The sequence below is a fragment of the Nocardia sp. NPDC052112 genome (assembly GCF_040680135.1).
Taxonomy (GTDB): domain Bacteria; phylum Actinomycetota; class Actinomycetes; order Mycobacteriales; family Mycobacteriaceae; genus Nocardia.
The window spans coordinates 505980-562130 of sequence record NZ_JBFAWD010000002.1 but is presented as its reverse complement, the minus strand read 5'-3'; the positions used below and the strand labels follow the sequence as shown (position 1 = coordinate 562130).

Below are 56151 nucleotides of genomic sequence, written 5' to 3'. Positions count from 1 at the left end.
GAAACCTCCGGTCCGTCGAGGAAGGATTCCAACAGCACCGGATGGCCCTGCTCGAGCAGTTCGGCACCGTGATCGCGGGCCGCATGGCGGTCAGCGGTGACCACCACGCCCTTGCCCGCGGCCAGGCCGTCGTCCTTGACCACCCAGGTCGGACCGAAGCGATCCAAGGCGGCATCGAGTTCAGCCGGGTTGTCGACGATCTCGCTGTGCGCGGTGCGGACCCCGGCCGCGGTCATGACGTCCTTGGCGAAGGCCTTCGAACCCTCGATGCGCGCGGCCGCGGCCGACGGGCCGAAGCACGCGATCCCCGCGGCCCGGACCGCATCGGCGACGCCGAGCACCAGCGGCACCTCGGGCCCGATCACCACCAGGTCCGCGTCCAGCTCGGTCGCGAGGGCGACCACCGCTTCCGCGGAGCACGGATCGACCGCCCTGACCTGCGCATGCTGGGTGATCCCGGCATTGCCCGGCGCCGCGAACAGCGCGGTCACCGCGGGGTCCCGGCGCAGGGCCAAGACGAGGGCATGTTCACGGGCTCCGGAACCGATGACGAGTACGCGCACGGGCAACAGCTTAGGTTGTCGCCAATGGTGGCTGACCAGCAGTCCGAAGACCCGCCACCCGTGATTCATCACCCGTACATCGACCCGCGCCGACTCGGCGACAAATTTACTTGCGCGGCTCACCTGCAGGCGGCGACCGGTGTGGATGATTGATGAGAGGGGCGCGACAGCCGACCTCCACCGCGCAAAGGACGTGCTGACTATGGGTCTGATCGACGGACTGATGGGCAATGCCGGGCGGATCGATCCCGGTAAGGCGCAAGAGGAATACGCGAAACTGATGGGCGGCGGTGAGCAGGTCTACGCCGCGTATCTGCTTGTCCGCGATGCGATTCTGTTCACCAACCGGCGTCTCATCCTGGTCGACAAGCAGGGTGTCACCGGCCGCAAGGTGAGTTATCACAGCATCCCCTACCGCGCCATCACCCACTTCTCGGTGGAGACCGCGGGCACCTTCGACCTGGATGCCGAACTCTGCATCTGGATCTCCGGCACTCACGAGCCGGTGCAGAAGCGATTCAACCGCCAGGTCGACATCTACGAAGTGCAGAGCATCTTGTCGCACTACGTCGCCTGATCACCGATCCGCGCTGGTCGCCGACTTCGCGTGCAGGCCAACTGCTCGGCGGTCCGCCGCATGGCATCCGGTCGCACCCGAACGACCGAGCGGGATCTCTCGGCGTAGCCTGCGGTGCATGGCTTCTGTTTTCAGCGCGATCATCGAGGGCAAGCTGCCGGGCCGATTCGTCTGGGAAGACGACGAATTCGTCGCATTCCTCACCATTGCCCCGGTGACGCAGGGGCATACGCTGGTGGTCCCCCGCAAGGAGATCGATCAGTGGCAGGACGTCGATGCCGATACGTTCGCGCGGCTCAGCGGCGTCGCGCAGAAAATCGGCCAGGCGGTCCGCCACGCCTGGGACGCACCCCGCGCGGGCCTGCTGATCGCCGGGCTCGAAGTACCCCACCTGCACGTCCACGTCTTCCCGGCCTTCACCATGGGCAACTTCGACATCTCCGGCGCCAACCCCCACCCGACCCCCGAATCCCTCGACGAAGCCCAAACCAAGATCAAGTCCGCACTGCGCGACCTGGGCTACGGAGCCAACGTCCCCGACTGATCAGGTCGAACCCGCCAACCGGCTGGCTACGTCCTCTTTCACGCATGCCGCTCCCCAGTGCACCGACTGGGTCGCAACAGGTACTTCATCTCGTTCCGGACCAACCCAACCTTCTGCACGTCGGGTCGGTTGTTCCACGGGAGTGCACGAACGAGCGTGAAGAGAGACACCATGACCGACCCGAACCGGACACCCGTGAAAAGCGTGCTGGGGGTAGTCGCCGCCGCCGGTATTTTCGGCGCGTACCTGCTCGGCCTCACGGCGTGCGAAGCCAAGGAGACGCGCGAGTTTTACGCCGCCGAGGTCGGCGACTGCGTGAAGGAGGAGGGCGAGGACTCGGTCGTCAAGGTCGACTGCTCCAGCCACGATGGGCAGTATCGCGTCATCGGCAAATTGGATCATTCCACGGGGTCTTCCGATTTTGCCAGGATGTATGCCTGCAAAGAGTTCCCCGGCACTGTCAAGTACTACTCGCGCATGGACAGCAAAATAGGCAGCTACACGTTGTGTCTCGGCCGCAAGTAGCCACACAGGCGTCGGCCGCACCGATTGGGGCGGGCATGGCGGGAGACGAAACCCATCACATCCGGTCGCTCAGCGGATTTCACGGGGTAGGCGGACGGTGAAGGTGGTGCCTTCGCCCTCGGTGCTTTCGACGCTCACGGTGCCGTTGTGCGCGTCGACGAGGGCCTGGACGATGGACAGGCCGAGGCCGGTGCCGCCGCTGGCGCGGGTGCGGGAGGTGTCGGTGCGGTAGAAGCGTTCGAATATTCGGTCGGCCTCCTCGGCCGGTAGGCCCTGACCGGTATCGGCGACTTCCAGCAGCACCTCGTCGTCGGTGGGGGTCAGCCGGACCGTGACGTCGGCGTCCGGTGGGGTGTGCGTGAGTGCGTTGTTCAGCAGATTGGCCAGTACCTGACGCAACCGCGCCTCGTCGCCGATCACTTCCAATGTTCCTGTGCCCGAGCGGATTTCCAGCTCGACGGAGCGATGCGGCCCGTCGTCGCCGGTCGCCGCGGTGACGGCTCGGGCATTGTGCACGGCGTCGCTGGCCAGGGCGAGCAGGTCGACCGGACCCAGTTGCAGCGGACGCTGTGCATCCAAGCGGGCCAGCATCAGCAGGTCTTCGACCAAAAGCCCCATGCGTTGGGCCTCGTGTTCGATGCGATCCATGAACATGGCCGGATCCGTGGTCGCGCCTTGCCGATACAGTTCGGCGAAGCCACTGATGGTGGTGAGCGGGGTGCGCAGTTCATGACTCGCGTCGGCGACGAAGCGGCGCATCTTCGCCTCGGAACGCCTGGCCGCCGCCTCGGAGGCCTCCGTCGCGGCGAAGGCCCGCTGGATCTGCGCCAGCATGCCGTTGAGCGATTGCGATAGCCGGTCGACCTCGGTATTGGTGCCGCGCACCGGAACTCGGCGATGCAGATCACCGGCGGCAATCGCGGCGGCGGTCTTCTCGACCGCGCGCAACGGCCGCAGACTGCGTCTGATCACGAAGTAGGCGAGCACCGCCAGTGCGGCGAGCACGGCGGCACCGACCATGAGCTGCAGCATGATCAGTCGATTGACGGTATCGATGTTCTCGGTGAGCGGTATCGCGACGGTTGTCGTCGTATCGGGCGAGACCGCCGTCATGGTCCGCCATTTGACCGTCGAACCGTTCTCGGAGCCGACGGTTACCGGTTTGGTGAGGACCCTGCTACCCGGCGGATCCGTGGTCGGCCGCACCTCGGGCAGCCGCGGCAGATCCGGCTCGGCCTCCTCGTTGAACGGTCTGGTCTCGAAATAGACGGTGCCGTTGCCGCCGGGCGTCGGTTCGATGTGGACGTAGAAAGTGCTGGACGGATGCGACGGGTTCGAAGGCGTCGGCGGGCGCGGCCGCGACCACGCCATCACCGCGTCGCGAAGCTGCTGGTCGGTGCGGTGCAGCAGCGAATTCTCCAGCGCCGAGGTGACGACCATGCCGGATGCGAACAGTCCGAGGGCGGAAAGCAGCGCGAGGGCGAGCACCAGCGTCACCCGCAGCGGAATCGCCGAGGAAGCGTATGCCAGTTTGCGTCGGGTCTGTGTGATCCGGGACGTGATCATTTATCGGACTGGCGGGTGCGATTCGGCGCGCGCATCACGTAGCCCACACCGCGCAGCGTGTGAATCAGGCGCTGATCGCCCGTATCGACCTTCTTGCGCAGATACGAGACATACGTTTCGACCACGCCCACCTCACCCCCGAAGTCGTAGCGCCACACATGATCCAGGATGCGCGGCTTGCTCAATACCGTTCCGGCATTGACCATGAAATACCGCAGCAGGGTGAATTCGGTGGGCGACAATGCAACCGGCTCGCCCGCCTTCCACACCTCGTGGGTGTCGTCGTCGAGTTCGATGTCCTCGAACCGAATTCGCGAACTCTCGCGCTGCGGGGCGGTGTGCCCGAACCGGCGCAGGACAACTCGCAGCCGGGCCACCACTTCCTCGAGGCTGAACGGTTTGGTGATGTAGTCGTCGGCGCCGAGGGTGAGCCCGGCGACCTTGTCCTGGACGTCGTCGCGCGCGGTCAGGAACAGCACCGGTGCGTCGATGCCGTCGGCGCGCAGTCGGCGCAGCAGCCCGAAGCCGTCCATGCCTGGCATCATCACATCGACGATCAGGGCTTGCGGCCGGAAGGTGCGCGCCTTGTCCAGCGCCTGCGCCCCGTCGACGGCAGTATCGACCGCGAACCCCTGATAGCGCAGGCTCACCGACAGGAGCTCCACGATCATGGGTTCGTCGTCCACCACCAGCACCCGGGCCTCGGGTGTGGACTCAGCAGGCGCACCACTCATTGCTTCATAGTCCGGCAATAGGCTGGGATCTGTCTGGACCTTAGCTGGGTGATTCCTGTGAGTGAGGTCGCGTCAGCGATGGGGTGCTCGCGACTCCGGGTACACATCGTCGTCGGTGAGCAGGGCACTGCCCGCGACCTGGTCTTGCGCAAGCGCCTCCAGGAATGCCCGCGCCCAGCGGTCCACGTCGTGCGCGAGCACCTGGCGGCGCAGGGCGCGCATTCGGCGGCGGCGGGTGTCGCGGTCGTCCTCCAAGGCGGAGATCACGGCATCCTTCACGCTGTTCAGATCGTGCGGATTGCACAGGTATGCCTGACGCAATTCGGCCGCGGCGCCGGTGAATTCGCTCAATACCAGTGCTCCGTTGAGACCGCTGTGACAGGCGACGTACTCCTTGGCGACCAGGTTCATCCCGTCGCGCAGCGGAGTCACCAGCATGACGTCGGCGGCCACGAAGAAGGCGATGAGTTCGTCGCGCGGAATCGGGCGGTGCAGATAGTGCACGACCGGATAGCCGACCCTGGCGAATTCACCATTGATCCGGCCGACCTGACGCTCGATATCGCCGCGCATCTGGATATAGCTGTCCACCCGCTCCCGGCTCGGGGTGGCCAGTTGCACCATGACGGTATCGGCCGGATCGAGCCTGCCCTCGAGCAGCAACTCCTCCAGCGCGGCCAGCCGGATATCGATGCCCTTGGTGTAGTCCAGGCGGTCGACACCGAGCAGGATATTTTTCGGATTGCCGAGTTCGGCACGGATTTTCGCGGCTCGTTCGCGGACCGAGCGACGCCGCGAATGTTCGTCGAGTTCGGCCGAGGCGATCGAAATCGGGAACGCGCCGACCCTGACCGTGCGGAAGCCCACCTGGACAACGCCCAGCTTGGACCGCACACCGACGGTGCCGCGCGAGGTGGGCTGGCCGGCCAACCTGCGGGCCAGGTAGAGGAAGTTCTGCGCGCCGCCGGGCATATGGAAGCCGATCAGGTCGGCGCCGAGCAGACCCTCGATGATCTCGGTCCGCCATGGCATCTGCATGAACAGCTCGACCGGCGGGAACGGAATATGCAGGAAGAATCCGATGGTGAGATCGGGCCGCAGCATCCGCAGCATTTTCGGCACCAATTGCAGTTGGTAGTCCTGCACCCAGACGGTCGCGCCCTCGGCCGCGACCTTCGCGGTGGCCTCGGCGAAGCGCCGGTTCACCGTGACATAGGCGGCCCACCAGGCGCGATCGTAGACCGGGCGCACGATCACATCGTGGTACAGCGGCCAGAGCGTGCCGTTGGAGAAGCCCTCGTAGTAATCGGCGACTTCGTCCGCGGACAGCGGCACCGGATGCAGTTCCAGCCCGTCCTCGATGATCGGATCGATATCGACATCGGGAACGCCGGCCCAGCCGACCCACGCCCCCTTGTTATTGCGGAGCACCGGCTCCAGTGCGGTCACCAAACCACCCGGACTGCGCTTCCAACGGGTGGAACCGTCGGGCAGTTTCTCCAGGTCGACCGGTAGCCGATTCGCGACGACAACGAAGCCGGAACCTGCCCCGCTCAGGTCGGCGAGGGCGGAGGGGACCACCGTCGTGTCGGGTTCGGATGGGGGCTCTAGAAGGGCGTGTTCGGAGTCCTCGGACGGCTGTTGGGTCATCTGATCCACTCACGCATCCTTTGCGCGTCGCTGTTCCCGTTGAAGTTGTGAGAGAGTCGACGGCCCCGTTGACGTCGAGGTGAGGTGGCTACTCGCCCCGTGCGTTAGGTCCGATGCCGAGCATCGACAGCAGCATCCGGCATTCGTCGGCATCCTCCGCGTAGGCCGCGACAACGCGCTGCGCCTGACGGGCGGTCTCGTCGGCGAGTGGCTCCAGATCGTCGTCCGCGATGTCGTTCGCGCTGCTCTTCGCGGCCATTTTCTTGTCCTCCCGGCTCAGTACGCTCGTACGTGCGAATAGTCAATGGTATCTGGCCACCATGGCGGTGTGCCGCACCTGGATCCTGGTGAGCTCCGACACGTTCGGCGTCATACCCTTCGACTGTTCGCTGAAAACCGGCGCCCTATACCGTTGGACGGCAGCACCAACTCCACGAAAGGGTCGATATGCCGCTGGCCACGGTGAACGGAATTTCACTCAACTACCAGGTCAAGGGCGACCGAACCAAGGGCACGGAGGCAAAGGGCGCCGGTCCGCTGGTCGTCATGATCATGGGTACCGGCAGTCCGGGCCGGGTCTGGGAGTTGCATCAGGTCCCGGCGCTGGTCGAGGCGGGATATCGGGTCTGCACCTTCGACAATCGCGGCATCAAGCCGTCCTATGAGGCGGCTGACGGTATGACCATCGATCAGCTGGTCGGCGATACCGCCGGACTCATCGAACTGCTCGACGAGGGCCCCGCATTGGTGGTCGGTACCTCGATGGGCGCACGGGTGGCACAGGAACTCGCGCTGGCGCGTCCGGAACTGGTGCGCAAGGCCGTGTTCATGGCCGGGCACGGCCGCCTCGACCAGTTCCAGAAGACGCTCTCGCTCGGCGAGCACGAACTCGACGCCAGCGGAGTCAGCCTGCCCGCGAAGTACGAGGCGGCCGTGACCGCGGTGATGAATATGTCGCCCGCCACCATGGCCGATCCGAACGCCGCCCGCGACTGGCTCGACCTGTTCGAATTCACCGGCGGTCCGGTCACGCCCGGTATCCGCGCCCAGCGCCGGATGGACCACGATTTCGACCGGGTCCAGGCCTACCGCGGCATCAAGGTGCCGTGCCTGGCCGTCGGATTCGCCGACGACCGGATGATCCCGCCGTATCTGTCCAGGGAGGTTGCCGAGGCCATTCCAGGTGCGCGCTACCTGGAAGTTCCTGATGCGGGGCACTACGGCTATCTCGAGCGTCCAGAAGCGGTGAACAAGATCCTGGTCGAATTCTTCGCGGCCTGAGGTAACTGCCAACGCGTAACGTCTGCCTTGCTAGGGTCGAAACAACGCTCGGGGAGCTTCCGACGCTCGAACAGCGTTGGATGCGCCAAGGGCTATCCCGTACATGCGCCAGTATCCAGTGAGGTGAAATTGAGCACCAACCCCTTCGATGACGAAGACGGCCGCTTCTTCGTCCTGGTCAACGATGAGGAACAGCATTCGCTGTGGCCGGCCTTTGCGGAGGTTCCGGCCGGATGGCGAGTAGTTTTCGGCGAGGACAGCCGCGCAGCGTGCGTGGAGTACGTCGAAAAGAACTGGACCGATATGCGTCCGAAGAGCCTGCGTGACGCGATGGCCGCCGACGACGCGGCCCGTCAGGGCGCCCAGTCCTGACCCGCGGTATCCGATACTGCGCCGGGCTCACTGCCGACCGTCACTGCGTGGCACCGTAAAGCCGGTGTCACGCAGCTGGCGTGCCCGGTTATGATCGGCACCGTCTTGTTGAGTAAGACACCTGGTAAGACTGCCCGTTGGCGTATCTCTTACGCCGAGAGTGTCTACCGTTGCCCCGGTTCCGGCTCTTGTACGTCGGCAGCTGGGAGTCGCAGTTCGGACAGATGAGCCGCAGGTTCTCCCGTCGATTGTGAGTGGGATCGCCATCGATGTGGTCAAGGATGAACGCGAGTGGGCGCCCCGCACCATTCGCTCCTGATACCGCATATCGCGCATCTGCGGCTCTGGGCGTCGGTCAGGTAATCACGGAGATAATGCCCTTGGTGGCCGCGAACTCGGGCTTCACCTGTATGCAACTATCGCTCGGTCAAGGCTTTGCGCTGGGTTGCCTGCTGGCATCCCAGACTGCAGTAGACCCGTTGACTCCGTTTGACCAGCGCAGCTGCGCACCCCTTGCATCGCCTCACGCTGTGGACGCTACCGCTACCCACCGACAACGCCGGAGGATGGCCAAGACGCCGCCGGGCACCGGAAACCCGGTGTCGCACTGTCGGTGCGCCCCGCTATGATGGCAACCGCTTCACCCGCCTCCTTAGCTCAGTGGTAGAGCACCGCTCTTGTAAAGCGAAGGTCGTCAGTTCAATCCTGACAGGGGGCTCAGTTCGAGAGAAGGGCTCCGGCGCTCGCCGGAGCCCTTTTTTACGCGCTGGTCATCGCCGGAAAGACCCTGCCGAAAATACGACTGCGCGCCGGAAGTTCGGGTGACTGGGGCTGATCAGATTGGGGTGACGGCTGACACCAGCCAGCGGTTGTCGGTTTTGTCGAGGGTTACGCGGACTCGGCTGGTGCTGATATTCGCTTGGGGCGAGTCCTTGCCGGTGCTTACCTGGTTCAGGTACAGGAGCACCACCGCGTGGGCGGGTTCGGCGGAGACTACGCCGGTGGCCTGGGTGGTGGCCTGGACGTTGAGTTCCTTTTCCTTGGCGCCGGGGGCGATGGCTTCCTTGATCAGTTTCAGGTAGTCGTCGCGGAAGCTGCCGCTGAGATTGTCGGCGGCCTTGGGTAATTCGGCATCCACCGTTTTGAAGTTGTAGGTGAACATCGCTTCGACGGTACGTTGCGCCGCAGGGACGGCCTGGGTGCGCGCCTGTTCGCTCCTACGGTCATTCCAGTACTTGTATCCGGTGACTCCGCACACGGCCGCCAGCGCGACGATGACGAGGGCGACCGCGGACGCCACGAGAACCAGCCGCCTGCGCCCACCCGTCACCCGACCGCCACCCCTCAACGAATCGCTACGCGATGCTGCATTCATGCGACGAACTCCACTTGTGAGGCGGTGATTCCGCTATCGCCGCGGGTGACGGTGACCCGGAATCGGTAGTACCGCGTCTGCGGATCCGCCATACCCGCATTGGTCAGGGTCTGCTTGGCGGCGACCAGCACGTGTGCCGAATCCCCGTCCTCGCTCTCGATGGCCGATTCGATGATCTCGCCGGTGGCCTTCACCTTGGCCTGCTCGACCACGCTCGCGTAGGCGTCCTTGCGCTGGGCGTATTCGGCCTTGAGCTCGCCGGAGGCCACCGCGAGGACGCGGTCGATATCGGCCTTGGCGGTGTCGTCCTTGATGGTGGTGAGATTCAGAATCGCCTGCTTGGCGGTCTGGACGTAGTCCGCGCGCCGGGCATCGCGGTCGGCAGCGGTGTGCAGGTTGTAGGTGAAGAACCCGGTACCGACAACCAATGCGATCACCACGAGCGCGGCCGCGGCGGCAGCGGCGATGAGAACCCACTGCGGTGGAGCGGACTTCGGCGCGTCTTCGACGACATCCTCGACGCTGGGTATCTCCAGCGTCGTCACGGGTTCGGCGTCGTCCGCGCTCGGACCGTCCGCCGACTCGGACTTCGTCGCCTTGACCGTCACATCGACCGCGACAGCTTTGGACAACTCGACACCTTCGGTCTCGAGCTCGAGGGTGTCCTCCGGCGGCGGACCCGCCGAACGCACCGCTCGTCGCCTGGGCCGAGCCTTGACCACCTTGGATTCACTCACAATTGCTGCTCCTGAAGCATCGCCTGCCAACTCGACGGTATCGTGCCGGATCCGTCCTTTCCGATATCCCCCTGACGGTACGTGCGTCCGTCCGGTCCCATGAATGTCCCACTGCCGGGATCCAATGTCGTACTGTGTGCGGCCGGGTGGGTCGAGCCCTGATCGCCGGTCGGGTCACCCGACGGCGTCACCGGCTGCGGCGCGCCGAACGCCGGGTTATTGCCTTCGGGCACATAGCCTTTCGGGTCACGGCACAGCTCGGGTGACGGCGCCCGCTTGCCCGGCACTTCCATACACGGCGTATTGCGGATACCGCGCACGGCCTCCTTGGCGTTCTGCGCCACCTTGCAGTACAGCCCTGGCGGCGTATCCGGGGTGTCGAGCTGAGCGGGCGACCGGCGCTGTTCCGGCGTGAAGAAGCCGGTGGTGCAGCCGGGCGGATCGTTGAGTTCCAGGTGGAAGTCCACCACGGCGCCGTATTCGACGGGGCCGCGGATGGCCGTCAGGAACGCGGCGGTCAGCGGCGGATAAATCACCAGGATCTGTTCCAGACCCGAGTGATAGGTCACCGCGACCTGACCAACGCTGACCAAATTCGACAGCAGGATCGGCAGGGTCGGGCGCAGGTCCTGGAACAGCGAACTCACCTGCTGTGCCGCGCCGGGCGTCTTCTCGATGACATTCCGCAATGCCGGATCGTGTGCGCGCAGCTGGTCGGTGACCGTTGCCAGGTCCTGGGTCCACGACCGGATCGACGCATCGGACTGATTCTGTGTATCCAGCAGCGGCCCGATCTTCTCCAGCAGATCCTTGGTCGGCTCCGCATTCGCCTGGGCCTCCTGCACCAGCAGCGATGCGGAATCGATGAACTTCTGCAGATCCGGCCCGGCACCGTTGAACGCCGTGAACGCATCGTCGATCACCTGCCGGAGCTTGGTGTCGGCAATGCTGGACAGCAGGCGATCGGACTGATCGAGCACCGAGCCGATATCTTCGGGCAGCTTGGTGCGTTCCACCGGAACCACCGAACCGTCGGCAAGGTTGCCGCCCTTGGCATTCGGGGCCGGTACCAGGTCGACGTATTGCTCACCGATCGCCGAGACGCTGCGCACCCATGCGTCGACATCGGATGGAATCTTGTAATCGCTGTCGATGGACAGCTTCGCGTCCACACCTGCCGGGGTGAGCCGAACCTCTTCCACCTTGCCGACATTCGTGCCGCGGTAGGCGACATTGGCCGTCGGGTACAGCCCACCGGTGGCCTTCAGCTTTACCGTCACCTCATAGCGCCCGATGCCGAACATGGCGGGCAGCCCCACATAGGTACTGGCCATCACCACCAGCCCGATCACCGTCAGCACCGAGAAAATGGCCAACTGGATCCGGACGAATCGCGTGAGTTTCATCGGCCCGCGCCTTCCTGCCCGGCGGGCGGCACGGTGAGGCCGGGAATCGCGGGCAGACCCGGAATCGGCGGCAGCCCAGGGATACTCGGGGTCGGTGCGGCCGGCGGCTGCAGCGGTGCCGTCGCCGGATCGCTATTGCCCTCCGCCGTACCGGCCAGACCGCCGAGTGCGCCCTCGACCCCGCCGAATCGACCACCGAGAGGGGTGCCGGTGAGGAAGTTCGAATCCAATCGCTTGCCCGTGATATCGACGGTCATGATCAGGTTCATGTAGTCGCCCTTGACCGCGTGATCGAGATTCTTCATCGGGAACGGGAAGGTGAAGAGTATCTTCATGACCTCGACCAGGCTGTTCCCGGTGCTGGCCAGCGTCTCCAGCACGGGTGCCAGATTCGCCAGATTCGCCTTCAGATTGTCCCCGCCCTGCGCGATGATCCGCTGCACCACGTCGCTTAGATCACCAAGGGCGGTGAGGGTACGCGTGATGTCCTCGCGCCGATCGGCGAGCACGGTGAGCGCCGGGTGGATCTGTTCGATCGCCGCGGCGACCCGATCCTTCTGCTTGGCCAGCGTGCCTGCGAACCGGTCCAGCCCACCCATCGCATCGATGATGTCTTTGGTCTGCGAATCCAGTGTGGTGGTCAGCTCGGTCAGCTGCGGCAGCAGATCCCGGATCGCATCCTCGCGACCGTTGAATGCGGCATTGAGTTCGTGGGTAATGGTTTCGAGCTGACTGATGCCGCCGCCGTTCAGCACCACCGACAGCGATGACAAGGTCTGCTCGGTGGTCGGATAGACGCCGGCCCGATCCAGCGGGATCAGATCGCCGTTCTTCAGCTCGCCCTGTGCCGGAACATCTTTCGGCGCGGCGAGCTCTAGATGATTGCTGCCGAGCAGGCTGGTCTGCCCGATTCGGGCGGTCGCATTGGCGGGCAGCTTCACATCGTTGTTCAACGAGACGGTGACCAGCGCGTGCCAGCCCTCGACCTCGATCTTCGATACCGTGCCGACCGTCACGTCGTGCACGCGGACCGGCGAATTGCGGGTCAGCGTGGTGACATTGGGCATCTGGATCTTGACTTCGTAGGCGTTGTCACTTCCGGCCGTACCGGGCAAGGGCAGCGAATTGAGCCCGTCCCACTCGCAGCCGCTGACTCCGAGCACGACGGCCAATCCGATTGCCGCACCGGCCATTCGCCTGCGCATCATCGCCCTCCTCCCGGAATGGCCAGCCCGGCAATACCATTCGGTACCGTGACCGGATCCGATTGCGGCACCGAATCACTCGACCCGCGCGCGGCCAGACTCGGCGGACTGTAGACGAGCTGATGCGGGAACGCGGTCTGGTTGGAGGCCGGATTAAAGAGCAACGGTGGGTAATTCATCATGAGCTGCTGGATGACGGGGGCCAGATACTGTCGGCACAGGGCGGCGCTCTGATCTGAACCATTCGCATCGTTCGCCTCGACCGCGCCGCAGAGGAAGGCGAACGGGTTGGCGAAGTTCGTCCCGACGACGGCACCAGTGAGACTGCCCTGCGCGGGATCGTAGATCTGATAGAAGTTCACCAGAGCTGTTGGCCCGGCATGCAATACCTGCTCGAGCTGAGGCCGCTTATCCGCGAGGATCTGGGTTACCTCGGCCAGCCGCTGCACACCCTCGGTCAGCGCACCGCCGCGCTCTTGGATGAACCGCTGCACATCACCGACGGCGATGTCGAGATTGTCCAGTCCGGTACCGAGATCACCGGACACATTCGCGAGCACCGACGAGACCGAGGCGAGCCGACCGCCGAACTGCACGATCTGATCGTTGCTCTTGGACAGCACATCCACGAACTGCTGCAAGTTGCGGATGGTGCCGAACAGATCGGTGCGGCCGTCCGACAACGTACTCAGCGTGTGTGACAGCTCGCGCAGAGTATCGCGCAACGCCTGCGCATTGCCATTGCCGAGATTGTCTGCTGCGGTATTCACGAACCGCCCGAACGAACCCTGCTTATCGTCGCCGACCGGTCCCAATGTCGTTGCCAACTTGGATAGTTCGGCCTTGATGTCATCCCATTCGACCGGGACCGCGGTGTGTTCGATCGGAATCACGCTGCCGTCGTGCATCTTCGGCCCGCCGGTGTACGCCGGAGCCAATTGGATGAACCGCGCCGATACCAGCGACGGCGAAATGATGACCGCCTTGGCATCCGCGGGGATATCGATACCGCGATCGAGTGTCATCGCGACCCGAACTTGGTCCTTACCGGGATCTATGGAGTCGATCCGGCCGACCTTTACCCCGAGCACCCGTACCTCGTCACCAGCGTACAAACCGTTGGTGGACGGGAAATACGCGGTGATCGAGGTCTTTCCGATCCGCGATATCAGTGACCACCCGCCCGCGATCACCAGCGCCGCGATGACGACCAACGCGAGCACCCGCACCCATCGGGGGGCCGAACGGACAGTGCGCAATGCGTTCATCGCGGCGGCTCCTGAATCGCGGGCTCGATCGACGGCAATGCGGGGTCGGTCAGATATGCGCGGAAGGAGTCCGGCACATGCTGCGGCCAGACCAGCGCGTCGACCAATATCTGCAGGCCGCGCGTTGTCGCGTTCGAGACATAGGCCTGGAAGTAAGGGCCGCTGCCGACCTGCTCACCGAGCGCGGCCGAGAACGGACCGAGTCCATCAAGCGCCTTCGAGAGGTTGTCTTTATTGGATTGCAGCAGTGCAAGCACCGAATTCAGCCGGTCCAGTGTGGGTTTCAGCTGCGCCTCGTTGTCATTGACGAGGCCGGTCAGCTGTTGGGCCAGCCCGTTGATGTACACGATCAACTGACTGAGCGCGCCGCGCCGCCGATCCAACTCGCCGAGCAGGTCATTGCCGTCGACCAGCAGAGCATTGATCTGATTGCTGCGATCGGCGAGCACCTTCGTAACGTTCTGCGCCCGGCCGAGCAACTCGGTCAGCGCCTTGTCCCTGGCATTCAGGCTGCGCGAGAGCTGGGTGACGCCGTCGAGTGCCGACCGCAGCGGGGCCGGAGTATCGGCGAAGGTCGTGGACAGCGCGTCCAGCGTCCGGTTGACCTGGTCCATGTCCAGGCCCTTGACGGTATTCGTCAGATCGCCGAGCGCGTCGGTGAGCGAATACGGCGAGGTGGTGCGGTCCAGCGGAATCGTGTCGTCAGTGCGGGTCGAACCGCTGCCCGCCGGGGTCACTTCGAGCGATTTGCGGCCGAGCACCGTATTGGTCTTGATGGCGGCACTCGTCTTATTGCCCAGCACGATTCCCTCGTCCAGCGTGAACCGGACGTAGACCTTCGCGCCGTCCAGCTCAACCTGCTCGACGCGTCCCGACTTCACACCAGCGACCTGCACATTGTCACCGGGAACCAGTCCGCCCGCATCGGCGAAGTACGCAGTGTAGGTCGCGCCGGAGCGAATGAACGGCAGCCGGTCGACCTGCAGTGCGGACAGTGAGACCGTGGTCGCGACGACAATGCCGATGATGCCGAGCGAGACAGCGCGTGATCGGGTTTCCTTCATCGGCTCTTCGCACACCTTCCCGTCGTCTGCATACCGGGCAGGGTGATGTGCATCGGCTTGCCGTCCGGCCCGTCGACAATGAAGTTCGTGCCGCACACGTACATATTCAGGAACGACCCGTAAGAACCGATCCGGACCAGCTTCTTGTAGGTTTCGGGCAGCCGATCCAGCACCCACTGGATGGTGTCGGAGCCGTCGTCGAGAGTCGCGGCGAGGGTGCCGGTCTGCTCGATGGTGGTCTTCAGATCCGGCCGGGCCTGCTGCAGCAGATCGGTCAGATCCCCTGTCGCACCGGCGATCCGCGGCAGGGCCGCGCCGATCGGATCCTTGTCGGCGGCCAAACCGCTGACCAGCCGCTGCAATTCCTCGAGGGTAGTGGCGAACTGCTGATCTCGGTCATCGATCGTGGCGAGCACGGTCTTCAGATTCTCGATCACGCTGCCGATCAACGCATCTCGATCGGCGAGGGTCTTGGCGAATGATCCCGAACTGTTCAGCAGCGCGACGAGCGTGCCGCCCTGCCCCTGGAAGACTTGCAGCAGCGCCTCGGTCAAATCGTTGACCTGAGCCGGATCGAGGCCGCGCAGCAGCGGTTTGAAGCCACCGAGCAACATATCGAGATCGAGCGCGGGCGAGGTGTGATCGAGCCCGATGGTCCCGCCCTTGGACATCGCCTGCGCGGTGCCCGGTCCCTCCAGCAGTTCGAGATAGCGATCCCCGACCAGGTTTTCGTAGCGGATGGTCGCCTTGGTGCTGGTGTAGATCCGGTACTTGCTGTCCACATCGAAATCGACATGCGCGAGATTGTCCTTGCCGACATGCACCCCGGTCACCGAGCCGACCGGCACACCGGCGATTCGGACCTTGGCGCCGTCCAGCATGCCGGAGGAGTTGGTGAAGACCGCGTGATAGCCGGTCTCCCTGGCGAAGCGCATCTGGCTGAACACCACCACCAGTCCGGCCAATACCAGCGCCATCACCAGCGTGAAGATCGTCAGTTTGACCGTTGTCGCGCGCGGTTTCACAGCTGCCCCACCCCCGGCAATCCGGCGAACAGCAACTGGAACACCTTGGGTCCGTTGAGATGTGTCGTCGTCGACGGCGTCCACACATGGCCCTCGGAGGTATCGGTGACCACGAAGTTCGCGTGGCTGTCCGGCACCCGGTCCAGCACGCCCTCACAGTGCGGGCCACCGGTGGCATTCACCTTCGGCAGATCCTGCGGGTACTGGTAGGCATCGGCGCCAGGCATGAAACTCGCATTCAGCGGTACCGCGTCGAACCGGCCGCCGAAGATGTCCTCACCGATCGGGAGCACATTGGCCAGACCGACGACCAGGCAGTACAGCGCGGGCTTGTAGTCGTTGAGCAGTTGGGTGGTCGGACGCAGCAGATCCAGCGCCGTCACCAGCGGCTGTTCGTTCTCGTGCAGCACCGAGCCGGTGGTATCGGCCAATCCGATGAGGTTGGCCAGCATCGCATCGACGTTCTCCTGCTCCTCGACGATCGTTTTGGCCGTCACGGTCGCGTTATCGGTGGTGCGCAGCAGATCCGGCACGGTGTCGGCGTACAGGTTGGTGACACCGGTCGAGGAGACCAGATCCCGTTGCAGCGCGGGCAGACTCGGATTGATGTCGCGCAGATAGGCATCGCTGCGGGCGAGCAGATCCCCGAGCTTCTCACCCCGTCCCTGCAGCGCGGTGCCCAGCGCCGACAGTGTGGCATTGAGCTTTTCGGGCTCGATCTTCTGCAGCACATCGGTCAGATGCTGGAACAGCGTATTGAATTCGACGGTCACGTCTTCGGCCGTCACGATCGCGCCCGGCTTCAGCGCGGTCGACGAAGCCTGGTCCGGCACCGTGAAATTGATGTACTTGGCGCCGAATACGGTGGTGGACTTGATATCCACGGTCGCATTGGACGGAACCATCTTCAGCAGTTCGGGATCCATCGCCAGCGTCAGCTTCGCGCCGTCGGCGGTCTGTTCGATTTCGGAAACCCGACCGATCTCCACACCGCGGATCTTCACCTTGGCGTCGGGATCGAGCACCAGGCCGCTGCGGGGCGCGTCCACGGTGACGGTCACCGTCTTGGTGAACCCACCGACGAACATGACCATCGCGACGGACACGATCGCGACCAGCGCGATCACCATGCCGAGCCCGGCGAGCTTCAGCCCGAGCCCGCCACGCAGTGCCACGCCGAGGCCGCTTCCCGATTGCTTCGTTGCCATACCGCTCTACCCGGAGAGATGGAAGTTGCCGGAGGTGCCGTAGATGGCCAGCGAGATCAGCAGTGTCACCGTGACCACCGCGACCAACGAGGCCCGCACCGCATTGCCGACCGCGATCCCCACACCGACCGGTCCGCCCGCGGCGTTGTAGCCGTAGTAGGTGTGAATCATCATGACCGCCAGGGCCATGAAGATCGCCTGGGCGAAGGACCAGAGGATGTCGCTGGGGATCAGGAAGGTGGAGAAGTAGTGGTCGTAGACGCCCGCCGACTGCCCGTAGATGACCACGGTGGCGAATCGGCTGGCGATGAACGAACAGATCACCGCGAGCGCGTACAGCGGCACGATCGCGATCATGCCCGCGAGCACCCGGGTACCGACCAGATACGGCACCGGCCGGATCGCCATGGACTCCAGTGCGTCGATCTCCTCGGCCACCCGCATGGCGCCCAGCTGCGCGGTCGAACCCGCGCCGATGGTTGCCGCCAAACCGATTCCGGAGATCACCGGTGCCGCGATGCGCACATTGATGAATGCCGCGAAGAAGCCCGTCAGCGCCTCGACGCCGATATTGCCGAGCGAACTGTAACCCTGCACCGCGATGGTGCCGCCGGTGAACAGCGTGAGAAATCCGACGATGACGACCGTACCGCCGATTACCGCCAAAGCGCCTGTGCCCATGCTGATTTCGGCGATCAAACGAATGGTCTCGGTCCGATAGTGCAGCAGTGCGCGTGGGATGGAACCGATTGTCTGCGCGTAGAACACCGCATGTTTACCCAGCGAATCGAGCGAGTTCGAAAAGCGACGCACTCGCCGCACGGTACGCGGGAAGCGGGATTGGATTACGAATGCCATCGCCTCACCGCGCCGCGAACTTGATGCCGACGGCGGTGACCACGACATTGACCACGAACAGGGCCATAAAGGCGAAGACAACGGTCTGATTCACCGCATCACCGACACTCTTGGGACCACCTTTGACATTCAGGCCGAGATAACAGGCGACCAGTCCGGCGATCAGCCCGAACAAACCGGCCTTCACTTCGGAGATGACCAGCTCGGGCAGATGGGTGAGCAGCGTGATCCCGTTGACGAACGCGCCCGGATTGACATCCTGCAGCAGCACCGAGAACAGGAAGCCGCCGACGATGCCGATGGTGCACACCAGGCCGTTCAACATCAATGCCACGAACATCGAGGCCAGCACCCGCGGCACCACCAGCCGGTGTACCGGATCGATACCGAGCACGCGCATCGCATCGATCTCTTCTCGAATGGTTCTCGCCCCGAGATCCGCGCAGATCGCGGTGGCGCCTGCGCCAGCGACGATCAACACCGTGACGATCGGCCCGACCTGGGTGACCGCACCGAATGCCGCACCGGCGCCGCTGAGGTCGGCGGCGCCGATTTCGCGCAACAGGATGTTGAGCGTGAAGCTCACGAGCACAGTGAACGGAATCGCCACCAACAGCGTCGGAATGATCGAAACACGTGCGATGAACCAGGCCTGATCAATGAACTCGCGCCCTTGGAACGGCCGTCGAATGCTGGCCCGCGCGACATCGGCAACGAGTTCGAAGAATCCGCCGACTGCCCGCAATGGCACAGCAAGGACCTCGTTCATGCACGATCCTCCTTGCTCATCCTGCTGATTCCGCACATCGCACGATGGCCTGCTCTGGCCACGTCGCCGCAACGATTAGAACATGTTCACTTTGCTGTAGGAAGTCTTTTGGCACATTTGAACTGCCATTCTTCTCAAATTCGGCCCATGAATTTGTAACAGGTGTCATTTGAGGGTGGCCTAACCCTTGTGGGGCGTCACACACGTTGACTCCCATGTCTACCAAGCGCCGCATCGGTGATCAACAACTGGTCAAGTGATCAGTCTGCCTCCGATGGCGGCTGCCATCACAGAGCAGCCCGAATGACTTCGAGCGGCCCTCGAACCGTGTCAGTTATCGAGATCTTTCAATGAGGACGCAGAAAACGTACGCCCCGTCGGCCGCTGCGCGAAGTATCCACCGAGCGTGGCGGCGAGATCATTTACCGACCACTGATCATCGACTGCGTCGAAGCGCTGTTCGACCACCGGCGCGGCCATCAGGGCGACCATCGGCCCGTACACCACGAACAGTTGCCCGTTGACCGCATCGGCGGCGGGCGACGCGAGATACGCGACCAAGCGGGCCACATGATCCGGCGAGAGCGGATCGATGCCGCCCTCCGGCGCCGCACTGAAGACCGCCTCGGTCATCGCTGTGCGCGCCCGCGGCGCAATGGCATTGGCGCGCACACCGAATCGGGACAGGGCGCGCGCGGCGGAAAGCGTCAACGCGGTGATACCGGCCTTGGCCGCACCGTAGTTTGCCTGCCCCTCCGGACCGAGCAGACCCGCCTCGGAAGAGGTGTTGACGAGCCTGCCGTAGATCGGCGCGCCCGCGGCCTTGGACTTGGCCCGCCAGTAGGCGCCCGCATTGCGGGTCAGGAGGAAATGGCCGCGCAGATGCACGGCGAGCACCGCGTCGAAGTCCTCGTCGCTCATGTTGAACAGCATTCGATCGCGGGTGATGCCCGCATTGTTCACCACGACGTCGACTCCGCCGAAGGCCTCCTCGGCGGTGCTGATGAGCGCGTCGGCGGTCGCGCGCTCGGCAATGCTGCCCGCGACGAACTCGGCCTTGGCGCCGAGTGCACGGATATCGGCGAGGGTTTCGGCCACCGCATCCGATTCCGTCAGGTCGTTGACCACCACCGACGCGCCCGCCCGCGCCAAGGCCAGCGCCTCGGCGCGCCCCAGTCCGGCGCCGCCACCGGTAACGATGGCCACCCGCCCCGCAAGGCTCACATCCGTGTTGTCCACATCACTCACGGCTGCACCTCACTGGCGCTCGGTTCCGCCGTGTGTGATTCACACGCCGTGTTTTCGGTTCGTTCGCTGCGCTCACTCACGGGCCGACTCTAGAACGTGTTCCTACCGACAGCAAGCACGGATCACTGCAATTTCAGCGCCGCCTTCGGACACTGGGCGACCGCGTCCTCGACATCCGCGAGCCGATCATCGGGCACGTCGGCCGCCACGATGTGCAGCACATCCTCGTCATCGAGTTCGAAGACGTCGGGGGCGATTCCGACACAGATTCCATTGGCCTCGCACTGATCCAGATCGACTGTGACCTTCATGGGAACTCCTTAAACGCGTCTCTGGTCGAAGCCTAACAACACCAGGTCATATCGGATACCGCCATTGTGCGGATTCAGCAGCAATACTGGAACATGTTTCAGTTCATATGCAATGATCGGTTGACCGACACCGAAGGAGCATGAGGTACCGCCATGCGCATTGCGTACACGCCGCAGCAGGAAGAGCTCCGCGCGGAGCTGCGCGACTACTTCGCGCGGCTGATCACCCCGGAGCGCCGAGCCGCGCTGAGCGCGACCACCGGCGAGTACGGCCACGGCAACGTCTACCGCGAGGTGGTCCAGGAAATGGGCCGCGACGGCTGGCTCACCCTGGCCTGGCCCAAGGAGTTCGGCGGCCAGGACCGCCCGACCATGGACCAGCTGATCTTCACCGACGAGGCGGCCATCGCGGGCGCGCCGGTGCCCTTCCTCACCATCAACTCGGTGGCGCCGACGATCATGCATTACGGCAGCGAGGAGCAGAAGAAGTTCTTCCTGCCCAAGATCGCCGCCGGCGAACTGCACTTCTCCATCGGCTATTCGGAACCGGGCGCGGGCACCGACCTGGCCAGCCTGCGCACCACCGCCGTGCGCGACGGCGACGACTACGTCATCAACGGCCAGAAGATGTGGACCAGCCTGATCGCGTACGCCGACTATGTCTGGCTCGCGGTGCGCACCGATCCCAATGCCAAGAAGCACAAGGGCATCAGCATGCTCATCGTGCCGACCACCGCCGAGGGCTTCTCCTGGACCCCGGTGCACACCATGGCAGGTCCGGACACCAGCGCCACCTACTACCAGGACGTTCGGGTGCCGACGAGTTCGCTCGTCGGTCAGGAGAACGGTGGCTGGGCGCTGATCACCAATCAGCTCAACCACGAGCGCGTCGCACTGACCTCGGCCGGACCGCTCACGGTCGCGCTGAACCAGACCACCGAATGGGCACGCGAGACCAAGGCGGGCGACGGTTCCCGGGTCATCGACCAGGAATGGGTGCGGCTCAATCTGGCCAGGGTGCAGGCCAAGGTCGAATATCTGAAGCTGCTGAACTGGGAGATCGCCAGCCGGGCCGATGCGGGCGGCGATGCCGCACCGCGGCCGTGGGATGCCTCGACCTGCAAGGTCTACGGCACCGAACTGTCCACCGAGGCCTACCGACTGCTGATGGAAATCCTCGGCCCGCAGGCCTACCTGCGTCAGGACTCCCCCGGTGCCGAGCTGCGCGGACGGTTGGAGCGGTTCCACCGCGCCGCGCTGATCCTCACTTTCGGTGGCGGCACCAACGAGGTCCAGCGCGACATCATCGCCATGACCGCACTGAAGCAGCCGGCCGCGGCGCGCTGAGAAAGCAGGTAGATCACCATGGATTTCACTCCGACCGAGGCCCAGCTCGACCTGACCCGCCTGACCGCCGAGGTCTGCGCCAAATTGGTCACCGCGGACCGGATCCGCAAACTCGATGCCGAGGGCCGCTTCGACGAGCCGCTGTGGCAATCCCTCGCCGAGACCGGTGTACTGGCCGCCGCGCTGCCGGAATCGGTGGGCGGCGGCGATTTCGGCGCGCTCGAGCAGAGTGCCGTACTGCGGGAACTCGGCAAACATGTCGCCGCGGTGCCGTACCTGTGGTCGATCGTGGTCGGCGCCGGTGCACTGGCGCGCTTCGGCTCGGCGGCGCAGCAGGATTGGGCCCGTCAGGCGGGCGCGGGCGAGGTCATTCTCACGGCCGGGCTCGCCGAGGAGCACAACTGGGAGCCGACGAAGCCGACCACCGTGGCACACGAGGTCGACGGCGGCTGGCGACTCACCGGCGCGAAGACCACCGTGCCCTATGCCGACCGTGCGGCCCGAATCCTGATCTCGGCCACGGCTTCCGGAGTTCCCGCACTCTTCCTGGTCGACCCCACCGATGCGACTGTCGAGGTGACCGCACAGCGCGTGGTCGACTTCAGTGCCGAGTTCGGCGTCGAATTCCAGGACACCCCGGCCGAATTGGTCGCGACGGTGGCTTCCGGTGCCGAAGTACTGGACTGGGTTCTCACCCGCGCCTGGGTCGGCCTGAGCGCACACCAACTCGGCACCCTGGAGCGCGCGCTCGAGCTGGTCGCCGACTATGCCAGGGAGCGTGAGCAATTCGGCAAGGCCGTCGGCAGTTTCCAAGCCGTGGCGCAGCGCCTGGCCGACGCGTATATCGACGTGCAGGGCCTGCGTTTGGCGGTCACCCAGGCGGCGTGGCGGATCTCGGAGGATCTGGCGAGCGCCGAAGCGGTACACACCGCCAAGTTCTGGGCCGCCGATGCGGGACATCGCGTGGCGCACACCGTGGTTCACGTACACGGCGGAGTCGGCATCGACCGCGACCACATCGTGCACAACTACTTCACCGCCGCCAAGCACAACGAATTCGCGCTCGGCGGGGCAACCGATCATCTGCGGGCCATCGGCTCGCTCCTCGCGGACACTCCTGCCTGATCCAGGATTGCCGCACCCATATCGGCCCGCCGGACCTGCCACCGGCGGGCCGATTGGTGTGACAACGCGGCTGTGCCGCTCAGCCTGTTCGCGCTAGTATTACGTAATACGCGTATTACATGGCTCGAGGAGGCCGCTGTGCTACTCAACAGCAAGGGACAGGTGACAATCCCGGCGCAGCTGCGTGCCAAGCACAATCTGCGCGAGGGCGACGACGTCGAAATCATCGAGGTCGACGGCACCCTTCGGATCGTACGCACCGAGGGTGCCCCTACTCGTGGGCAACGACTCGTACGGCGGCTGCGCGGAACCGCGGACAGCCGGGACATCGAAGGTATGAGCACGGATGAGATCATGGATCTGCTCCGTGGCGAGTAGTCCAACACCTATCCGCGGGCCCGCCGTCCTGATCGATTCATGCGTCCTACTCGATGTCATGACCAATGACGAGCGCTGGGCGCCGTGGTCGACGGAACGAATCACCGAGGCTCTCGATTCCGGTCGGGTGGTCATCAACCCAATCATCTACGCAGAGGTCTCGGTCGGGTACGCCACCGTCGAAGATCTGGACGATTTGCTGCCCGCCGACGAGTTCGAGCGTGAGGCCCTACCATTCCGGGCTGGTTTCCTGGCGGGCAAGGCGTTTCAGCGCTATCGCCGTAACAACGGCGAAAAGCGCTCCCCGATGCCCGACTTCTACATCGGCGCCCACGCCGCAGTTGCCGGATATCGCCTGCTGACGCGGGACGCCGCCCGGTATCGCGGGTATTTTCCGACCGTAGAACTGATCGCACCCGTGCCTGCCCCTGATTGACGCCGCACCGATCTATGCGATCGACCGCCTACTCGGCCGACGTCGAATGTTCTCGCATATCGATCGGGGTGGAGGTCAGGTACCGCTGCAGGGTCGGTGCGATATCGGCGATGATCTGCGCGCGCGTCAGGGCGACCACCGGTGGCAGGTCTAGCACATAGCGGCACAGTGCGAGTCCGAGCAGTTGGGTGACGATCAGGCCCCCGCGGCGCTGTGCGTCGGCCGGATCACCGAAGCGTAGGACCGCGGGCAGCACCTGTTCGGCGAAGATCTGCCGAAAGCGCATGCTCACCGCCTCATCGGTGATCGATGAGCGCAGCAGAATCACCAGCACCTTGTTATCGGGTTGGTCTTCCCAGACCGCCAGGAATCGGCGAACCAGCAACTCGCCGATGGCATCCGGATCGGCCGCGGCGAGATCCGGCAGGTCCAAGCGCACATCGACGGCCGCGGCGAAGAGTCCGTCCTTACTGCCGAAGTAGCGCATCACCATCGACGGATCGATCGCGGCATCGGCCGCGATGGCCCGAATGGTCGCCTTGCGGAACCCCTCGGCGGCGAAGCGGGCTCGCGCGGCCGCCAGGATGGCCGCGCGCGTGGCATCGGACCGACGCGCAGGTGGTTGATCAGACTCGACATTCATGCCAACAAGTGTAGGCCAACAACTGTTGACTTCCGCAGCTGGCACGCGCTACGGTTATGCCAACAAGCGTTGGCCTACAGATGTTGACCTAGGAGTTCCGATGACTGCCACCCCACTGCCGGCGACCACGTCCATCGTCATCGTGGGGGCCGGTCCGGCCGGACTGACCACCGCGATCACCCTGGCCGACGCGGGTATCGACTTCGTACTGCTGGACCGGCTCGCCGAGGGCGCGAACACCTCGCGCGCCGCGGTCGTGCACGCCAGGACCCTGGAGGTGCTGCAGGAACTGGGCATGGCCGAGGAACTCGTCGACCGCGGCATCGTGGTGCCGACCTTCCGGGTACTGGACGGCAACCGCACACTGGCGACGGTGTCGTTCGGCGGACTGCCCACCGAGTATCCGTACACGCTGATGGTTCCGCAGGACACCACCGAAGCCGTACTGCTCGCGCGGCTGCGCAAGGCGGGCGGGGATGTGTACCGGCCCTACCAGATCACCGGGGTCGTCGAGGAAAACAGCGGCGTCACGGTCGAATACGTCGACGGCGCGGGCGCGATCGGCACCATCCGGGCGGACTACGTGGTCGGCGCGGACGGTATGCACAGCGTCGTCCGGGAGCAGGCCGGCATCGGCTTCACCGGCGACACCTACCCGGAATCCTTCGTGCTCGCCGATGTCCGCATGGACTGGCCGATCGGCCGCGACGAAGTGGCACTGCATCTTTCACCCGAGGGCGTGACGGTGGTGGCGCCGCTGCCGGACGACACCGAGCCGAACCGCTACCGGGTCGTGGCCACCGTCGCCGAGGCACCCGAACACCCGACCGCCGAGCAGATCCAGACCATCCTGGACACGCGTGGCCCAGGCGGTGCTGTGAAAGTCCTGGAGGTGCTGTGGAGCTCGCGCTTCCGGGTGCACCACCGCGTCGCGAACCACTACCGTGCGGGCCGCCTGCTGCTCGCCGGCGACGCCGCACACGTGCACAGCCCGGCGGGCGGACAGGGTATGAACACCGGCATCCAGGACGCGGCCTTCCTCGGCCCACTGCTGGCCCGTGTCATCAACGGCGAGCCCGATGCCCTGCTGGACACCTACGAAACCACCCGCCGCCCAGTCGCTCTCGGCGTCGTCGCCTTCACCGACCGGATGACCGAGATGGCGACCCTGCGCCCACTTCCGGCCCGCCTGCTGCGCAACACCGTCATGGCGGTGGCGACCCGTATCCCGGCCGTCCGCACCAAGCTGGCCTTCCGCCTCGCCGAGCTCGCCAACCGCTGAACCGCCACTGCTTGGCCATCGAACGCCTCCACCACAGGATGGAGGCGTTCGGCGCACCCCGGGAACGGTTCATTCGCCACCGCGTGGGGATTCGCCCGCCGCGCACTGTTATGCCCGGTCAATCGGCGCGTGTCGAACGAAAGGTGCGCGGCACATCCGATTCTGAATGGGGTTCAGTGCATAGTTGGAGGACGGCCAGGACAGCGGACGGTGGGCCCGGGTACACCGTTCGACTCCCTGGGCGACAACGGGATTCAGCTGCCGGTGAAGGTGGGCTTGCGCTTCTCGGCGAACGCCTTCGGGCCCTCCTTGGCATCGGCCGACCGGAAAACCGCCATGCCGAGCTTCGCTTCGATCTGGAAGGCATCCTCCTCCGGCATGGCCTCGGTCTCCCGAATCGTGCGCAGAATCGCCTGTACCGCAAGGGGGCCGTTGGCGGCGATCTGCCCGGCCAGTTCGAGCGCCTTGTCCAGGGCGGTACCGTCCGGCACCACATGGCCGATCAGCCCGATCTCCTTGGCTTCGGCGGCGGTGATGTGCCGACCGGTCAGCAGGATGTCCGCGGCCACGGTGTAGGGGATCTGGCGAACCAGTCGCACAGCCGAGCCGCCGAGCGGGAACAGGCCCCAGCGCGCCTCGGACACACCGAACTTCGCGCCTTCTCCGGCGACCCGGATATCGGTGCCCTGCAGGATCTCGGTGCCGCCCGCGATGGCCGGACCTTCGACCGCCGCGATCAGCGGTTTGGTGAGCCTGCGCCCCTTGAGCAGCGCCTCGAGTTTGGTCGGGTCGAAGCTGCCCGCGGTGGAGGCGTCACCGGGATGCCGGGCGGTCATCGCCTTGAGATCCATACCCGCGCAGAAGGCGCCGCCCGCTCCGGTCAGAATCGCGGCGCGGATTTCGGGATCGTTGTCCACCTGATCCCAAGCGTCGCGCATGATCGCCATCATCTCGGCCGAAAGGGCATTGCGGGCCTCGGGCCGATTCATGGTGACGATGAGGACGTGATCGCGCTTCTCGACGAGGCAATCTGGCATTGGGAGATTCTCCTGACTTTCCAGGGGGATGGCAGGTCGGCGGAGCCGCCCGGGCTGGGCAAATTCGGCCTTGTCAGAAACAGTAACACGTTCTATTTTTAGCTCTGTGAGCTACAACATAGCGGACCTAGTCGAACACGCCATCGATCTGATGCCCGACCGCGTAGCGCTGGCCGACGACGGCCGCGAGGTGACTTACGCGCAGTTGGAGGAGCGAGCCAATAAACTCGCCAACTACCTGCTGCAACAGGGTGTCCAACCCGGCGACAAGGTGGGCATCTATTCACGTAACACGATCGAGGCCGTCGAGGCCATGGTCGCGGTCTTCAAGGCTCGCGCCGTGATGATCAACGTGAATTTCCGATATGTCGAGAACGAGTTGCAGTACATCTTCGACAATTCGGATATGGTCGCGCTGATCCATGAGCGCCGCTACAGCGACCGGGTAGCCGGGGTGCGCCCGAATACGCCCCTGCTGAAGACGGTCATCGTCGTGGACGACGATACGACCGACACCATCCCCACCGCAGCGGATTCGGTGGAATACGAGACGGTGCTGGCGGCGTCATCCGGTGAGCGCGACTTCGGCGAACGCTCGGCCGACGACATCTTCATGCTCTACACCGGCGGCACCACCGGCCTGCCCAAGGGCGTGATGTGGCGGCACGAGGACTGGTGGCGCGTGCTCGGCGGCGGCATCAACTTCCTGACCGGCGAATACGTCGAGGACGAATGGCATCAGTCCAAGACCGGTGCGGGCAACCCGCAGATGGTCCGCTTCCCGATTCCGCCGATGATCCACGGTGGCTCACAAACCGCGACCTTCCACAGCCTGTTCGACGGCGGTAAGGCCGTGATGATTCCGGAGTTCACCGGACACGGCGTGTGGCAGCACATCGACCGACACAAGATCAACCTCATCTTCATCACCGGTGACGCCATGGCCCGGCCGATGATGGATGCGCTCGCCGAGGGCAACCCGGAAACCGGTGAGCCGTACGATCTTTCGAGCCTGTACCTGATCGCCAGCAGTGCGGCGCTGTTCTCGCCGACGCTCAAAGACCAGTTCCTGGAACGGCTGCCGAACCGGATGATCACCGACTCCATCGGCTCCTCCGAAACCGGCTTCGGCGGTCTGGCCGTTGTCGCCAAGGGCGCCAACCACACCGGCGGCCCGCGGGTGAAGATCGATGCCGCCACCCAGGTACTCGACGACCAGGGCAATCCGGTGGCACCCGGCTCCGGGCAAGTCGGCTTCCTTGCGCGCAGCGGCCATATTCCGGTCGGCTACTACAAGGACGAGGCCAAGACCAAGGCGACGTTCAAAGAGTTCAACGGAATTCGCTACTCCATTCCCGGCGATTACGCCAGGGTCGAGGAGGACGGCACGGTCACCATGCTCGGCCGCGGATCGGTGAGCATCAATAGCGGCGGCGAGAAGATCTACCCGGAGGAGGTCGAGGGCGCGCTCAAGATTCATCCCGAGATCTTCGACGCGCTCGTGGTCGGTGTCCCCGATGAGCGTTGGGGGCAGCGGGTGGCGGCGGTCGTGCAATGTCGCGGCGATAGGCGGCCCACCCTCGAGGAGTTGCGTCCGGTGCTCACGCAGGAGATCGCGCCGTACAAGCTGCCGCGCAGTGTGTGGTTCGTCGATCAGATCAAGCGCAATCCGGCGGGCAAGCCCGATTACCGTTGGGCCAAGGCGCAAACCGAGGAGCGCCCGGCCGACGAGCACGTCGAGGCGAGCGGCAAGTAGTACCGGCTGGCACCGACATCGGCAAGGGCTGCCGCGCAACCTGCGGCGGCCCTTGCCGTGTGCTGTTGGTCCAACGGCGATAGGAGATCGAATTGGCAACGCCCCTTGCGTTTTTCGCGGCAACCGACGACGGGTTCGAGCCGCTGCCGTTCGCCGCGAGCGCGTGGTCGCCGAATATGGTCAATGGACCCGCGGTCTGTGGACTGCTGGCCAGGGCGCTGGAGACCCAGCATTGCGCGGAAGGGTTCTCGCCCGCCCGGCTGACCGTCGATCTGTTCCGGCCCACCCTGTACAAGCCGGTGACGGTGGTGACCGAGCTGGTACGCGACGGCAACCGGATCCGGGTCGCCGATGCCGCACTGATGCAGGACGGCGCGGATGTGGCCCGCGCCAGCGCCGTCTTCCTGAAGCGGTCGGTACAGCCGCCGGGCGAGCGGTGGATGCGATCGGAAGCACCGGAGCCGCCGCCGATTCCGATCGCGGATGGACCGACGGCACCGATGTGGCACAGCGGGCCCGACGGCTGGTCGTCCAGGATCGGCGATCATCAGAACAGCGGACGCAAGCGCATGTGGCAGGCCCCGCTCTCGGTGCTCGAGGGTGAGCCACCCTCGGCATTCGCCGGTGTGGCGATGATCGGCGAGTCGACAAGTCTCATGACCAATTGGGGTACCACCGGAATCGGTTTCATCAATGCCGATCTGACACTGGCGCTGGCGCGTCCACTGATCGGGTTGGAGATCGGGGTCGAAGCCGACAGCCACATCAGCGCCGATGGAATCGCCGTCGGTAGTGCGACCTTGTTCGATCGGCACGGCTCCTTCGGCACCTGCGTGGTGACCGCACTGTCCAACGCCGAGCGGCAGATCGACTTCAGCAATGGCGATCCGCGCCGGAGAGTCGGCATTCAGTAGCGCATTCAGTTGCCGGGATAGTCCATCCAGAACGGCTCCCACTGGTGGCCATCGGGATCGATGAAAGTACGGCCGAACATGCCGACCTGGGCCTCCTGCGCCCTGCGGTCCTCGTTGATCTCCTCGGTGGCACCCGCGGCCAGTGCGGCATTGGTGAGTACATCGACCTCGTGCGCGCTGGCCAGGGACAACGCGTAGGCGCCGCCGGTGGTCGCGACCGTGTCGGCGATCGGGCGCTTGCTGAAGGTCGTGAAGAAGTCCCTGGTCAGCAGCATGACGCAGATGTTGTCGTCGATGACGATGCAGGCGGCATTGTCGTCTGTGAAGTCCTGATTCACCTTCCAGCCGATCGCCTCGTAGAAGTTCTTGGACCGGCCCAGGTCCGCCACGGGCAGATTGATGAAGATCATCTTGCTGGGCATGCGGATCCCTTACGTCGGCTTCGGCGGTCTCTGGGTAGAGACGGATCGAGCACACGAAACTCATCGGTTCCGGGCGCTTGGTGGTCGGATATCTCGCGATGATCTTGAAGCCGCAGGTAGGCGGCGGTCTCGCCTTCGCTCGCCCAAGCGCAAGGGTCTCGAATGTGTCGGTGGGCTGTGGCATGGTGACACCCATGAACGACTCCGTCGGCCTCACCCCGGACGTCCTCGAATCCTTCGAGGGACACCGGCGGGAACTGTGCGCCTACGCCTATCGCATGCTCGGCTCCTCCTTCGAAGCGGAGGACGCGGTGCAGGAGACCTTCACCCGCGCGTGGAAGTCCTATGACTCGTTCGAAGGGCGCGCCAGCCTACGGTCCTGGCTGTACAAGATCACCACCAATGTCTGCCTCGATATGCTCGACGGGCCACAGCGCCGGGCCCGGCCGATGGATCTGTCCGGTCCATCGCGACCGGATTCCCCGCTGCCCATGCCGCAGCCGGATTACGTTTGGATCGAACCGATCCCGAATGCACTGGCGTTCGGATCGGATCCGGCCGAGCACGCCTCGGCCAAGGACACACTGCGCCTGGCATTCGTCGCGGCCTGTCAACATCTGCCCGCGACCCAGCGCGCCATCCTGATCATGCGCGAAGTACTGCGGTTCTCGGCCAGCGAGACCGCCGAGGCGCTCACCATGTCCCCCGCCTCGGTGAACAGCGCACTGCAGCGCGCCAGGGCCACCATGTCGAAGGTGCAGCCCACGGCCACCGACACCTATGACGAAACCGATGGCGACCAGCGCAAACTCGTCGACGATTTCGTCAAGGCCTTCGAGGCCTACGATATGGACACCCTGACCACCCTGCTGAAAACCGATGTGGCACTGTCCATGCCGCCGATCGAACTCTGGGTCTCGGGCCCCGAGAATGTGGCCGCCTTCATGCTCGGCCACGGCAAGGGCTGCCGCGATTCCCGCATGATCCGCCTGGAAGGCGCCAACGGCCTTCCCGCCTTCGGCCACTACAAGCCGAGCGAAACCGAACCCGGCGTCTGGCTCCCCTGGTCCATCACCGTGCTGGAACTCGACGGCGACGCCATCGCCGGCCTCAACTTCTTCCTCGACACCGAAAAACTGTTCCCCCTCTTCGGCTTGGCACCGGAGCTGCGCGAACCGGTTGCGTGAGCGGGGTTGTCCCGGGTCTGGGAGGTTACCGGAGGGCATGGGTGGCCGAGCCAAGAGACAGGCGGGGCGAATTAGCGGGCGGGCAGGACGAACTAGCCGACAAGCACAACGAACCGGAGTAACCCTGGCCAAACCTGAGGACACCCAACCCCAGGCCGGGCCAGCGGATGCCCCGCTGACTCCAATGCCGCGGATGCATTAACGTGCCGCGCACGAATTCGCCGGGCAATCCGTGCACGGCGTGTGAAAGCGTGTACGGCACAAGTGACTACAGCCAGACGGGTACCTGGGACCAGACAACACGCCCTCGCTGCTTCCGGAGTCGCGCACTCGTTAACGTGCCGCGCACGAATTCGCCGGGCAAATCCATGCGCGGCGTGCGAAAGCGTGTACGGCACAAGTGACTACAGCCAGACAGGTACCTGGGACCAGACGAGCCGACGGGCAAGGCGAACCAGGGAGCGAGCAGGGCGAGTCAGCGGACGAGCAGGCCAGACCAGCCCGCATGCAGGACCCAACGAGCGGACGCCCGCCGATTCCGGTGCCGCGCACGCGGTGGCGCGCCACGCACGGATTCACCGAGCAAGCACAAGCGCGGCGTGCGAAAACGCGCGCAGCACAAGTGACTACAACGCGACCGGGCAGGCCGGATCAGTGCGCGCGCGGGCGTCACGCAGCCCCGGGACTACCCCGCATAATCTGGGGGCGGGTAGTCCCGGATCTGGGCCGAAAGCGCTGACGGTGAGGCGAGCAGACCGAACGGCGTGACACGCATACCAGATAACCGGCGCGACCGGAACGCACAGCCAGTGAACGTCCCACACAAGCTCTGACTCCGCACAACGTAAACCCTCTGCGCGACGGTTACTGGGTCTGCGACAGCTCCCCATGCCGGGCGAGGTGACCAGCAGGGACGGGCCAGCGGGCGCCTCGTTGATTCCGGTGTCTGCGGCGAGACGGGTAGGGCCCGATCAGTGGGCGCGGGCATCACGCACAGCACTGGGTGCGGTAGCGCGCTAGGCCGGGATGTAGCGGTCGCGGAGTTTGCGCTTGTAGAGCTTGCCGTTGGGGTCGCGGGGGAGTTCTTCGAGGTAGTCGATGGAACGGGGCATTTTATATTTCGCCAATTGGGTTGCGGCGAAAGCCAATAGTTCGGCGGTGAGGCCGGCGTTGCCTTCGACACCGGCGGCGGGCTGGACGACGGCCTTGACTTCCTGGCCCCAATCCGGGTGGGGCAGACCGAAGACCGCGACATCTTCGACCTTCGGGTGGGTGGTCAGGACATTCTCGATTTCGGCGGGGTAGATGTTCACACCGCCGGACAGGATCAGGTCGGAGCGACGGTCGTGCAGGTAGAGGTAGCCGTCCTCGTCGAGGTGGCCGATATCGCCGACGGTGAAAAGGTCACCGACCCTCGACTCTTCGGTCTTTTCCTTGGCGTGGTGGTATTCGAAGCTGGACGCACCCATCTTCATATAGACCAGACCGGGCTCCCCGGCGGGCAACTCGGAGCCGTCTTCCTCGCTGAGCACCTTGATGACCGACCACGGCCAGGCCTTGCCCACCGAGCCCGGCTTCTTCAGCCAGTCGGTGCCGTTGATGACAGTGCCGCCGCCCTCGGTCGCCGCGTAGTACTCGGTAACCGTCGGCCCCCACCACTCCAGCATCTGCCGCTTGGTCTCGGCCGGGCACGGGGCCGCGCCGTGCACCATGCTGCGCAGCGATGACACGTCGTACTTGGCACGGACCTCCGCTGGTAGTGCGAGCAGCCGGTGGAACTGGGTCGGCACCATATGGCTGTGGGTCACCCGATACTTGTCGATGAGCCGCAGCATCTCCTCGGCGTCCCAGCGATCCATCAGAACGAGCTTGTGCCCCAACTGAATAGAGATGGTCGCGAAGTTCAGCACGGCCGTGTGGTACAGCGGCGAGCCGCAGATGTGCACATGATCGTCATAGGGCTTCAGTTCGAACAGCCCGAAGAACGCGGTCGAATGCACCGGAACGACATCCGGATCGGTGCCGGTGAGTGGACGCCGAACCCCCTTTGGCCGCCCCGTAGTTCCCGAGGTGTAGAGCATCGGCGCACCGGTGGTCCGGTTATCGGGCCGACCGGTATCGGCCGCACCCAGCCACGCCACCGGCTTGAAGCCCTCGATCTCACCGACCGCGAAGCGCGCGGTGGCGGGCAGTCCGGCCTCATCCGCGGCGGCGATCGCGGCGGCGGCGAACCGATCACTGGCGATGAAGGCCTTGGCCTCGCTGTCGGCGAGGATGTAGGCGACTTCCGGGCCGGTCAGATGCCAGTTCACCGCGACGATGTAGAGCCCGGCCTGATAGGACGCGAAGTAGGCGGCGACCGCCTCGACGCAGTTGTGCACCATGGTGACCAGCACATCGCCGGGCTGCAGGCCGAGCGACCGCAGTCCGGTGCCGTAACGGTTTGCGAGCGTGGCCAATTCGCGATAGGTCACCTCGCGGCCGGATGGATCCACCAGTGCGATCCGATCGGGTTCCGCGTTCGCGATGTTCCAGAGACCAAGGATTTCTGCTGACTCCATCGGGGAATGGTGCGGAGCCGACGGGGTGGGTGAATCAGTCACCCCTACGAATCTAGAACGTGTTCTACATCTGTACAAGGGGTGCGAGCCGATGCAATTGCTCGATATCTGGAACCGACACCAGCATCTCGGTGACTCCCGCGGCTTCCCAGACCCCGAGTTGCTTACGCACATGCTCCTCGTCGCCGATGATCGCGGTATCCAGAATCAGCTCATCCGGCACCATCGCGGCGGCCTCGGCCTTCTTCCCGGATTGGAACAGCCTGCCGATCTCGTCGACCTCGCGCTCATAGCCCATGCGTCGGTACACCTGCGCGTGGAAATTCAGTTCCGGCGCACCCATGCCGCCGATGTAGAGCGCCATGATCCAGCGCATCCGCTCCAGCTCGCTCTTGGGATCATCGGTGATCACCACCTGACAGCTCGCCGCGATCTCGAAATCGTCCCGTGAACGCCGCGCGCCCGCCCTGGCGAAGCCCTCGTCGAGCCAGTCGTTGTACATCCCGGCCAGCCGCGGCGCGTAGTAGATCGCCAGCCAGCCGTCGGCGATCTCGGCCGTCAGCGCCACATTCTTCGGCCCCTCCGCACCCAGCCAGATCGGCATATCCGCTCGTAGCGGGTGCACGATCGGCTTGAGCGGCTTACCGAGCCCGGTCGAACCCGGCCCGGTGTAGGGCAGCGGATACTGCGGCCCGTCATTGGTGACCGGCGCTTGCCGCTCCAAGATGCGGCGGATGATTCCGACGTACTCCCTGGTGCGCTGCAGCGGCTTGGCGAACGGCTGCCCGTACCAGCCCTCGACCACCTGCGGTCCCGAGACACCGAGCCCGAGGATGGCCCGCCCGCCACTGAGGTGGTCGAGCGTCAGCGCGTGCATGGCCGTCGCGGCGGGCGTGCGAGCCGACAGCTGCACCACCGATGTGCCCAGCCGCACCCGAGTCGTCGACGAGCCCCACCACATCAGCGGCCCGAAGGCATCCGAGCCCCAGGATTCGGCCGCGAAAACCGCGTCGAATCCGGCCGCCTCGGCGGCGACCACCAACTCACCGGCATTCTGCGGCGGCTGCGCCATCCAGTACCCGAGTTGCAATCCGAACTTCATGGGAGACCTCTTTCCACCGCTGCGACTGCTTGCAGGTCGCTCGAAAGAACCAGCAACTTCTTGCCACCAGAATAAGAACCTGTTCTACTCGATTTCGTGGCTGAAGAAAATACTGCGTCGCGGAGCGACTCCATGGGGGGTGGTGGTCGGGCGACGGGCGGGCATACCGCATCCGGCACAATCACGGATGAGCGAGGGTCGGATTTGGACACCGGACCCGATGTACTCAGCGCACCCCTGCGGGTGCAATTCGATTACACACGATCGGTCGGACCGATCATCGGCACCTTCCTGGCCAAGCTGCGCGCCCGCAGGATCGTGGGCGTGCGCGGCTCGGACGGGCGGGTGCTGGTGCCGCCGCCGGAATACGATCCGGTCACCTCCGCACCGCTGACCGAATTCGTCGATGTGGCCGATACCGGCACCGTCCAGTCGTGGACCTTCGTACGCGATCCGCTGCCCGGTCAGCCGTTCGACCGCCCGTTCGCCTATGCCTTGATCAAGCTCGACGGCGCGGACACCACACTGCTGCACGCCGTCGATGTCGCCGCGCCCGAGGACATCCACTCCGGCATGCGTGTGGTCGCGCGCTGGGCCGACGAAACCATCGGCAGCATCAAGGACATCGCCTGCTTCGAACCGGGCGAGACTTCCACCGCGCCGGCCGAAGCCGACGCGGACGGTGAGCCGATCGAGGTGCTCATCACCCCGGTCGACCTGCACTACCTGCACAGCGCATCGCCGCAGGAGACCGTCTACCTGCGCGGTCTGGCCGAAGGCAAGCTGCTCGGCGGACGCACAGATGCCGCGGGCAAGGTGTACTTCCCGCCGCGCGGCGCCAATCCGACCGACGGCAGGCCGACCGACGAAATCGTCGAACTGCCCGACCGCGGCATTGTCACCACCTTCTGCATCGTGAATGTGCCGTTCCTCGGCCAGCGGATCAAGCCGCCGTACGTCGCGGCATATGTGCTGCTCGACGGCGCCGATATCCCGGTGCTGCACCTGGTGCTCGGCTGTGAGGCGAGCGAGGTGCGGATGGGCATGCGGGTGGAGGCGGTGTGGAAACCACGCGAGGAGTGGGGCTTCGGGCTCAGCAATGTGGACCACTTCCGCCCCACCGGCGAGCCGGATGCCGACTACGAGACCTATAAGCACCACCTCTGAGAGGCCACGTTGACGAACAACGCTCTGCCTACCCACCCCGCCTCCGACGGCTACCGTCCCCCTTGCGACATCGCGGTTGTGGGCTTCGCCCACGCACCGCATGTGCCGGAGACCTTCGGCACCACCAATGGTGTCGAGATGCTGGTGCCCATTTTCCAGCAGCTCTACGCCCGACTCGGCATTACCAAGTCCGATATCGACTTCTGGTGTTCCGGTTCCTCGGATTACCTTGCGGGCCGGCCCTTCTCGTTCATCTCAGCGGTCGACGCCATCGGCGCGGTGCCACCGATCAACGAATCGCATGTCGAAATGGACGCCGCCTGGGCGCTCTACGAGGCATTCGTCAAACTCCGCTCCGGCCAGGCGCAGACGGCACTGGTGTACGGCTTCGGCAAGTCCTCCGCGGGTACGCTGCGTCAGGTTCTGACCATGCAGCTCGATCCGTATCTGGTCACTCCGCTGTGGCCGGACGCACTGTCCATCGCGGGTCTGCAGGCACAGGCCGGACTGGACGCGGGCCGTTGGACCGAGCGCGATATGGCGGCGGTGGCCGCCGGTGATTCCGGTGATATCGAAAGCCTGCTCGCCACACCGTATGTCGCCGACCCGCTGCGCGCGCACGATGTCGCACCGGTCACCGACGGGGCGGCCGCCATCGTGCTCGCGGTCGGCGACCGGGCGCGCGAACTGTGCGAACGTCCGGCCTGGATCACCGGTATGGCACATCGGGTGGACACCCCCAATCTCGGAGCCCGAGATCTGACCGTATCCCCGTCGACTTCGGCCGCGGCGCAGACGGTTACCGGTGGCGATACCAGCGGTTTCGATATCGCGGAACTGCATGCGCAATTCAGCCATCAGCAGCTGATCCTCGCCGAGGCCATCGGCCTGCGGCCCGAGACCGAGGTGAATCCGTCGGGCGGCGCTCTCGCCGGGAATCCGATGTTCGCGGCGGGTCTGGAACGCATCGGTTTCGCGGCCGAGGCGATTATCGCGGGCACCGCGAATCGGGCGCTCGCCCATGCCAGCAGCGGTCCGGCCCTGCAACAGAACTTGGTAGCCGTTTTGGATTCGGAGGCGAGATGAACACAGTATCGCGCAGCGATTCGATGAGGGGTGGTGGTCGGGCGACGGGCGGGCGTTTCCCCGCTGCGGTGCTCGGCACCGGACAAACCCATCACGTGACGAAACGAACCGATGTGTCCATGGCGGGCATGTGTCGCGAGGCCATCGACCGCGCACTCGTCGATGCCGGACTCACCATCGCCGATATCGATGCGGTGGTGGTCGGTAAGGCGCCGGACTTCTTCGAGGGCGTCATGATGCCCGAGCTGTATCTGGCGGATGCCTTGGGCGCCACCGGAAAGCCGCTGCTCCGAGTGCACACCGCCGGATCCGTCGGCGGCTCCACCGGTATCGTCGCCGCCAATCTGGTGCAGGCCGGGGTGCACAAGCGCGTACTCGCCATTGCCTGGGAGAAGCAGTCGGAATCGAATGCCATGTGGGCGCTGTCCGTTCCGGTGCCCTTCACCATGCCGGTCGGCGCGGGTGCGGGCGGCTACTTCGCCCCGCACGTGCGTTCCTACATCCGGCGGTCGAATGCACCGAGCCATATCGGCGCGCTCGTGGCGGTGAAGGATCGCCGCAATGGCGCCAAGAACCCGCTGGCACATCTGCACCAGCCCGATATCACGTTGGAGAAGGTGCTCTCCTCCCAGATGCTGTGGGATCCCATCCGATTCGATGAGACCTGCCCGTCCTCGGACGGCGCGTGTGCCCTGGTGATCGGTGACGAGGAAGCCGCGAAGGCCGTCGAGGCCACCGGCAAGAAGGTCGCGTGGGTGCATGGCACCGCCATGCGCACCGAGCCCACCACCTTCGCCGGGCGTGACCAGGTCAATCCACAGGCCGGACAGGATGCCGCGGCCGCACTGTGGCAGGCCGCCGGAATCACCGATCCGCTCAATGAAATCGATGCCGCCGAGATCTACGTGCCGTTCTCCTGGTTCGAGCCGATGTGGCTGGAGAACCTCGGCTTCGTCCCGCAGGGCGACGGCTGGAAGCTCACCGATAAGGGCGAGACCGAGATCGGCGGCACCCTGCCGGTCAATCCGTCCGGCGGCGTGCTGTCCTCGAATCCGATCGGCGCCTCCGGCCTCATTCGATTCGCCGAGGCCGCCAAACAGGTCATGGGCCGGGCCGGGGACTACCAGGTCGCGAATGCCAAGAAGGCGCTCGGACACGCGTATGGCGGCGGGTCGCAGTACTTCTCGATGTGGGTGGTCGGCTCGGAGCAGCCCAGCCGATGACCCCGCTGAAGTTTACCGTCGGTATCGCGCTGAGTCCGCTGGAGCAGCTGCCGGAACTGGCGAAAACCGCCGAGGAGTGCGGATTTTCGTCGATCGCTCTGCCGGACTCACTGTTCTACATGAAGTCGGCGGCGGCGAAGTATCCCTACACCGCCGACGGCAGCCGCTTCTGGGGCCCGGAGACGCCGTGGGTCGACCCGCTGATCGGCGCGACCGCCATGGCCGCGGTGACCAGCCGAATTCACTTCTACACCAACGTGCTCAAGCTCGGTTCGCGCAATCCGCTGCTGCTCGCGCGACAGGTGGGCTCCGTCGCCAACCTGTCCGGTAACCGGTTCGGGTTCGGCGTCGGAATCGGCTGGGCGCCTGAGGAATTCGAATGGTGCGGGGTGCCCTACGCCGATCGCGGCGCACGGGTCGACGAGATGATCGAGGTCATCAAGCTGGTACTCGGCGGCGGCATGGTCGAGTACCACGGGAAGTTCTTCGATTTCGATCCACTGCAGATCAGCCCGGCGCCGAGCGAACCGGTGCCGTTCTACATCGGCGGCCACACCGCCCCGGCACTGCGCCGGGCGGCCAAGGTCGGTGACGGCTGGACCTCGGCGATGATGACCTACGACGAACTGCGCGCCACCATCGGCAAGCTCGATGAGCTGCGCGCTGAATTCGGCAAGGAAAGTGCACCCTTCGAGATTCAGGCGGTGTGCATCGACAAGTTCGGCCGCTCCGGATATCAGGATCTGGCCGATGCCGGGGTGACCGATGCGATCGTGGTCCCGTGGCTGGCCGATGGCATCGGCTTCGACGGTGAGCTGGCGGCCAAACAGGAGTCATTGCGCCGGTTTGCCGCGAAGAATATCGAGGAACCCATCGTCGCGAAGGCACGCGTATGAGCAATTCCGAACATCCAGCACGGTCCGCCGGACTCGCCTCGCAGGCCGCGGTGCGGGCCAAGGACAAGCAGGCCTGGGTCGAACTGTTCGCGAGCGACGGCATTGTCGAAGATCCCATCGGCCCTTCGGGTTTCGATCCGGAGGGCAAGGGCCATCGCGGCAAGGAGGCGATCGCGGCTTTCTGGGATATGGCGATCGCGAAGACCGATTCGATCGAGTTCCTGTTCGAGGACTCCTTCGCCTGCGGTAACGAGATCGCCTTCACCGGTCTGATCCGCACCAAGATGGGCGGGCATCAGATCGATGCCGAGGGCGTGTTCACATACAAGGTCGACGAATCGGGCAAAATCGCCGCGCTGCGGGCCTTCTGGGAGGTCGACCGCGCAATGGCTACGGCCAAGCCGATTACCTGAGCGCGCTGCCTCTCCCCTCGGGGGCAGCACAACAAGGGCCCTCGCACCGGCTATTGGGCAAACCGGTGCGGGGGCCCTTGTCTGTCACCGAATGCCGGGGACCAGGCTGCCGACACAAGCCTGGATCCCCGGCGGTTCAGTGCGCGACCGGACAGCCCGAGGCCTTGTAGTCGACCTGGAATTCCTTGACCCCGTTGAGCCAGCCGGAGCGCAGCCGCTTGGGATCGCCGAGCTTGGTGATATCGGGCATGGCGTCGGCAATGGCGTTGAAGATCAGATCGACCTCCATCCGCGCCAGATTCGCGCCGATGCAGAAGTGCGCGCCGGTACCGCCGAAGGACAAGTGCTGGTTGTCCTTTCGCATGATGTCGAACTTCTCCGGGTGCTCGAAGACGTCCTCGTCGAAGTTGGCCGAGCGGTAGAGCATGACCACCCGCTGCCCCTTCTTGATCTGCACGCCACCGAGTTCGGTGTCCTCCAGCGCGGTCCGCTGGAACGAGGTGACCGGGGTGGCCCAGCGGATGATCTCGTCGGCGGCGGTGGCCGGGCGCTCCTTCTTGAACAACTCCCACTGGTCCGGATGCTCCAGGAAGGCCGCCATGCCGTGGGTGATCGCATTGCGGGTCGTCTCATTGCCCGCGACGGCCAGCATGATCACGAAGAAGCCGAATTCCTCCGGGGTCAACTCATCGCCGTCGACATCGGCCTCGATCAGCTTGGTCACGATATCGTCGGCCGGGCATTCCTTACGGGCCGCGGCCATTTGGTAGGCATAGCCGAGCACCTCGGCCGAGGCGGCGACCGGATCCGCCGTGCTCTCCGGATCGTCGTAGCCGGTCATATCGTTGGACCAGGTGAAGACCTTCCTGCGGTCCTCCTGCGGGATGCCGATCAGCTCGGCGATGGCCTGCAGCGGCAGTTCGGAGGCGACCTGCGTGACGAAGTCACCGGTGCCGTTCTCCACCGCCTCCTTCACGATGGCCTCGGCCCTGGTCTTGAGTTCGGCTTTCAGACCGTTGATCACGCGCGGGGTAAAACCGCGGGAGATGATCTTGCGCAGTTTGGTGTGCTGCGGCGCGTCCATATTCAACAGGACGAAGCGCTGCAGTTCGATCTGCTCGCGGGTGATGTCGTCGTTGAAGCGCGGGATGGCAGTGTTCTCGAAGGTGGAGAACACCTCGCTGCGGCGCGATACTTCCTTGACGTCCGCGTGCTTGCTCACCACCCAGAAGCCGTCGTCATGGAAGCCGCCGACCTCGGCGGGTTGTGGGTTCCACCAGATCGGTGCGGTACGACGCAGTTCGGCGTACTCCTCGACCGGAACCCGCTCGGCGTAAATGTCCGGGTCCGTGACATCGAACCCATCCGGCAGATTCGGCCGGGCATTCCGCTGGTCTACCACCAGATGTCTCCTTCGACAAACTGAAACACGTTCTACAATCATTCAAGCATAGGCTGCATAATGAGGGAAGAACAGGACAGATTCTGCGCAGGCATCTGTGAACACACGTTTCAGTTTCTGTCCCAGAGGAAAGGTTGGACATGGGCACACCCGTCATCGTCGAGGCCGCACGCACCCCCATTGGCAAGCGCGGCGGCTGGCTCGCCGGACTGCACGCCGCCGAACTGCTCGGCCTCGCCCAGCGCGGACTGCTCGAGAAGGCACATCTGGATCCCGCGGCGGTGGAGCAGGTCATCGGCGGCTGCGTCACCCAGGCCGGTGAACAGTCCAACAACGTGACCCGCGTCGCATGGCTGCACGCCGGACTGCCGTGGCAAGTCGGCGCCACCACCATCGACGCGCAGTGCGGATCGGCGCAGCAGGCCAACCATCTGATCGCCGGACTGATCGCGACCGGCGCCATCGATATCGGTATGGCCTGCGGCGTGGAGGCGATGAGCCGAGTTCCCTTGGGCGCCAACGTCGGCGAGAACGCGGGCCCGCGCCGACCAGCCTCCTGGAATATCGATCTGCCGAATCAATTCGAGGCGGCCGAGCGTATTGCCAAGCGGCGCGGCTTCACTCGCGACGATCTCGACGGACTCGGTGTCCGCTCGCAGCGGCTGGCCGCCCAGGCCTGGGCCGAGGGGCGCTTCGACCGCGAAGTGCTCACCGTGACGGCGCCCGCCGTCGATAAGGAAGGCAAGCTCACCGGCGAAAAGCTCGACGTGACAAGGGATCAGGGCCTGCGTGACACCACCCCCGAGGGGCTGGCCAAGCTGAAGCCGGTACTGGAGGGCGGCATCCATACCGCGGGCACCTCCTCGCAGATCTCCGATGGCGCGGCTGCGGTGCTGCTGATGGACGAAAAGGCCGCGCAGCGAGCGGGTTTGCGCCCGCGCGCCCGCATCGTGACCCAGGTGCTCGTCGGCGCGGAGCCGGAATTCCACCTCGACGGTCCGGTGCAGGCATGCACCCGGCTGCTCGAACGCTCCGGAATGAATATCGGCGATATCGACCTTTTCGAGATCAATGAAGCCTTTGCGGCAGTGGCACTTTCGTGGGCCTCTGTACACGAACCAGACATGGACCGCGTCAATGTAAACGGGGGCGCGATTGCCCTCGGACATCCCGTGGGTTCAACCGGATCTCGGCTCATCACAACGGCTTTGCACGAACTCGAGCGTTCCGGCGGTAGCACCGCGATGGTGCTCATGTGTGCGGGTGGTGCATTGGCGACAGGCACCATCATCGAGAGGTTGTAGCACTTTCAACCAATTCTGCCCCATAAGTTGAACGTTCATCCCCAAGAGCTCAAAACGTGTCGTACGCCACACAAAGACCAGCGCAGACACGTAGATGACCCATCAGCTATCTTTTCGCTATCATGGACTCGACGGGGAAGACCCTCGCGACGGGCCAGAACCGGTGCACGCCACCTGTTCTCAAGTGCCGTTGGCGCGACCCGCAAACGCGACCGTCGCAGTGCCTTCCCCGGAGCGGCACCTAGAAGCTTCAAGGAAATCCCGAATCAGGCGTAGGTTTTCAGTTACTGAGCCGCTAATATCAATGATACGTATCCGAGATAACGACTGTTAGTACAGCGAAGGGAATTGGGCGGCTCACAATGGCTGATTTCGCGGCGCGGCTGAACAAGCTGTTCGAAACCGTGCATCCCCCGGGGCGCAAGCCGCACACCAACGCGGAGGTTGCGGCTGCGCTGACGGCCTCCGGGCATCCGATCTCGAAACCGTACCTCTCGCAGTTGCGGTCGGGACAGCGGACCAACCCGTCGGACGAAACGGTGGCTGCACTGGCCAAGTTCTTCAAGGTCAAGCCGGACTACTTCTTCAACGACATCTATGCCGCCAAGATCGATCACGATCTGGAGTTGCTGTCCCAGCTGCAGGGCTATGGACTGCGACGGTTGTCGAGTAGGGCGTTCGATCTGTCCGAAGAATCACAGAACCTCCTCACCTCCATGGCGGAGAAGTTGCGGGCAAGCGAGGGTTTGCCCGAAATTCCTCCGGACGGTACCGAATAGGTTCTCTCACAGCGCAGTACGGTGCGGCCCAGAGGGTCGCACCGTACTGCGTCATGGGCATGGATGCTTATCGACTTCGTCGCATCCGCGTCACCCATAAAATTATGGGCTTGGCGATGAACGCAGGGTTGCGATAAAAGCGCGCCTCAGTCAGCGGGTTGTGACGAAATCAGTTGTGCGGATACATCGGTAGACACATGGAATCCGGCATGGCCATCATCCTTGCCGGATTCCTTGCTATGTCAACCAAATTGAATACCCAGGGCGGGCCCTTCAGAATGCTTCGGACTGATCGGTTTCGAAGTTACTCGATCAATTACGGGCAGCAGCTCCGGCACCCGCTTCGTAGGCACGCGCGATTGCCTGGACCCAACCGCGGGGACTAATGCCCTCGGGCGGAGCAATCCACCGCGCGTCGACTACTACATCGCCCAATGGGTTTCGCGCCCACTGCGCAACTCGGTCGGCACGCGCCGATACCAGTGGCGGCGGCGGCCCCGCGGCGACCAATTCGACACCACCGCCGGATTGCAGATACAGCGCGTCCATGATCTGCGCGACCTGATCGGATGCCCTGAGCTGCGTCGACGTACCGGGCTGGCCGTGGGCGACCACCTCCGGAAACCGGCCGACCATGATGCGGTGCAGAACCTTGGTCTGCCGCAACAGAATTCGCGCGCGCACCCACAACTCCACCACGATCCAGACCGCGCCGAACGCGATGAGCAGCGCGGCCGCCGCCCAGATCGGCCAGGCCCAGTCCGGCTCACCGGCCTTCGCGGGCGACGCATCGATGCAGGCCCGGCGGACCTGCAGCACCGCGAGCACCGCGACAACCGCGGTGCCCGCGGTGTAGATAGCGATACCGCGTCCGAGGGTGGTCCAGTCCAGATTGCGCACGCCGGTGACCACGATGAAAACGCAGCCGAGTGCGACGATTATCCAGCCGAAAGTGGTGGACCAGAACAGATTCACCGCCATCGCGAGCACGCCGAGGCCATAGCCGACGAAGGCGATCCGGCGCAGATTACTGCGCGAAACGACCGGCCACGCCGCCGCCGCGACTACGGAGGTCGCGGTCGCGAAGAGGATCCACGCCGAGGCGACGACGCCGTCGGCGAGCGGGCCCGAATGCAGACCGCGCGGCAGCAGATTGTCCAGCGCCAGCGCGATCTCGGGAACCGCGACGGTGGCCGCGAGTGCGACCGCGGCGACCGCGACCACAATCGCCACCCTGGCGGTCGTCGCGGGCTTCACCAGCACACGCCCCACACGCGCACCGGCGGCAACCCAGACCAGCATGGCCGTCAACCAGAGGGTCATCCCAGCGCCTCATCGAATCGAAGGACCGAGACGCCTGCGCCCCGGCTGTTGAATACGCGGAGTCGGGTCATCAACATGGCGGCGAAGGTTTCGGCCTCCCATTCGGCGAGTTCGTCCGCGCCGTCGTCGACGATCTGCTGATGCGCCCGCTGACTGAGCATGTAGGCGATGAGATCGTCGCTGGCCTCCAGCGTCACCTCCGGTGCGGGCGCACCCGCGTGATCGAAGACGATATGGCCCAATTCGTGGGCGAGCGTGTGGTCGCGGCTCGGCAGCGCGGCGGCGAGCACGATGACATCGCGGTCCGGATAGAAACGGCGCTGGCCACAGACCCCGGGACCCAGTTGGGCACTGGCGATTTCGATCTCGCGACGCCGCTCGCTGGCAATGGAGGCGACGACCTCCTCGAGGGTGGTCGCATCGGAATCCGCGGCGACCGCGCATACCGCGTCGACCGCCGCCGCGACCCGGCGGTAGGCCCGGAGGCCGCTGTGCGTTCTGCTTTCACTCATCGAACGCCCCCTTACGTCCTCGGTCCGAAGAATTCGGCACGAGCGGCGTCGATGCGGGCCTGTGCGGCCGACGCGCTCTGGAAACTCACTGCACCGGAACCGGTTCCGGCCAGTGCGAGCGCGATCAAGCCGCCGACGACGCCGAGTACGTTGGGCTTCGGCAGGCCGTCGTCGGCACTGGTCGCACGGACGTCCGGATTCGGCTCGGCCGATGCCGCGGGCGGCGCAGGCAGCGATAGCACCGGTGCCTGCTCCGGAGCCGGCGCGGGCGGCCCGGCCACCGGGACCGGCGCGATCTGCGGTGCGGCCGGTGCCGGTGGTGCGGGCGGAACGATGATCGGAACGGGCGGAACGGCGGGCGCGGGCGGTGTCGGCAACGGGATCAAGAGCAGCAGCAGCGGCGAGGCGGAGCCCACCGCCGCGGAACCGACGGCCGCCGAACCCACAGCGGCGGAACCGGTTGCGGCCGAACCGACGCCCGCGGCACCGACACCGGCCGAACCGACCGCGGCAGAACCGGTAACCGCGAGTGCCGAACCTGCGGAACCGGTTGCGGCAGAACCGGTTCCGAGTATCGCCGAGCCGGCGCCGAGCGCTGCCGAGCCGGTCCCGGCGGCCGCGGAGCCGACCGCGGCGGAGCCGGTACCCAAAATGGTGGCTACCCCGGCCGAGCCGGTGCCGATGATGGTGCCGACGCCTACCGAGCCACCACCGAGAAGTGCGCCGAGCAGGCCCGTCGCGCCGAGCGCAGCCGAACCAGCCGCTGCCGAGCCGAGACCGGCGACTGGGCGCACACCAGCCGGGGCGGCGGTCGGATCGACCGGCGAACTGACATTCGACTGACCCGGAATCGTCAGCGGCATCCAGACATCGCCGTTCGAATCCGGCGTCGGACTATTCGCATCCGCACACTGCGGACAGGCGCCGCCGGGCTGTGCCGCGGCCGAAACACCTCCGAGCAGCGCAAAGCCAGCGACAGTCGCAAGTACTGCAACCACACGCGACGTGCGACCAACGGCCATGCGCCAGCCTTCCCCTCATCGATATAGCGCAGATCTTCTGCCCGGTCGCAACACCTCAGTTCCGGGACTTTGACGAACGGGAGCCCATAGTAAACCTCAGCCCAAATCCGCGCAGTGGCTCGGGCCACGCCCGGCATTCGACACGCCCGACCGGCCGTGCGCCCGTTCTCGGTCGACCGCCCAGAGCATATCTTCGGAGGTCCAGCTGTAATCCCGAACACATTTCCGCGCCGATCCCCCGACACGTACCGAGCGAAAAAGGGCAGACCAGTACGTATGTCGCTGCGCGCCGACGTGCAAAGAACGTCCCCACGGTGGAACGCGGGTCGGTCCAGTCGTCTGGCGCCGGACCCACCGGGCGACTGTATCGGCGCACGGCACGACCCGAACACGAATTGAGGGACGCGCCGACGTGACCGCACCGCACCAACGAGAAAATGGTACAGACGTACCGATTTACTTTGGGTCGGGCAATCGCCGAGCGGCCTTGACAACAGCCACTCGGCGCTACCGCGGTGATTCGGCGCTCAGGCGCCGTACACCGGCTCCGGCGGGACCGACTCGGCGATCAGATCGGCGACCACCGGGCCGAGTTCGGCCGGGTTCCAGCGGGCACCGCCATCCACGGCGGTGCCGTGCCGCCAGCCGTCGCCCAGTGCGACCTTGCCGCCCTCGACCTCGAACATTCGACCGGTAACGGCCGCGGATTGCGCACTGCCGAGCCAGACGACGATCGGCGACACATTCTCCGGCGCCATGGCGTCGAAGCCGTCCTCAGGGGCGGCCATGGTTTCGGCGAAGACGGTTTCGGTCATGCGCGTGCGGGCGGAGGGGGCGATGGCATTGACGGTGACGCCGTAGCGCGCGAATTCGGCGGCGGCGGTGAGAGTCAGCCCGGCGATACCCGCCTTGGCAGCGCCGTAATTGCTCTGGCCGACACTGCCCTGCAGGCCCGCACCGGAGCTCGTATTGATGATGCGGGCATCGACGGGGCGGCCCGCCTTGGACTCGCCCCGCCAGTACTCGATCGCATGGCGCATAGTCGCGAAGTGGCCCTTGAGATGGACCCGGACCACCGCATCCCATTCGTCCTCACCCAGGTTCACCAACATGCGGTCGCGCACGAAACCGGCATTGTTGACCAGCACATCCAGGCCGCCGAAGGTATCGATGGCCTGGTGGATGAGATTGCGGGCGCCGTTCCAGTCCGCGACATCGTCGCCATTGGCGACGGCCTCGCCGCCGAGGGCCTTGATCTCGGCGACGACCTGTTCCGCGGGCGTCTCACCGGTCGCCGCGCCGTCCAGCGCGGAGCCGAGATCATTGACGACCACCCGGGCTCCGGCGGCGGCGAAGGCCAGCGCATGCGCCCGGCCGATACCGCGGCCGGCGCCGGTGACGATGACAATGCGCCCCGCGCAGATCTGCTCGGTGTCCATAACCTGTTGTGTCCTCTTCGTTTTCGATTCGATTGTTCAGGCCTGAGCCGTCTGCTCGCCGAGATTCGCATTAGCTGCCGCGAGGAATGCCGGACGCTCGCCGCCGCCGTGCACCAACAGCGTCGCACCGCTGACGTAGGCGGCCAGGGATGAGGTCAGGAATGCCGCGCAGCGGCCGATGTCCTCGGGGCGGGCCATCCGACCGAGCGGGATGGTCGCGCCGACGGCGTCGATACCGTTTTGATCGCCGTAGTGCAGTTCGCTCAGTTCGGTGACGACCGGGCCCACGACCAGTGAATTCACCCGCACCTTCGGCGCCCATTCGACGGCGAGCGAGGAGGTCAGGCTGTCGATGCCCGCCTTGGCCGCGCCGTAGGCGGCGGTACCCGGTGACGGCCGGTGACCGCTCACGCTGGACACCATGACAATGGAGCCGCCACCCGGCTGCTGCTGCATCACCGCATTGGCGGCCTGCGAGACCAGCAGGGGCGCGAGCAGATTCAGTTCGACGATCTTGCTGTGGAAGTTCTTGCTCGCATCGGCAGCGAGGGCGAACGGGGCACCGCCCGCATTGTTGATCAGATGATCGAGGCGGCCGTGGCGCGCGACGATCGCGTCGACCAGTCCCTGCACGGCGTCGGCATCACGCACATCGCAGGGCAGATATTCGATCTCCCGGCCCTCGTATCGCACCGGCTCGTCGCCGGGGCGTCGCGCGCAGGCGACGACAGTCGCGCCCGCCGCCAGGAAGGCCCTGCTGACGCCCGCACCGACCCCGCGCACACCGCCGGTAACCAAGACGACATTGCCGGTGAGGTCTATTTCGAGTGCCACCGTGCTAACCTACCAAGCAACTGCTTGCTTTGCCAATGCGTAGCGACTGCTTGCAGGTCGCTCGAAAAGATCGGCGTAGCGACTGCTTGCAGGTCGCTCGAAAAGATCGGCGTAGCGACTGCTTGCAGGTCGCTCGAAAGAGTTGGACGTCGACACCTCGACACACACGATGGGACATGCGATGGGGATCAACCGTCACTCCGAATCAACCGGCATCACCGTGGTCACGGTCGACTATCCGCCGGTCAACGCCATACCGTCCGACGGTTGGTTCACACTCGCGGATGAGATCCGCGCGGCCGGACGCGATCCGGAAACCAAAGTGGTCGTGTTGCGCGCCGAGAACCGTGGGTTCAATGCCGGTGTCGATATCAAGGAGATGCAGCGCACCCCCGGCCATCAGGCGCTGATCGATGCGAATCACGGCTGTTTCGAGGCCTTCGCGGCCGTCTACGATTGCCCGGTGCCGGTGATCGCGGCGGTGCAGGGCTTCTGCCTCGGCGGCGGCATCGGCCTGGTCGGCAATGCCGATGTCGTAATCGCCTCGGATGACGCGACTTTCGGACTGCCCGAGGTCGATCGCGGCGCGCTCGGCGCGGCCACCCATCTGTCCCGGCTGGTGCCGCAGCATCTGATGCGCGCACTGTTCTATACCGCGAGCACCATCACCGCTCAGCAGTTGCAGCACTTCGGTTCGGTCTACCAGGTCGTCCCACGCGCCGAACTCGACGCCGCCGCGCTGGAGGTAGCCAAGAACATCGCCGCCAAGGACAGCCGGGTGATCCGGGCGGCCAAGCGGGCGCTCAATGGCATCGATGTACAGGACGTGCACCGCAGCTACCGCTACGAGCAGGGCTTCACCTTCGAACTGAATCTGGCCGGTGTCGCCGATGAGATCCGTGCGCGGTTCGACGACGATCTGGCCGCGCGCAAGGAAGAGAGCAAGGAAAACTGATGCGGGACAAGCGAATGTCGCTCGACGAGGTCGTCGGCGAACTGCGCAGCGGTATGACCATCGGCATCGGCGGCTGGGGCTCGCGGCGCAAGCCGATGGCGCTGGTGCGGGCCATCCTGCGTTCGGATATCACCGATCTGACCGTGGTCAGTTACGGCGGACCGGATCTCGGTCTGCTGTGTTCGGCTGGCAAGGTGCGCAAGGCGTATTACGGCTTCGTCTCGCTGGATTCGCCGCCGTTCTACGATCCGTGGTTCGCCAAGGCACGCACCTCCGGCGCCCTGGTCGCGCGGGAGATGGACGAGGGCATGTTGAAGTGCGGACTGGAAGCGGCGGCCGCGCGTCTGCCGTTCCTGCCGATCCGCGCCGGACTCGGATCCGATGTCGTGAATTTCTGGGATGGCGAACTGAAGACCGTCACCTCGCCGTACTCGGACGGCGACGGCCGCACCGAGACGCTGATCGCGATGCCCGCGCTGCATCTCGATGCGGCGCTCGTGCATTTGAATATCGGCGACAGACACGGCAATGCCGCCTACACGGGCGTCGATCCGTACTTCGACGATCTGTACTGCCTGGCCGCCGAACGCCGCTATGTATCGGTGGAGCGCGTGGTGGAGACCGAGGAATTGGTGAAAGCCGTTCCACTGCAGTCGTTATTGCTCAACCGAATGCTGGTCGACGGTGTGGTCGAGGCGCCCGGTGGCGCGCACTTCACGCTGGCCGCCGACAGCTACGGCCGCGACGAGAAGTTCCAGAAGCACTATGTGGAGTCGGCCAAGACGCCGGAGTCCTGGCAGCAGTTCGTCGACAAATATCTGGCGGTCTCCGAAGACGAATACCAGGCCGCCGTTCGTGAGTTCGCACAGGAGGTGCAGAAATGACAGCATCGCGAAGCGATTCCGTGAGGGGTGGCGGTCGGGCGACGGGTGGGCCCTCAGAAACTGTCACCAGGGCGGAGGTCTGCGCGCTCGCCTGCGCCGAAATCTTCAGCGGCGCCGGCGAAATAATGGCCTCGCCGATGTCGCCCATGACGATCATCGGCGCGCGGCTTGCCAAGTTGACCACCGAACCGGATCTGCTGCTCTCCGACGGCGAGGCGCTGTTTTTCGCCGACACTCCTCCATTCGGCGGTAAGGCGCCGATCGAAGGGTGGATTCCGTTCCGGAAGGTATTCGATGTGGTCGCCTCCGGTCGGCGCCATGTGGTGATGGGCGCCAATCAGCTCGATCGGTTCGGCAATCAGAATCTGTCGGCATTCGGTCCGTTGCAGCAGCCGACCCGACAGATGTTCGGGGTGCGCGGTGCGCCGGGCAACACCATGAATCACCCGACCAGCTACTGGGTTTCGCGGCATACCCGCCGGGTGTTCGTCGATCAGGTCGATATCGTCTCCGGCGTCGGCTATGACAAGGTCGATCCGGCCAATCCGGCGTACCGGTTCCATCACCTGCACCGGGTGGTCACCAATCTCGGCGTGTTCGATTTCGAGGGACCCGACCACACGATGCGGGCGCGCAGTCTGCATCCGGGTGTCACCGCCGACGAGGTCGCCGAGAACACCTCGTTCGAGATCGCCGGACTCGCCGAGGCGGGCCAGACCCGGCTGCCGACCTCGGAAGAGCTGCGGTTGATCCGGGATGTGCTCGATCCCAGGAAGGTCCGGGAATCGGAGGTGCCGTCATGACCGCGCTGCGGACACCCTTGACCGAACTGGTCGGCATCGAACATCCGATCGTGCAGACCGGGATGGGTTGGGTGGCCGGACCGAGTCTGGTGTCCGCGACCGCCGAGGCCGGCGGACTCGGGATTCTGGCCTCGGCCACCATGACATTCGCCGAACTGGAAGCCGCGATCGCGAAGACCAAGTCGCATACCGACAAGCCCTTCGGGGTGAATATCCGCGCGGACGCCACGGATGCGCCCGAACGGATCGAGCTGTTGATCCGCGAGAAGGTGGCCGTCGCGTCATTCGCCTTGGCACCGAAGCAGGAACTCATCGCCAAGCTGAAAGATGCCGGTGTGGTGGTGATTCCGTCGATCGGCGCGGCCAAGCATGCGGTGAAGGTCGCGTCCTGGGGTGCCGACGCGGTCATCGTGCAGGGTGGCGAAGGCGGTGGGCATACCGGTCCGGTGGCGACCACGCTGCTGCTGCCGTCGGTGCTGGATGCGGTCGATATCCCGGTTGTCGCCGCGGGTGGCTTCTTCGACGGACGTGGTCTGGCGGCCGCACTGGCCTATGGTGCCGCGGGGGTCGCCATGGGCACGCGCTTCCTGTTGACCAAGGAGAGCACCGTGCCCGACACGGTCAAACAGGAGTATCTGAAGCGGCAGCTGCAGGACACCGTGGTCTCGCTCAAGGTCGACGGCATGCCGCACCGGGTGCTCAATACCGAACTCGTCGATCGCCTGGAACATTCGGGGCGCTGGCGCGGTCTGGTCGCCGCCGTCTCGAATGCGGCGAAGTTCAAGGATATGACCGGCATGAAGTGGTCGACCATGGTCCGCGACGGTCTGGCCATGCGAAAGGCCAAGGACCTCAGCTGGTCTCAGGTCGTCATGGCCGCCAATACCCCGATGCTGTTGCGCGCCGGACTCGTCGAGGGCAATACCCAGGCCGGCGTACTGGCGGCAGGCCAGGTCACCGGCATTATCGACGACCTGCCCTCCTGTAAGGAACTCATCGACCGCATCGTCGCCGATGCCGTTACCCGAATCGACACCATCGCCGCGCTCACGGCGGATCGCAAGGCAACGCCGAACGCGACCTGATCGATCGGGAACACCGAAAGGCCGCCCCCTGGCATCGCTTCCAGGGGGCGGCCTTTGGTTACTCAGCCAGAGTTGACGAAGGGCTCTAGCCGAGCCGCTCGATGATGGTGGCGTTGGCGGTGCCACCGCCCTCGCAGATGGTGAGCAGGCCGTAGCGGCCGTTGCGGCGTTCCAGCTCATTGAGCAGGGTGGCGAAAAGCTTTGCGCCGGTGGCACCGAGCGGGTGACCGAGAGCGATCGCGCCGCCGTTGACGTTCACCTTCTCCGGATCGGCGCCGGTCTCCCGCAGCCAGGCGAGCACGACCGGGGCGAAGGCCTCATTGATCTCGACGACATCGATTTCGTCGATGGTCAGACCCGTCTTCTCCAGCGCCCACTTGGTGGCCGGAATCGGGCCGGTGAGCATCATGATCGGATCGGCGCCACGGGCGCTCACGTGGTGGATGCGGGCGCGCGGGCGCAATCCGTATTCCTCGACGGCCCATTCGGAGGCGAGCAGGGTAGCGCTCGCACCGTCGGAGATCTGACTGGCGACCGCGGCGGTCAGCGTGCTGCCCTCGGCGAGCACCGGCAGCGACGCCATCTTCTCCAGCGTGGTCTCGCGTGGCCCCTGGTCGATCCAGAAATCGCCGACCGGCACGATTTCGCCGTCGAAGCGACCGTTCTTGATGGCGTCACGGGCGCGCTCATGGCTGCGCAATGCCCAGCGCTCCATCTCTTCCCGGCTGATATTCCACTTGTCCGCAATCATCTGCGCACCGTTGAACTGCGAAACTTCGGCGGTGCCATAGCGATGGTCCCAGCCCTGCGCACCGACGAACGGCGCGTCGAAACCATATTCCTTGCCCGCCAACATGGCCGCCGAGATCGGAATGGCGCTCATATTCTGCACACCACCCGCGACGATCACCTCGGCGGTGCCGCTCATAATCGCCTGCGCGCCGAAATTGATGGCCTGCTGGGAGGATCCGCACTGGCGGTCGACGGTGACGCCGGGAACTTCCTCCGGATAACCGGCGGCCAGCCACATGGTGCGGCCGATATTGCCGGCCTGCGGACCAATATTGTCGACGCAGCCGACGATCACATCATCGACTGTCGCCGGATCGATCGGGTTGCGGTCCAGCAGCCCACGCAGCGCGGCCGCGCCGAGATCGGCCGGATGCACCGCGGCCAGCGCGCCATTGCGCTTGCCGACCGGCGTGCGCACCGCATCGATCACAAAGGCATCCCGCAGCGGGGCGTAGGGACGGCGAGCGGATGGTGCTGACATGTAGAACTCCTACTTGGTGTTGCCCGTCGGGCACGGGGGCGGCAGCTCGGGTAACCACGGAGGGCCCGCGACCGCCGATCTGGCTATGGCACGGTGAGGCCGTCGAGCACGATGGTCAGGTACTGCTTGGCGAGGTTCTCGACGGTGATCGAGCCGCCGGGCTCGTACCACCGCACCGCAACCCAAACGGTGTCCCGAAGGAACCGGTAGGCCAGTTCGACATCGAGTTCGGGCCGGAAGCTGCCGTCCTCGACGCCATTGCTCAATACCCGGTGCCACAGCTCGCGGAATTCGCGGTTGTAGTCCGCGATATAGGTGAACCGCTCCGAATCGCGCAGGCGCTTGGCCTCGGCCTGATAGATCGCCACCGCGGCGTGCGAGCGGTCGAAGGATTCATAGGACGCGATCACCAAGGCCTCCAAGGTATCTCGCGAACTGAGCCCGGCGGCCACGATCTCGCGGTACCGCCCGAACAGATCGTCGAGGAAGCCACGCAGAATCTCGTCGACCATCGACTCCTTGGAATCGAAGTGGTGATAGAGGCTCCCCGATAGAATCCCGGCCGCATCGGCGATATCACGCACGGTGGTCGCACGCAGTCCACGTTCGGCGAACAGTTGGGCCGCGAGTGCGAGCAATTCATTGCGCCGTGCTGATTTCGAGGCGTCTGGTGCGGTCACACGGCTCATAATACAACCAAGCATTTGCTTGGGCTAGGGTGGCTCTCAGCGCATCGAATACCGCAGCGGTGACGACACCGACAGATCCGCCAGCAGTCGGTCGCAGATGACGACCGGGGATACGCCCGCCCGTGCCATCCGCGCCACCAGCGCGAGCCTGCGCTCACAGCTGTCCCATTCGACGGTCAGCGGACCGCGATCCGGGCCCGCATCGACGGTGGCCATGACGCGCGGTGGGCCGAACGGGACCGGCTCCTCGATGAGCTCGAGGATCATGCCGCGCTGCCAGGCTCGATAGGTTTCCATATCCGCGCCGACGACGAGTTTGTCCGTCGCGGCGCACAGGCCCTGGGCGATCTCGTCGGCGAATGCCACGCGATCGAAGCGGAACTTGCGGCATTTGCGAATAACGTCGAGCAGATCCGCTCGCACCTCACACAACAGTGCCGTCTGCCGCCGATGTCTGCGGTCCCGTTCGGATCCGCTCGCGGCGGCAGTCAGCCCGATGCGGCAGGCGCGTTCGTGATCGCGCGCCATATCGGCACGCAACGCACCGCGCGGATCGCGGGCGACCTCGTTCTCGTCGATCGCGTATTGCTCGAGAATCTGAGCGGCCCGGGTCGCGGTCGCGCGCTCGGACGTGTGGTCCATGAGTTCGGCACCGAGGGTGAGCGCCGCGAGCACCATGCTGTCCAGCCTTCGCCTGGCCAGCACGACCTCGCGCACCAATTCGAGTTCCAGTTGTTCGCGGGCATCTGGGCGATCCAGCCCCATAGCCATCGCCCCTTAGGGGAGTGCGGGATTCGACCACTCCCAGCATGGCACACCCGGATATGCCGCGTCTCGGCCTTTTTTACCTGATCAGAAGCCCACTTGCCGGACCGATGGCAGAGGTCGGAAAGCGATCGCACAACTGCGCTGCGCCATTGGCAGCGCCTGCGGCGCTGGGTGTTCGCTCGGTGGAGGGCGCCGTCGCGGTCGCCTCGCTCAGGCGCGCTGACTGCTGATCGACACCACCTCGCCGGTGAGATAGGTGGTGTAGTCACTGGCCAGCATGGCGATGGTGGCGGCGACTTCCCAGGGTTCGGCGGCGCGGCCGAAGGCTTCGCGTTCGGAGAGTCGGTCGAGCAGTTCGGTGGAGCTGACCTTGTCGAGGAAGGCGTGTCGGGCAATGCTCGGAGCGACGGCATTGATCCGGACGCCGAGTTCGGCGGCCTCGACGGCGCTACAGCGGGTCAGGGCCATGACACCGGCCTTGGCGGCGGCGTAGTGGGCCTGGCCGTATTGCGCGCGCCAGCCGAGCACGCTGGCGTTATTGACGATGACACCGCCGTGGCCCGCATCGCGGAAATAGCCGAGGGCGGCGCGAGTGCAGCGGAAGGTGCCGTTGAGGGTGATGTCCAGGACGCGATCCCACTGCTCGTCGGTCATATCGACGACCGGAGTCTCACCGCCGAGTCCGGCATTGTTGACCATGATGTCGATGCGCCCCAATGCCGTTGCGGCGCCGCGGATCAGCTCGTTGACCTGTTCGGTGCGCTGTACATCGCACGCGATCGAGGCGACCCGGCGCTCCGGGAATTCCGCCTTCAGTTCGACCTCGGTTTCGGCGAGGCGCCGCTCGTGCCAGTCGGATACGACGACATCGGCGCCCTCGGCGAGCAGCCGGCGCGCGGTGGCGGAGCCGATGCCGGTGCCCGCCGCGGCAGTGATCACGGCATTGCGTCCGGTCAGCAGACCGTGCCCAGGAATGGGCTGCGGCGCAATGGAGAGCGGTCCATGCCCACCCGTCACCCGACCGCCACCCTCCATCGAATCGCTACGCGATGCGGTATTCATCGAGCCTCCCGCGGCAGGCCGAGCACGCGCTCGGCGATGATATTGCGCTGCACTTCGTTCGAGCCTCCGTAGATTGTGTCGGCGCGGGTGAACAGATATAGCCGCTGCCATTCGTTGAGATCGTGTTCATCGGCCACCAAGCCCGCGGGGCCGAGCACGGCCATGGCCAATTCGCCGAGGCCGCGATGCCAATTGGCCCACAACAGCTTCGAGACCGAGGCCTGTCCACCGTCGTCGGCGGTGCTGTCCTGCATGGTGCGCAGCGCGTGGGCGCGCAGTACGCGCAGGCCGACCCAGGCCTTGTCGATGCGATCGGCGATCAATGGGTCGTCGGCCGCGCCGGTGCGACGGGCCAATGCCTCGATATCGGCCAGTTCACGGGCGAAGCGGATCTGCTGGCCGAGGGTGGAGATGCCACGCTCGAAGGTCAGCGTGCCCATGGCGATGCGCCAACCGTCACCGGGGTCGCCGACGACCAGGTCCGCGGCGGTGCGGGCATTGTCGAAGAAGACCTCGTTGAATTCCGAGGTACCGGTCAGCTGGATGATCGGGCGGACCTCGATTCCCGGCTGATGCATGGGAACCAGCAGGTAGGACAGGCCCTTGTGTCGGGTCGAACCCTTTTCGGTGCGCGCGACGACGAAGCACCAGTCGGCGACATGGGCCAGCGAGGTCCAGATCTTCTGGCCGTTGATCGACCATTCGTCGCCGTCGAGCTGGGCACTGGTGGTGATGGCGGCCAGATCCGAGCCCGCG

Annotated in this window: 57 protein-coding genes, 1 tRNA gene and 1 pseudogene (2 of these 59 running past the window's edge); 25 read left to right on the top strand and 34 right to left on the bottom strand. The window is 65.1% G+C overall.

The features are described 5' to 3' along the window. Nucleotides 1-563, bottom strand: partial view of a phosphoribosylamine--glycine ligase gene (gene purD / locus AB0L58_RS05995; RefSeq protein ID WP_364381727.1) — the start only. Its footprint begins 709 nt before the window's first position; 563 of the gene's 1272 nt are visible here — the first part of the coding sequence; its start codon is at nt 561-563; the stop codon falls past the left edge of the window. A gap of 202 nt (nt 564-765) precedes the next feature. Here purD and AB0L58_RS05990 point away from each other — a divergent pair, with 202 nt between their 5' ends. The 3 genes from AB0L58_RS05990 (at nt 766) to AB0L58_RS05980 (ending at nt 2209) form a co-directional block, all read left to right on the top strand. After that, nucleotides 766-1140 carry a PH domain-containing protein gene (locus AB0L58_RS05990; protein WP_364381725.1) on the top strand — a complete coding sequence of 125 codons (375 nt, stop codon included), beginning with the start codon at nt 766-768 and terminating at the stop codon, nt 1138-1140. A 118-nt stretch (nt 1141-1258) separates the two neighbouring features. Next, nucleotides 1259-1684, top strand: coding sequence for an HIT family protein (locus AB0L58_RS05985; RefSeq protein WP_364381722.1), 426 nt, complete (start codon nt 1259-1261; stop codon nt 1682-1684). Between the two features lie 171 nt (nt 1685-1855). Continuing rightward, nucleotides 1856-2209: a hypothetical protein gene (locus AB0L58_RS05980; RefSeq protein WP_364381719.1), complete on the top strand. Its 354-nt coding sequence runs from the start codon at nt 1856-1858 to the stop codon at nt 2207-2209. Nucleotides 2210-2278: 69 nt separating this feature from the next. Here AB0L58_RS05980 and AB0L58_RS05975 read toward each other — a convergent pair whose 3' ends face one another. The 4 genes from AB0L58_RS05975 to AB0L58_RS05960 form a co-directional block, all read right to left on the bottom strand. Further along, nucleotides 2279-3775 carry a HAMP domain-containing sensor histidine kinase gene (locus tag AB0L58_RS05975; protein WP_364381716.1) on the bottom strand — a complete coding sequence of 499 codons (1497 nt, stop codon included), beginning with the start codon at nt 3773-3775 and terminating at the stop codon, nt 2279-2281. Further along, the gene (locus tag AB0L58_RS05970) at nt 3772-4509 is read right to left on the bottom strand and encodes a response regulator transcription factor (RefSeq protein WP_364381713.1); all 738 of its coding nucleotides are present in this window, start codon (nt 4507-4509) and stop codon (nt 3772-3774) included. Before AB0L58_RS05970 ends, AB0L58_RS05975 begins: the two co-directional genes overlap by 4 nt. 72 nt (nt 4510-4581) lie before the next feature. Further along, on the bottom strand, nt 4582-6159 hold the full coding sequence (locus AB0L58_RS05965) for a trehalose-6-phosphate synthase (protein WP_364381817.1): 1578 nt from the start codon (nt 6157-6159) through the stop codon (nt 4582-4584). An 88-nt stretch (nt 6160-6247) separates the two neighbouring features. Beyond that, nucleotides 6248-6418 carry a hypothetical protein gene (locus AB0L58_RS05960; protein WP_364381710.1) on the bottom strand — a complete coding sequence of 57 codons (171 nt, stop codon included), beginning with the start codon at nt 6416-6418 and terminating at the stop codon, nt 6248-6250. 188 nt (nt 6419-6606) lie between these two features. On the opposite strand from AB0L58_RS05960, the gene AB0L58_RS05955 reads away from it, so the two are divergent. Both AB0L58_RS05955 and AB0L58_RS05950 read left to right on the top strand, forming a co-directional pair. Continuing rightward, nucleotides 6607-7440 (top strand): alpha/beta hydrolase, encoded by an 834-nt coding sequence (locus AB0L58_RS05955; RefSeq protein WP_364381707.1) that lies wholly within the window; start codon nt 6607-6609, stop codon nt 7438-7440. 129 nt (nt 7441-7569) lie between these two features. Beyond that, nucleotides 7570-7812: an MbtH family protein gene (locus tag AB0L58_RS05950; RefSeq protein ID WP_011207082.1), complete on the top strand. Its 243-nt coding sequence runs from the start codon at nt 7570-7572 to the stop codon at nt 7810-7812. Nucleotides 7813-7900: 88 nt separating this feature from the next. Here the strand turns inward: AB0L58_RS05950 and AB0L58_RS05945 are convergent. Beyond that, nucleotides 7901-8228: pseudogene (locus AB0L58_RS05945) on the bottom strand (HNH endonuclease). 230 nt (nt 8229-8458) lie between these two features. On the opposite strand from AB0L58_RS05945, the gene AB0L58_RS05940 reads away from it, so the two are divergent. Continuing rightward, nucleotides 8459-8530 (top strand) — tRNA-Thr (locus AB0L58_RS05940). Nucleotides 8531-8647: 117 nt separating this feature from the next. Here the strand turns inward: AB0L58_RS05940 and AB0L58_RS05935 are convergent. The 12 genes from AB0L58_RS05935 to AB0L58_RS05880 all read right to left on the bottom strand — a co-directional run bounded on the left by AB0L58_RS05935 (nt 8648) and on the right by AB0L58_RS05880 (nt 20286). Then, nucleotides 8648-9187: a h domain protein gene (locus tag AB0L58_RS05935; protein WP_364381704.1), complete on the bottom strand. Its 540-nt coding sequence runs from the start codon at nt 9185-9187 to the stop codon at nt 8648-8650. After that, nucleotides 9184-9924: a hypothetical protein gene (locus AB0L58_RS05930; protein ID WP_364381701.1), complete on the bottom strand. Its 741-nt coding sequence runs from the start codon at nt 9922-9924 to the stop codon at nt 9184-9186. Before AB0L58_RS05930 ends, AB0L58_RS05935 begins: the two co-directional genes overlap by 4 nt. Next, a complete protein-coding gene (locus AB0L58_RS05925) occupies nt 9921-11330 on the bottom strand; it encodes an MlaD family protein (RefSeq protein WP_364381698.1) in 1410 nt (469 codons plus the stop codon). Before AB0L58_RS05925 ends, AB0L58_RS05930 begins: the two co-directional genes overlap by 4 nt. Continuing rightward, nucleotides 11327-12538, bottom strand: a complete 1212-nt coding sequence (locus AB0L58_RS05920) for an MCE family protein (RefSeq protein ID WP_364381696.1) — start codon at nt 12536-12538, stop codon at nt 11327-11329. The genes AB0L58_RS05925 and AB0L58_RS05920 overlap by 4 nt, the downstream gene beginning before the upstream one ends. Then, complete coding sequence (locus AB0L58_RS05915) at nt 12535-13803, bottom strand: MCE family protein (protein WP_364381693.1); 1269 nt, start codon at nt 13801-13803, stop codon at nt 12535-12537. The genes AB0L58_RS05920 and AB0L58_RS05915 overlap by 4 nt, the downstream gene beginning before the upstream one ends. Continuing rightward, entirely contained in the window at nt 13800-14867 is a 1068-nt protein-coding gene (locus AB0L58_RS05910) for an MCE family protein (RefSeq protein ID WP_364381690.1), read from the bottom strand. Before AB0L58_RS05910 ends, AB0L58_RS05915 begins: the two co-directional genes overlap by 4 nt. Beyond that, complete coding sequence (locus AB0L58_RS05905) at nt 14864-15892, bottom strand: MCE family protein (protein ID WP_364381688.1); 1029 nt, start codon at nt 15890-15892, stop codon at nt 14864-14866. The genes AB0L58_RS05910 and AB0L58_RS05905 overlap by 4 nt, the downstream gene beginning before the upstream one ends. Next, entirely contained in the window at nt 15889-17100 is a 1212-nt protein-coding gene (locus AB0L58_RS05900; protein ID WP_364381685.1) for an MCE family protein, read from the bottom strand. The genes AB0L58_RS05905 and AB0L58_RS05900 overlap by 4 nt, the downstream gene beginning before the upstream one ends. A 6-nt stretch (nt 17101-17106) precedes the next feature. Beyond that, nucleotides 17107-17958 carry an ABC transporter permease gene (locus AB0L58_RS05895; protein WP_364381682.1) on the bottom strand — a complete coding sequence of 284 codons (852 nt, stop codon included), beginning with the start codon at nt 17956-17958 and terminating at the stop codon, nt 17107-17109. A 4-nt stretch (nt 17959-17962) separates the two neighbouring features. Continuing rightward, entirely contained in the window at nt 17963-18727 is a 765-nt protein-coding gene (locus AB0L58_RS05890) for an ABC transporter permease (RefSeq protein WP_062988486.1), read from the bottom strand. Nucleotides 18728-19057: 330 nt separating this feature from the next. After that, on the bottom strand, nt 19058-19975 hold the full coding sequence (locus AB0L58_RS05885) for a 3-oxoacyl-ACP reductase (protein WP_364381679.1): 918 nt from the start codon (nt 19973-19975) through the stop codon (nt 19058-19060). Between the two features lie 122 nt (nt 19976-20097). After that, nucleotides 20098-20286, bottom strand: a complete 189-nt coding sequence (locus AB0L58_RS05880; RefSeq protein ID WP_357481622.1) for a ferredoxin — start codon at nt 20284-20286, stop codon at nt 20098-20100. 153 nt (nt 20287-20439) lie between these two features. On the opposite strand from AB0L58_RS05880, the gene AB0L58_RS05875 reads away from it, so the two are divergent. From AB0L58_RS05875 to AB0L58_RS05860, 4 genes are all read left to right on the top strand, one after another. Next, entirely contained in the window at nt 20440-21633 is a 1194-nt protein-coding gene (locus AB0L58_RS05875; protein ID WP_364381675.1) for an acyl-CoA dehydrogenase family protein, read from the top strand. An 18-nt stretch (nt 21634-21651) separates the two neighbouring features. Then, nucleotides 21652-22758, top strand: a complete 1107-nt coding sequence (locus AB0L58_RS05870; RefSeq protein ID WP_364381672.1) for an acyl-CoA dehydrogenase family protein — start codon at nt 21652-21654, stop codon at nt 22756-22758. A gap of 138 nt (nt 22759-22896) precedes the next feature. Next, nucleotides 22897-23136, top strand: coding sequence for an AbrB/MazE/SpoVT family DNA-binding domain-containing protein (locus AB0L58_RS05865; RefSeq protein ID WP_364381669.1), 240 nt, complete (start codon nt 22897-22899; stop codon nt 23134-23136). Next, nucleotides 23105-23572: a type II toxin-antitoxin system VapC family toxin gene (locus tag AB0L58_RS05860; protein ID WP_364381666.1), complete on the top strand. Its 468-nt coding sequence runs from the start codon at nt 23105-23107 to the stop codon at nt 23570-23572. Before AB0L58_RS05865 ends, AB0L58_RS05860 begins: the two co-directional genes overlap by 32 nt. A 28-nt stretch (nt 23573-23600) precedes the next feature. Here AB0L58_RS05860 and AB0L58_RS05855 read toward each other — a convergent pair whose 3' ends face one another. Beyond that, a complete protein-coding gene (locus AB0L58_RS05855) occupies nt 23601-24215 on the bottom strand; it encodes a TetR family transcriptional regulator (RefSeq protein WP_364381664.1) in 615 nt (204 codons plus the stop codon). Nucleotides 24216-24315: 100 nt separating this feature from the next. On the opposite strand from AB0L58_RS05855, the gene AB0L58_RS05850 reads away from it, so the two are divergent. Next, nucleotides 24316-25497 carry an FAD-dependent monooxygenase gene (locus tag AB0L58_RS05850; RefSeq protein ID WP_364381661.1) on the top strand — a complete coding sequence of 394 codons (1182 nt, stop codon included), beginning with the start codon at nt 24316-24318 and terminating at the stop codon, nt 25495-25497. A 254-nt stretch (nt 25498-25751) separates the two neighbouring features. On the opposite strand, the gene AB0L58_RS05845 is transcribed toward AB0L58_RS05850, so the two are convergent. Then, nucleotides 25752-26534, bottom strand: a complete 783-nt coding sequence (locus AB0L58_RS05845) for a crotonase/enoyl-CoA hydratase family protein (RefSeq protein ID WP_364381658.1) — start codon at nt 26532-26534, stop codon at nt 25752-25754. A gap of 106 nt (nt 26535-26640) precedes the next feature. Between AB0L58_RS05845 and AB0L58_RS05840 the strand changes: the two genes are divergently transcribed. Both AB0L58_RS05840 and AB0L58_RS05835 read left to right on the top strand, forming a co-directional pair. Beyond that, a complete protein-coding gene (locus tag AB0L58_RS05840) occupies nt 26641-28290 on the top strand; it encodes an acyl-CoA synthetase (RefSeq protein WP_364381655.1) in 1650 nt (549 codons plus the stop codon). A gap of 92 nt (nt 28291-28382) precedes the next feature. Beyond that, entirely contained in the window at nt 28383-29204 is an 822-nt protein-coding gene (locus tag AB0L58_RS05835) for an acyl-CoA thioesterase domain-containing protein (RefSeq protein ID WP_364381652.1), read from the top strand. A gap of 5 nt (nt 29205-29209) precedes the next feature. On the opposite strand, the gene AB0L58_RS05830 is transcribed toward AB0L58_RS05835, so the two are convergent. Further along, nucleotides 29210-29626, bottom strand: coding sequence for a VOC family protein (locus AB0L58_RS05830; RefSeq protein WP_364381649.1), 417 nt, complete (start codon nt 29624-29626; stop codon nt 29210-29212). Between the two features lie 194 nt (nt 29627-29820). Between AB0L58_RS05830 and AB0L58_RS05825 the strand changes: the two genes are divergently transcribed. Further along, nucleotides 29821-30813 carry a sigma-70 family RNA polymerase sigma factor gene (locus AB0L58_RS05825; RefSeq protein WP_364381646.1) on the top strand — a complete coding sequence of 331 codons (993 nt, stop codon included), beginning with the start codon at nt 29821-29823 and terminating at the stop codon, nt 30811-30813. Between the two features lie 1016 nt (nt 30814-31829). Here AB0L58_RS05825 and AB0L58_RS05820 read toward each other — a convergent pair. Next, nucleotides 31830-33374: an acyl-CoA synthetase gene (locus AB0L58_RS05820; protein ID WP_364381644.1), complete on the bottom strand. Its 1545-nt coding sequence runs from the start codon at nt 33372-33374 to the stop codon at nt 31830-31832. A gap of 64 nt (nt 33375-33438) precedes the next feature. Then, nucleotides 33439-34476 (bottom strand): LLM class F420-dependent oxidoreductase, encoded by a 1038-nt coding sequence (locus AB0L58_RS05815; RefSeq protein ID WP_364381641.1) that lies wholly within the window; start codon nt 34474-34476, stop codon nt 33439-33441. 204 nt (nt 34477-34680) lie between these two features. Here AB0L58_RS05815 and AB0L58_RS05810 point away from each other — a divergent pair, with 204 nt between their 5' ends. From AB0L58_RS05810 to AB0L58_RS05790, 5 genes are read left to right on the top strand one after another with little or no spacing between them, the layout of a single operon-like run. Continuing rightward, a complete protein-coding gene (locus AB0L58_RS05810; RefSeq protein ID WP_364381638.1) occupies nt 34681-35643 on the top strand; it encodes an OB-fold domain-containing protein in 963 nt (320 codons plus the stop codon). A gap of 9 nt (nt 35644-35652) precedes the next feature. After that, nucleotides 35653-36729 (top strand): thiolase domain-containing protein, encoded by a 1077-nt coding sequence (locus AB0L58_RS05805; protein WP_364381635.1) that lies wholly within the window; start codon nt 35653-35655, stop codon nt 36727-36729. A 23-nt stretch (nt 36730-36752) separates the two neighbouring features. Next, a complete protein-coding gene (locus AB0L58_RS05800; RefSeq protein WP_364381814.1) occupies nt 36753-37952 on the top strand; it encodes a thiolase domain-containing protein in 1200 nt (399 codons plus the stop codon). 5 nt (nt 37953-37957) lie between these two features. Continuing rightward, nucleotides 37958-38848: a TIGR03619 family F420-dependent LLM class oxidoreductase gene (locus tag AB0L58_RS05795; protein ID WP_364381811.1), complete on the top strand. Its 891-nt coding sequence runs from the start codon at nt 37958-37960 to the stop codon at nt 38846-38848. After that, the gene (locus tag AB0L58_RS05790; RefSeq protein WP_364381632.1) at nt 38845-39261 is read left to right on the top strand and encodes a nuclear transport factor 2 family protein; all 417 of its coding nucleotides are present in this window, start codon (nt 38845-38847) and stop codon (nt 39259-39261) included. Before AB0L58_RS05795 ends, AB0L58_RS05790 begins: the two co-directional genes overlap by 4 nt. A 136-nt stretch (nt 39262-39397) precedes the next feature. Here AB0L58_RS05790 and AB0L58_RS05785 read toward each other — a convergent pair whose 3' ends face one another. Next, nucleotides 39398-40705, bottom strand: coding sequence for a cytochrome P450 (locus tag AB0L58_RS05785; RefSeq protein ID WP_364381629.1), 1308 nt, complete (start codon nt 40703-40705; stop codon nt 39398-39400). A gap of 98 nt (nt 40706-40803) precedes the next feature. Between AB0L58_RS05785 and AB0L58_RS05780 the strand changes: the two genes are divergently transcribed. Further along, nucleotides 40804-41967 carry a steroid 3-ketoacyl-CoA thiolase gene (locus AB0L58_RS05780; RefSeq protein ID WP_364381626.1) on the top strand — a complete coding sequence of 388 codons (1164 nt, stop codon included), beginning with the start codon at nt 40804-40806 and terminating at the stop codon, nt 41965-41967. A 362-nt stretch (nt 41968-42329) separates the two neighbouring features. After that, a complete protein-coding gene (locus tag AB0L58_RS05775) occupies nt 42330-42746 on the top strand; it encodes a helix-turn-helix domain-containing protein (RefSeq protein ID WP_011207048.1) in 417 nt (138 codons plus the stop codon). Nucleotides 42747-43058: 312 nt separating this feature from the next. Here the strand turns inward: AB0L58_RS05775 and AB0L58_RS05770 are convergent, their stop codons facing one another. From AB0L58_RS05770 to AB0L58_RS05750, 5 genes are all read right to left on the bottom strand, one after another. Then, nucleotides 43059-44069, bottom strand: coding sequence for a hypothetical protein (locus tag AB0L58_RS05770; protein WP_364381623.1), 1011 nt, complete (start codon nt 44067-44069; stop codon nt 43059-43061). Next, the gene (locus AB0L58_RS05765) at nt 44066-44581 is read right to left on the bottom strand and encodes an ImmA/IrrE family metallo-endopeptidase (RefSeq protein WP_364381620.1); all 516 of its coding nucleotides are present in this window, start codon (nt 44579-44581) and stop codon (nt 44066-44068) included. The genes AB0L58_RS05770 and AB0L58_RS05765 overlap by 4 nt, the downstream gene beginning before the upstream one ends. Nucleotides 44582-44592: 11 nt before the next feature. Next, on the bottom strand, nt 44593-45579 hold the full coding sequence (locus AB0L58_RS05760; RefSeq protein WP_364381617.1) for a hypothetical protein: 987 nt from the start codon (nt 45577-45579) through the stop codon (nt 44593-44595). 551 nt (nt 45580-46130) lie between these two features. Next, nucleotides 46131-47042, bottom strand: coding sequence for an SDR family oxidoreductase (locus AB0L58_RS05755; RefSeq protein WP_364381614.1), 912 nt, complete (start codon nt 47040-47042; stop codon nt 46131-46133). A 36-nt stretch (nt 47043-47078) separates the two neighbouring features. Then, nucleotides 47079-47876, bottom strand: a complete 798-nt coding sequence (locus tag AB0L58_RS05750) for an SDR family oxidoreductase (RefSeq protein WP_364381611.1) — start codon at nt 47874-47876, stop codon at nt 47079-47081. Between the two features lie 181 nt (nt 47877-48057). Between AB0L58_RS05750 and AB0L58_RS05745 the strand changes: the two genes are divergently transcribed. From AB0L58_RS05745 to AB0L58_RS05730, 4 genes are read left to right on the top strand one after another with little or no spacing between them, the layout of a single operon-like run. Beyond that, nucleotides 48058-48831 (top strand): enoyl-CoA hydratase family protein, encoded by a 774-nt coding sequence (locus AB0L58_RS05745; RefSeq protein ID WP_062993708.1) that lies wholly within the window; start codon nt 48058-48060, stop codon nt 48829-48831. After that, nucleotides 48831-49715 (top strand): CoA-transferase, encoded by an 885-nt coding sequence (locus AB0L58_RS05740; RefSeq protein WP_364381607.1) that lies wholly within the window; start codon nt 48831-48833, stop codon nt 49713-49715. The genes AB0L58_RS05745 and AB0L58_RS05740 overlap by 1 nt, the downstream gene beginning before the upstream one ends. After that, nucleotides 49712-50518: a CoA-transferase gene (locus AB0L58_RS05735; RefSeq protein ID WP_364381604.1), complete on the top strand. Its 807-nt coding sequence runs from the start codon at nt 49712-49714 to the stop codon at nt 50516-50518. Before AB0L58_RS05740 ends, AB0L58_RS05735 begins: the two co-directional genes overlap by 4 nt. Then, nucleotides 50515-51603 (top strand): nitronate monooxygenase, encoded by a 1089-nt coding sequence (locus AB0L58_RS05730; RefSeq protein ID WP_364381601.1) that lies wholly within the window; start codon nt 50515-50517, stop codon nt 51601-51603. The genes AB0L58_RS05735 and AB0L58_RS05730 overlap by 4 nt, the downstream gene beginning before the upstream one ends. 85 nt (nt 51604-51688) lie before the next feature. On the opposite strand, the gene AB0L58_RS05725 is transcribed toward AB0L58_RS05730, so the two are convergent. The 5 genes from AB0L58_RS05725 to AB0L58_RS05705 form a co-directional block, all read right to left on the bottom strand. After that, nucleotides 51689-52840: an acetyl-CoA C-acetyltransferase gene (locus AB0L58_RS05725; RefSeq protein ID WP_364381808.1), complete on the bottom strand. Its 1152-nt coding sequence runs from the start codon at nt 52838-52840 to the stop codon at nt 51689-51691. 119 nt (nt 52841-52959) lie between these two features. Continuing rightward, nucleotides 52960-53565, bottom strand: coding sequence for a TetR/AcrR family transcriptional regulator (locus AB0L58_RS05720; protein ID WP_364381598.1), 606 nt, complete (start codon nt 53563-53565; stop codon nt 52960-52962). A gap of 36 nt (nt 53566-53601) precedes the next feature. Further along, nucleotides 53602-54330: a hypothetical protein gene (locus AB0L58_RS05715; RefSeq protein ID WP_364381595.1), complete on the bottom strand. Its 729-nt coding sequence runs from the start codon at nt 54328-54330 to the stop codon at nt 53602-53604. 213 nt (nt 54331-54543) lie between these two features. Continuing rightward, on the bottom strand, nt 54544-55368 hold the full coding sequence (locus tag AB0L58_RS05710; protein WP_364381805.1) for an SDR family oxidoreductase: 825 nt from the start codon (nt 55366-55368) through the stop codon (nt 54544-54546). A 23-nt stretch (nt 55369-55391) separates the two neighbouring features. Beyond that, a protein-coding gene (locus AB0L58_RS05705; RefSeq protein ID WP_364381592.1) for an acyl-CoA dehydrogenase family protein crosses the window boundary here: on the bottom strand, nt 55392-56151 show its 3' portion. Its footprint extends 428 nt past the window's final position; the window shows 760 of its 1188 coding nt (coding positions 429-1188); its start codon lies off the right edge, out of view — the gene reads right to left on this strand; the stop codon is at nt 55392-55394.

Coding starts and splice junctions, on each gene's coding strand:
- AB0L58_RS05935 (WP_364381704.1), bottom strand. CDS start 9,187: ATGAATGCAGCATCGCGTAGCGATTCGTTGAGGGGTGGCGGTCGGGTG.
- AB0L58_RS05740 (WP_364381607.1), top strand. CDS start 48,831: ATGCGGGACAAGCGAATGTCGCTCGACGAGGTCGTCGGCGAACTGCGC.
- AB0L58_RS05820 (WP_364381644.1), bottom strand. CDS start 33,374: ATGGAGTCAGCAGAAATCCTTGGTCTCTGGAACATCGCGAACGCGGAA.
- AB0L58_RS05730 (WP_364381601.1), top strand. CDS start 50,515: ATGACCGCGCTGCGGACACCCTTGACCGAACTGGTCGGCATCGAACAT.
- AB0L58_RS05985 (WP_364381722.1), top strand. CDS start 1,259: ATGGCTTCTGTTTTCAGCGCGATCATCGAGGGCAAGCTGCCGGGCCGA.
- AB0L58_RS05745 (WP_062993708.1), top strand. CDS start 48,058: ATGGGGATCAACCGTCACTCCGAATCAACCGGCATCACCGTGGTCACG.
- AB0L58_RS05900 (WP_364381685.1), bottom strand. CDS start 17,100: ATGGCAACGAAGCAATCGGGAAGCGGCCTCGGCGTGGCACTGCGTGGC.
- AB0L58_RS05800 (WP_364381814.1), top strand. CDS start 36,753: ATGAGGGGTGGTGGTCGGGCGACGGGCGGGCGTTTCCCCGCTGCGGTG.
- AB0L58_RS05980 (WP_364381719.1), top strand. CDS start 1,856: ATGACCGACCCGAACCGGACACCCGTGAAAAGCGTGCTGGGGGTAGTC.
- AB0L58_RS05855 (WP_364381664.1), bottom strand. CDS start 24,215: ATGAATGTCGAGTCTGATCAACCACCTGCGCGTCGGTCCGATGCCACG.
- AB0L58_RS05910 (WP_364381690.1), bottom strand. CDS start 14,867: ATGAAGGAAACCCGATCACGCGCTGTCTCGCTCGGCATCATCGGCATT.
- AB0L58_RS05960 (WP_364381710.1), bottom strand. CDS start 6,418: ATGGCCGCGAAGAGCAGCGCGAACGACATCGCGGACGACGATCTGGAG.
- AB0L58_RS05925 (WP_364381698.1), bottom strand. CDS start 11,330: ATGAAACTCACGCGATTCGTCCGGATCCAGTTGGCCATTTTCTCGGTG.
- AB0L58_RS05990 (WP_364381725.1), top strand. CDS start 766: ATGGGTCTGATCGACGGACTGATGGGCAATGCCGGGCGGATCGATCCC.
- AB0L58_RS05790 (WP_364381632.1), top strand. CDS start 38,845: ATGAGCAATTCCGAACATCCAGCACGGTCCGCCGGACTCGCCTCGCAG.
- AB0L58_RS05890 (WP_062988486.1), bottom strand. CDS start 18,727: ATGAACGAGGTCCTTGCTGTGCCATTGCGGGCAGTCGGCGGATTCTTC.
- AB0L58_RS05875 (WP_364381675.1), top strand. CDS start 20,440: ATGCGCATTGCGTACACGCCGCAGCAGGAAGAGCTCCGCGCGGAGCTG.
- AB0L58_RS05735 (WP_364381604.1), top strand. CDS start 49,712: ATGACAGCATCGCGAAGCGATTCCGTGAGGGGTGGCGGTCGGGCGACG.
- AB0L58_RS05775 (WP_011207048.1), top strand. CDS start 42,330: ATGGCTGATTTCGCGGCGCGGCTGAACAAGCTGTTCGAAACCGTGCAT.
- AB0L58_RS05965 (WP_364381817.1), bottom strand. CDS start 6,159: ATGACCCAACAGCCGTCCGAGGACTCCGAACACGCCCTTCTAGAGCCC.
- AB0L58_RS05880 (WP_357481622.1), bottom strand. CDS start 20,286: ATGAAGGTCACAGTCGATCTGGATCAGTGCGAGGCCAATGGAATCTGT.
- AB0L58_RS05765 (WP_364381620.1), bottom strand. CDS start 44,581: ATGAGTGAAAGCAGAACGCACAGCGGCCTCCGGGCCTACCGCCGGGTC.
- AB0L58_RS05755 (WP_364381614.1), bottom strand. CDS start 47,042: ATGGACACCGAGCAGATCTGCGCGGGGCGCATTGTCATCGTCACCGGC.
- AB0L58_RS05975 (WP_364381716.1), bottom strand. CDS start 3,775: ATGATCACGTCCCGGATCACACAGACCCGACGCAAACTGGCATACGCT.
- AB0L58_RS05845 (WP_364381658.1), bottom strand. CDS start 26,534: ATGCCAGATTGCCTCGTCGAGAAGCGCGATCACGTCCTCATCGTCACC.
- AB0L58_RS05830 (WP_364381649.1), bottom strand. CDS start 29,626: ATGCCCAGCAAGATGATCTTCATCAATCTGCCCGTGGCGGACCTGGGC.
- AB0L58_RS05915 (WP_364381693.1), bottom strand. CDS start 13,803: ATGAACGCATTGCGCACTGTCCGTTCGGCCCCCCGATGGGTGCGGGTG.
- AB0L58_RS05715 (WP_364381595.1), bottom strand. CDS start 54,330: ATGGGGCTGGATCGCCCAGATGCCCGCGAACAACTGGAACTCGAATTG.
- AB0L58_RS05870 (WP_364381672.1), top strand. CDS start 21,652: ATGGATTTCACTCCGACCGAGGCCCAGCTCGACCTGACCCGCCTGACC.
- AB0L58_RS05970 (WP_364381713.1), bottom strand. CDS start 4,509: ATGAGTGGTGCGCCTGCTGAGTCCACACCCGAGGCCCGGGTGCTGGTG.
- AB0L58_RS05815 (WP_364381641.1), bottom strand. CDS start 34,476: ATGAAGTTCGGATTGCAACTCGGGTACTGGATGGCGCAGCCGCCGCAG.
- AB0L58_RS05770 (WP_364381623.1), bottom strand. CDS start 44,069: ATGACCCTCTGGTTGACGGCCATGCTGGTCTGGGTTGCCGCCGGTGCG.
- AB0L58_RS05920 (WP_364381696.1), bottom strand. CDS start 12,538: ATGATGCGCAGGCGAATGGCCGGTGCGGCAATCGGATTGGCCGTCGTG.
- AB0L58_RS05860 (WP_364381666.1), top strand. CDS start 23,105: ATGAGATCATGGATCTGCTCCGTGGCGAGTAGTCCAACACCTATCCGC.
- AB0L58_RS05710 (WP_364381805.1), bottom strand. CDS start 55,368: ATGGAGGGTGGCGGTCGGGTGACGGGTGGGCATGGACCGCTCTCCATT.
- AB0L58_RS05850 (WP_364381661.1), top strand. CDS start 24,316: ATGACTGCCACCCCACTGCCGGCGACCACGTCCATCGTCATCGTGGGG.
- AB0L58_RS05895 (WP_364381682.1), bottom strand. CDS start 17,958: ATGGCATTCGTAATCCAATCCCGCTTCCCGCGTACCGTGCGGCGAGTG.
- AB0L58_RS05785 (WP_364381629.1), bottom strand. CDS start 40,705: ATGATTGTAGAACGTGTTTCAGTTTGTCGAAGGAGACATCTGGTGGTA.
- AB0L58_RS05825 (WP_364381646.1), top strand. CDS start 29,821: ATGAACGACTCCGTCGGCCTCACCCCGGACGTCCTCGAATCCTTCGAG.
- AB0L58_RS05720 (WP_364381598.1), bottom strand. CDS start 53,565: ATGAGCCGTGTGACCGCACCAGACGCCTCGAAATCAGCACGGCGCAAT.
- AB0L58_RS05955 (WP_364381707.1), top strand. CDS start 6,607: ATGCCGCTGGCCACGGTGAACGGAATTTCACTCAACTACCAGGTCAAG.
- AB0L58_RS05780 (WP_364381626.1), top strand. CDS start 40,804: ATGGGCACACCCGTCATCGTCGAGGCCGCACGCACCCCCATTGGCAAG.